Below are 57,671 nucleotides of genomic sequence, written 5' to 3'. Positions count from 1 at the left end.
CGACGCTAATTTATGGAAACGCTGCTAGACAAACGCTATCGAGTTATTCGGACTTTGGGTGGTGGTGGATTTGGTGAGACTTTCTTAGCAGAAGATACTCAAATGCCTTCCAACCGTCGTTGTGTTATTAAACAGCTAAGACCAATTCAAAACAATCCCCAGATTTACCAGTTGGTACAAGAGAGGTTTCAACGGGAAGCAGCAATTTTAGAAGATTTGGGTGGATATACTGACCAGATTCCGACGTTGTATGCTTACTTCCAGTTAAATGGGCAATTTTATTTAGTTCAAGAGTGGATTGAAGGTGACACGTTAACGGCAAAAGTCCAAAAACAGGGGTTATTTAGTGAAAGTGGTGTTCGGGAATTATTGGTGAATTTGTTACCAGTTTTAGAGTATGTCCACTCAAAGCGCATTGTCCACCGCGATATCAAACCAGACAATATCATTGTGCGCGCTCGCAATCATAAATCAGTGCTAATTGATTTTGGTGCGGTGCGGGAATCAATGGGAACGGTATTCAATTCCCAAGGCAATCCTACCAGTTCGATTGTGATTGGTACGCCTGGATATATGCCAAGTGAACAAGCAGCCGGGAGGCCAGTTTATTCTAGTGATTTATACAGTTTAGGCCTTACAGCCATTTATTTACTCACTCTTAAACAGCCGCAAGAATTAGAGTTAGACTCACGGACTGGGGAAATTATTTGGCACAGACACGCCTTGAGTGTTAGTCCGACATTAGCAGGAGTCATAGATCGAGCGATCGCCTACCATCCAAGGGAACGTTTCGTCACTGCCAGAGAAATGCTGGAAGCCTTGCAGTTTGGCTCAGTTTCTCCAACAGTGCCTTACAATCAACCGCCAGCAGTAAACAACGTACAACCTGCCCCAACGGTGTCTTACAACCAACTGCCAGTAGCAAATGTACAACCTCCCGCAACACTGCAAAACACAGTTGCTGTCAGTCCAGGGTCTGCCTCTCATCAACCTGTTAATCAAAGCAGCGGACACAGAGGAATACTTCTCGGTGCTTTAATAGCTGGTGGTTTAATTGGTGCTTCGATCATCATTGGTTTTGCCTTGAATAAAACACCTCAGCCTGTGGCAGAGTCAACGCCCTCCACTGAAGCTTCCACAACCCGCCAAGAACAGCAGGATGTTACACAATCTGTACAATCTCAAGTTCCCAGTAGTTCAGAACCATCCCCATCGATTTCTAGCAAAACTTCATTTTCTCCACTTCCTCCGACAACACAACAAGAAGTTGATAGACCTTCACCAGAAGAAGCTGTACAAAATTATTATGCAACCATTAATCAGGGTCAGTATGAAACTGCCTGGAATCAACTATCTCCCAGTCTCCGAAGTAATAAGCGTCTTCATCCCAATGGTTATCTCTCCTACATCGACTGGTGGGGGGGACAGGTTGAAAGCATAGATGTGGAAGAAGTTAATTTGGTACAAGCAAATACAGAAACAGCTACAGTTAATGCTAGGTTGCAATACTTGATGAAAACTGGTAAACAAATACCTGGTTCTGTGCGTTTCTCCCTTTTATGGGATGCCGAAAATAGCAGATGGGTTGTTAGTGATGCTAACTAGTAAAATAAGGTAAAAATAAAAAGTAAAAAGAAAGAAAACTTATATTGTAAGCTTTTTCCCTATTCATAACTGTTGTTTAAGTCCTAGGTGCGTTACGGCTTAAAAAATATCTTTTCGCTTTTGCGAATAAAACGTCATAGCCAAATAAATGACTGTATGCATACATAAAATACCCCAATTCAAACTCAAATTAGACCATGTTGCCTCATAAATAGGCGTTGGTTCAAATGGTTGGGAAAGTGTACTGCCATCAGGTAATTTAATCGGTTCGGGAACCAGTTGATTAAGATTAACTAAAGCACCGTAAGCCCCCACTGACCAACGACTCAGCATTAACCAGGAAACTTTACTAGCAATACCTTCCATTTTGAACAAAACGCCAGAAAAGATAAACTGAGGAAGTAACAACAGGGGTAAAGCACTATTTGCTTGACTAGTATTTTTGACAAATGATGAGACAAATAAGCCCAGACTAATACTAGTTAAAAGTGTCAAAAATGTAGTAATACTTAATCCCAATTGCCAAGAAATTAATTCTGGTTGTGGTGATTTAAAAAATAGGAAAATCACCGCTGTCATTAACAGAGTTTGTAATACTGCTAACACTGAAAGAATCGCAACTTTGGAACTGAGATAGGCAAATAAACCCAAATTTACCAGCCGTTCTCGGAGATAAATTGCCGATTCTTTCACAATTTCTTGTAAGGAGCTAGAAAGTCCTACCCATAAAGCAGCACAAGTAAAGACGAATAACACACGCAAAGCTAAAGGTGCAAGGGCAGGATCGGGTTGTTCTCCCAATATTAAAGGGTCTTGCTCTCGGATGGCGAATGTCATTAAACTAATACTAATAGGTGCTGTTAAAAGTGCTAGGGCGAGGTTCACGCGATCGCGCTTTTGGATCTGAAAATAGCGTTGCATCAGAATATTCAACTGTTCCCAGAAAGAAACGCCATGACTCTGATTATTGACAACATTTGACTGTGGCGATTGAGTTCCAGGATTGAGATGATTATCAATATAGCGTCGATAATCATGAGATTGACGGAATTTGTTAGCTTGGTCGATGACAGTTTCTGCTTTTTCTAGCTGATTATAAATATCAGCAAAATCTTCTCTGACACCAAAAAACTGCAAACATTGATCGGGAGGGCCAAAATAACATAGCCGTCCTCCTCGACCGAGAAAAACAACGCGATCGCATAATTTAATATTCGCCGTTGCATGAGTTACCAAAATTACCGTTCGTCCCTGATCGGCTAATTTCCGCAACAGCTGCATCATCTTTTTATCTAATCCTGGATCGAGTCCAGAAGTTGGTTCATCTAAGAAAAATAACTTCGGATCGGCGAGTAATTCCACCCCAATACTCACCCGCTTCCGCTGTCCTCCACTCAGTTCGGATACCTTAGCATCCCGCCGATGGGACATTTCCACATCTTGTAAAGTCTTTTCCACGACCTGCGCTACATCAATATCTGGTGGTAGTCGCAGCTTGGCAGCGTAGGTGAGAACTTCGGTGACGGTGAGTTCTTGGTGAATAATGTCGTCTTGAGGCACATAACCAATGTGCGTGCGATACATGTTGAAGTTGTTTCGCAAATTTTCACCATTTAAATACACTACACCTTGGGTTGTTTGCTCGACTCCTAATAGTGTTCGCATCAAAGTTGACTTACCAGCACCACTTCCCCCCACTAAAGCAACAAACTGTCCGGGTTCAATCGGTACAGAAATATCATCCAATCGCCGCTTGTCTTTATCTTGAATTACCAAATTACAAGCATCTAGGCGAATTTGATTACCCTGATCGAGTATTTGTAACTCATCGCCACGCAAAACTAGTGTAAACGGTCCAATGCGAATGATTGCTCCTGCTGACAGGAAAGCAGTGGTGTTGACTTTTTGCCCATTCACAAAGACACCATTGGTACTGTAATCTCGCAGAATATAGCGTCCTTGAGCGTCAGTATCAATTGTGGCGTGGCGACGAGAAACGGTAGGGGCTTCTAGAGGTAAAGTGGCGTTGCGATCACGACCCAGTAAAACAGACCGATTTTTTAGGGAAACCCTTGATGATTCGTGTGTATTGTTAGCTGAGGGTTGGGCTGGATTATGGTATGTCAGCACCACTTGGTTATCAGAGTTGTGACCGATGCGGATTTCTGTATCGTTTTTGAGGCTATAGCCAGATTCTGGAGTTATCCGAATGTGATTGATATAAAGCCCATTGGTACTGGGTTTATCACCATTCCCGTCATAAATGCGGTAGTCTTCGCCATCTTTGCGTAAGAGGGCTTGACATCTTCCCACAAGTTGCCAATCTTCTGGGACGACCAGATCGGCAAAAGTGCGATCGCGCCCTAATATATGTTGTTGCTCCTTCAGTTCAAAGTATATGATGCTTCCCTGATTTTCTAGTTTTAAATAAGAATTTACACTTGTAACTGTTTTGTTTGGATGCATAGAATTAGTTTGTTGCCAAATGTTTTGCTAAAGTTAATTATTTGTACAAATATATATATATTTCATCAAATCTTCAGAAATTTTCAATTCAAATTAACATCAGTATATATGGTTAAATTTTAGTATTTAATCATGCTCAATTTATGGAATTTTCCAAAATGTAAATTTATGATAACGCCGACTATATTAAACAATCGTTACCGAGTAATTAGGGTACTAGGTTCTGGTGGATTTGGAGAAACATTTTTAGCTGAAGATATGCAGATGCCGTCGGGGCGCAGATGTGTAATTAAGCAACTCAAGCCGGTGGCTAATAACCCTCAGGTTTACCAACTAGTGCAAGAACGCTTTCGGCGCGAAGCCACGATTTTAGTTAGAAGAATTGGGTGATAGTAGCAATCAAATTCCGCGACTGTATGCATACTTCGTGGACAACGATGAGTTTTTCTTGGTGCAAGAGTATATCGAGGGAGAAACTCTGGCACAAAAGTTGCAACAGCATGGACTGCTGAGTGAAAGTTCGGTGCGAGAAATCTTGATTAACATTTTGCCGACTCTCGATTACGTTCATAGCAAGCGGATTGTGCATCGAGATATCAAGCCAGCAAATATTCTCATTCGTAATTCTGATGGCAAGCCTGTCTTAATCGACTTTGGGGCAGTTAAAGAAACAATGGGAACGGTGATGACTAATTCTGGTAACTCCAGTCGGTCGATTGTGATTGGTACACCAGGATTTATGCCCAGCGAACAATCTGCTGGTCGTCCGATGTTTGCTAGCGACTTGTATAGTTTAGGGCTAACAGCGATTTATTTGTTGACAGGCAAGATTCCCCAACAACTGGAATCCGATCCTGCCACAGGTGAGATTATGTGGCGGCATTATGCTTTGAATATTAGTCCTAGTTTTGCCAGTATTTTAGATAAAGCGATCGCATCTCATGCCCGCGATCGCTACTCCAGTGCAAAAGAAATGCTACAGGTATTACAGACTGGAGGAACACCAGTTGCACCTACTATACCTACATCTAGTCCCACATTTGTTTCGGCACCGCCACCAGTTCCGAACTATGTTCAACCCCCAACAGTCGTATCAGGCGCACCAGGAGGATTTTCACCGCCGCAGCCAGTTTACTCTGTGCCATCAGCCCCAGTTAGTCATGGCATGAGTGATTGGCAAAAAGCAGTAATCATTGGTAGTGTCATTGGCGCGTGTGTCATTGGTGGTTTGTGGTTAACTAGGGGACACCAATCTACTACTACATCTACACCAGAACCAAAATCAAGTCCAACTTCGGTAGAACAACAAGTTGTGTCCACACCAACAGTTACAAAAACTGACCAACAAACAAACTCCGTAAATCCACCTCAACAGTCTTCTAATCAAGTAGATACTTCCACCTCAACTCAATTACCTCCAAGAACGTCAACTCAATTACCTTCAAGTTCATCAATTACAAGACAAGATGCTATAGCTTTGATTAATCAATGGCAAGATGCTAAAAAAGTTCTATTTGCTCCACCATACAATCGTCAAATTGGGACTGCGTTGACTACAGGTGAAGCTTATAGAAAGAACGTCGGTCCAACCAGTTCACTTCAATGGTTGGAAGATAACAATGCCTACTATCGGTATGGCGTACAGAATCTAGATTCTATTGAAAGATTCGTCGCTAGTGGCGACCAAGCAACAATTGAAGTAGTCGTAACTGAAGACCGGAAATATTACCAAAATGGCGAATTAGTCACTGGGGAGAATACGGCTTTTGATACTAGATTAGTACGCTATTCTTTACAGCAAGAAGATGGGCAATTGAAAATATATGATTACAGCACTGTCAGAGTAATTAATAGTCATTAACTACTACTTTTTAAGGTAGCTGTTGCCAAAGAATAGGCGATAATTACTGAGCAATCTAGCTAAAAATATTTGGCGATCGCTACTTGTAATTATCTGATTAATTAATCAAGAAGAGTAAAGCGTGCCTCAACAACCTCCCAGCGATCGACGCAATCAAATAATTGCCGAACTTCAATCAGATTTAGCTCATGCTCATCGGATCATTCAACAACAGCATGAACAGATAAATCAATTGAAAGAACAGTTGCAAACTAAAACTCGTCTGCAACGAGATTCGCAATTTGTGAATCAAGAGATTTCTAATTCACAACCATCATCTCATTCAGCAATACCACCAAATAAAACTCTGATTCGAGGTAGAAAAAGAGTGTTTTCTTCTAAAAAAAGCGCTAGTAAATTGACTCTGCTACAGTTTACTAGCCTAGTAGCTGTAATTGTTGCATTAATGACTGGTATTGGTTTTGCACTAATGCGACGGCAAAATTCCAGTCCATCTGAGCAAACAAAAACCCAATCTCAAGCTGTCCCAACTGTCCCAAAACCGCAAGCATCAATTTCTCCTACCACAGCACTAACTGTGCCAAGTTTGCCTCCAATTAAATCTCCGCCTCAAATTTTGCCTTCACAAATAGCCTTAGTTAACTCAGAATTAGTATACAACCCTCAAACTGCTCCGAACTTTCAAAAAAGTCCGGCTTTGCAATCTATTGTTGATGAAATAGTTAGTCTTGCTATTTCTAAAGGACTACCAAAAAAGCCATTATCAATTACATTAATTGATACTAAGAATGGTGGTACGTATGGCGCGTATCAACAAGACGCACCCAGATTTCCAGCTAGTGTAGTCAAAATGTTCTGGATGGTGTACCTGTATGCTCAAATAAAAAATCGTATTTTGAATGAAGCAGACTTTACACCACAACTAAATGAAATGATTAAAAGGTCTGATAATAATGCTGCAAGTGACATTATAGATGCAATGACTAAAACAGAGTCGGGAAAAAATCTAGACGAGAAAGATTATGAAAGTTGGCTAAAAAATCGCAAAACAATTAATGTTTTTTTCCAAAACGCTGGATATAAAAAAATAAATATAAATCAGAAAACTTACCCCATTACTGATAAAAAAATTTATGAGCCTCAAGGTTTTGATCTGAAAATGCGAGGCGACCCGAAAAATCCAATTAGAAATAAAATTACAACGCAGCAAGCAGCTAGACTGTTATACGAAATTTACGAAGGACAGGCTATCTCTTCAGATTACAGTCAAAGAATGTTTACGTGGCTTTCAATAGATTCTGCCACCAGAATTGAGAAGAGAGAACGGCAAAATCCTGATGAATTCAACCCTGTACGCGGATATTTTAGTGAGTCGTTGCCAGAAGATGTTAACTTTGGTGGTAAAGCTGGTTGGACTTCAACTTCTCGTCAAGAAGCAGCATACATACAAACCAAAGATGGTAAAGCAGCTTATATTCTCGTAGTTTTTGCTGAAGATCGCGCTTACGCCTCTGACAAAAAAATATTCCCGGAAATGTCTCGCCTTGTCTTCGAGCGCATGACCAAATAATTCGTAATTGTGGTTCCAAAATTGTCTTAATTGCAATTTTGTGCAGTTTTGCCCAATAAAATTATAGTTATGACTTTATCTTATCATCGATTAACCATTTACTATTTGAATCAAGGATGAGTATAATTCTAGATGAGTCATCTAATTGTCTACCATCTTTCAGGAAATACTTTAATTTCACATCTACAACAGCTTTGCCCTTGCTATTTTCAATTAAATTAATAGAATTAATTTTTACAGAAGCAACTTTTTCCCACCATTCCTTATAGCTTTTGTAATTATTATCTGATTTTAATCTGTGAAAATTAGAACTTAGAACAGCCCAAGAACTCTCATACTGCTGCTGATTGATAAGTTGGTAGTACTCTACAATAGCGTTATCTGGTGTATTTATATCATCCTTGGTAGCTTTATTCTCCTTTGATTCGGAAGAGGATGTATTTTGCTGCTGAGTTGTATTTTCTTTAGATGCATTAGTGATAACTGTTCTTTCAGGCTCTTGAGGAGGAAGCTCCGCAATATTTGCAACTATTTGCCGTCCTTCTTTAAGGGCTGTCTGAACCTCCTGATTCAGGATTTTATATTGTGATATCACTGAATCTATCGTTTCAATATATTTTTGTGCTTCACCAAGCCCCACATATACCTGAAAAACATTAAGTATATTGTCATATTCTTGGATTGATTTTCTAAGTTTTAATGAAAAGTTTTCAGAAATTTTTATTTTCTCTAAAAAAGTTTCTTTCTTAATGCTAATGTCATGTAATTGCTTTCCTCTCAACAAAGAATTTGAGTTTTGATTAGCTCTAGTCTCAAGTATTGAAAATAATTCTTTTGCAGCTCTATTCGTTTCATCAATTGAATTATCCAACTCTTTTTGTTTGTTTGATAATTCTAGATGTTGAGCTTCCATTTTCTGAATGGTATAGTTGGAGAACTTTTGATTAGACCTAAAATCTTCACTACGTATATTTTTTCCTATGTCTTCGTAAGAAATCTTTAATAAATTAGAACTTACGTATAATATTTTTTCTGTCACGTCAATTAATGTTGCCACTTTTCCAGCTGCATTAACTATATTTGCTAAATTAATTACCGGAGCAGCAGTGCAACTTATTATTAGAACAAATGAAAAAGATAAACAAAACAATGAAGCTATTGTTTTTTGACGTTTTGCATTTAAGTTAAACATATCTTTAACTCTTAATATTTTTATTTATAAGCAAAAAATTCTGATTGGAACTTAGGCAGAACTAAGTGACTCTGGTATTATAAATCACTATTGGCTTGTAATAGATTTGAAACCTTTGAAAACTATTCTCGACAGTTGTTTATGGCGCGTTGAAAAAAAGCTACGATTTGGCGCAGCTTTACAAACAGATGTACATTGGAAAAGGGTGAAACTTTGTAACTTTTCATGACAACGCTGCTGAACAATCGCTATCAAGTTATCCAGGTGCTCGGTGCTGGGGGGTTTGGTGAAACCTTTCTGGCAGAAGATACGCACATGCCTTCTCGTCGTCGCTGTGTAATCAAGCAACTCAAACCGATCGCCAACGACCCACAAACCTACCAAATAATTCAACAGCGGTTTGAGAGAGAAGCTGCAACTTTGGAATATCTAGGCGAAAGTAGCGACCAAATTCCTAAACTCTACGCCTATTTTTCGGAGAATGGGCAATTTTACTTGGTTCAAGAATGGATTTACGGTCAAACCCTGGCAAATATTGTCGAAACTCAAGGGTACAAGAGTGAAACTGTTGTCCGCGAAATTCTCTTGAGTCTACTTTCAGTCTTGGATTATGTTCACAGCAAAGGCATCATTCATCGGGATATCAAGCCTGATAACATCATTCTCCGCACTGTTGATAACAAGCCAGTTTTAATTGATTTCGGTGCAGTCAAGGAAACCATACGTTCAGTAGTGAGTGGCGCAGCAGTAAGTGCGCGATCGCTTGTAATTGGCACGCCTGGCTATATGCCCAGCGAACAAGCAGTAGGACGACCAGTTTACGCTACAGACATTTACAGCTTAGGTTTGACGGCAATATATCTGCTGACTGGCAAATACCCACAAGAACTACAAACTAACCAGCAAACCGGGGAAATTCTGTGGCAGAATTACGCCCCTAACGTTTCTCCCCAACTGGCGATGGTACTTAATCAAGCTGTTAAGCCCCAAGCGGGCGATCGCTACAGTACCGCTAGTAAAATGCTATATGCTTTGAAATCTGCTAGTAATATTTCCCCACAGTCTTCTCCCACAGCTAATACAGTTAGCCTGCACTCCACTACACGGCAAACCCAGGCGTTATCTTCCCCTCCAACAATTCCATCAAGCAACAGGCAAAAGTCTGCTTTGATTGTCGCTAGTTTGGTAGTGGGTGGCTTAATTGGTGGAGTAGCGATTGCCAGAATTATCGGTCAGCAACAATCTGAAGTACCAATTGCCAACGATTCCACCACTTCATCAGAATCTTTAGCAACTACTAGTTCGCCTGCTGCTTCTGAACCTTCACCAACCTCTGTTGTACCTACCTCACCACCACGGCGGCAAGTAAATTCTGCCCCTTTGGATCGCAAACCAGACCCCAGTCCTTCAGAAGCCTCCACATCACCAGACACCGAGCCTGTCACTTTAGATACTGCCACACCTCAAGTTACATCAGCACCACAACAGATACCTAGGGTTCCGACACCAGAGGCAAGTGCAACACCAGAGGAAAAGCGATCGCAGCAAAAAAAAAGCGTTGGCGAAAGCGTTCCAGCATTTCCCACGGGTACGCAAAGAAACACCGTAGAAGCGGTACTCGGAAAACCAAGTAAAGATTTAAGAGGTGTTTGGGGCAAGACTCGTGCTGTCACATATAGAATAGTACCGAACCAAATTGACCTTGGTTACTTATTTGACCGTAATTCGGGAGTACTGCGTCAAACCGAGGTAGCTTTTGCCCAATCGGTAGACCCACAACTGATGCAGTCTACCTTGAGTGGCATGTTAGCTGGACAAGCCACTGAAGAAATCCAGCAGGGACTGCAACAGATACAACAGCGTCAGTTAGATAATTTTAGTTTCACGAAAGGCTCAGTGAAGGGTCAAATTGTGCGCCAAAATTGTGATTTCATTTATATTAGTATTTGGGATGCAGACTTACATGATTTTGTGAGTCCGTCGTCAGCTAAACAGTGCAGCTAAACAATGGGAACGTAAAAAAAGGAGCTTAAGTTAGGCTCCTTGTTCAAAAATTGGTAATGGAATTTTGACTACTTAACAGTTACCTTACCGCCAGCTTCTTCGATGCGCTTCTTAGCATCTTCAGCGGCATCCTTGGGAAGACCTTCCTTAACTGGTTTGGGTGCAGCTTCCACCAAGTCTTTCGCTTCTTTCAGACCTAAACCGGTCAATTCCCGTACAATTTTCAGTACAGCAATCTTCTTATCAGCAGGGACAGATTCCAGAACCACATCAAACTCAGTTTGCTCTTCTACTGGTTCAGCAGCAGCACCACCACCAGTGGGAGCAGCTACTGCTACGCCAACGGGTGCAGCAGCACTCACGCCGAAAGCTTCTTCAATTTGCTTGACTAACTCAGCAGCTTCCAGCAAAGTCAAGCCTTTCAATTGTTCCAAAATGTTGTCGGTTGTAGCAGACATTGATATAACTCCTGTGATGTTTAATTAGTTATTTTTTGACTGTGGACTATAGACTAATGAATCCTAAAGTCTATTCGCCAGCACTTTCGGTGCTATCGCTTTTCTCTGCTTCGGCCACAGCTTGCAAGGCACGAGCCAGTGAACCAGGAACTTCGTTAATACCCACAGCAATTTTGGTAGCCAAAGCGTTGATAGCTCCAGCAATTTGACCCATGAGTTGTTCCTTAGATGGCAAGTCTCCCAAAGCTTTGACATCTGGCTCTTTGAGCAGACGACCTTCCATAACACCACCGCGAAGTTCTGTCTTCTTAGTGACTTTCTGGAAGTCTTGGTAAGCCTTAATAGCAGATGAGAAATCCTCTTTGACCAACAAAAAGGCGGAAGAACCCTTCAGCAATTCCGACAGTGGTTGCCATTTTTCCTGATCTTGTATGGCAATACCCATCAAAGTGTTCTTAGTCACCTTGCAAACAGTGCCACTCGGACGTAGCCGCCGCCTTAAATCAGTGATTTCTGAAACTGTCAGCCCCTGGTAATCAATTACCAGTGCCAGAGTTGACTTACTCAAAGTTTCTTTGAGATCGGCTACTATCTCTTTTTTATTTTCTATTGTTCTACCCATGCTCGTTTCACCTCCAAGGGCAAAATCATCGTCCCTACTTGTGTTTCATGTTCTGACCGACTCAAAACAACAAACCCCAGCTATGTTAGCCGGGGTTTAGCATTAATCTCTTCATGCGACAGTAATCACACCCTCACGAGTGGTATTCGAGCAATTAGAGTTTCGACCTAGGCAGGATATTAAGCTCTTAGCACCTGCTGTCTCCGGCTTTACTTATTAAATTTTGAGGTACTGGGGATTGGTATTGGGAAAATTCTTTCCTAGTCTCCAGTCCCTAATTTTCAGTCTTTATTACGCTGCTTCAGCCAGTTTCAAATCCCGTAGGGCGCTGATATCGACTTTAATCGCTGGCCCCATCGTGGCAGACACATATACTGTACGCCAATAACGACCTTTGGCTCCCGCAGGACGGTTACGGTCAATGGTTTCTTGTAACGCTTTCAAGTTTACCAACAAATCTTCAGGCGAGAAAGATGCCTTACCAAACATAACATGGACTATGCCAGTGCGATCGGCACGGAACTCTAATTTACCAGCTTTGAATTCTGCGATCGCACTTGCTATGTCAAAGGTGACAGTGCCACCCTTCGGTGATGGCATCAAACCACGCGGCCCCAGCAATTTACCCAGCTTCGCCACCTGTGGCATGACATCTGGTGTAGCAATTAGCTTGTCGAAGTCCATCATGCCTTTTTGAATTTGGTCAATCAGCTCTTCCGAACCAACTATATCAGCACCAGCATTGCTTGCTTCTGTTACCTTTTCACCTCTAGCAATTACTGCCACCCGAACGACTTGTCCTGTACCCTTGGGCAGTGCTACCGTTGTCCGCAACTGTTGGTCTGTATATTTCGGGTCAATTCCCAACCGGATATGCGCTTCTGCGGCTTCGGGAAATTTAGCTGTTGCCGTCTCTTTTAAGAGGGACAATGCATCTAACGGTGCATAGTCTTTGTCTTCTATTTTTGCTTGCAGCGCCTGCAAACGACGCGATATTTTTTTTCCCATTTTTCTCTCCTGGGGTAATTCCGAAGCTTTGCCTCTCCCCCGATAAATTTTATTTGTCAGTCGTCAGTTGTTTATTTGTTCTTTACGCTGAACTCATGACTAGTCTGTGACTGTTACGCCCATATTCTTGGCAGTCCCTGCCACAATATTCATTGCCGCTTCTATGTCATTGGCATTGAGGTCGGGCAATTTAGTTTGGGCTATTTCTTGCAATTGCGCTTTAGTAATCGATCCAACTTTCTTTTTGTTGGGTTCATTTGAGCCTCTTTCAATTTTCGCCGCCTTGCGAATCAATACTGATGCTGGTGGCGTTTTTAGTACAAATGTAAAACTCCGGTCTTCAAAAACCGAAATTTCCACAGGTATCACCATTCCAACTTGGTCTGCTGTTTTGGCATTGTACTCTTTGCAGAACATCATGATATTAACGCCGTGTTGACCCAATGCAGGGCCGACCGGCGGCGCTGGGTTGGCTTTCCCAGCATTCAAGGCCAGCTTAATGACCGCCACTACTTTTTTCGCCATTTGTATTTAGCTCTGTTTTTCTACCTGATTAAATTCCAATTCCACAGGTGTATCCCGTCCAAAAATCGAAAGTAAGGCTTTGAGCTTACTCCGCTCTGGACTGACTTCAATCACCTCGCCCTCAAAGTCTTTAAATGGACCAGAAAGCACGACTATCTTATCACCAGTCGCCATGTCAATTTTGACAACAGGCTCTTGTTCGGTAGTCTGTTTGAATATGCGTTCTACTTCTGAATGACTCAGAGGTACTGGTTTAACGTGACCGCGACCTTTAGCACTACCACGTTTTTGCTCTGCTCCCACAAAATTAATTACATGGGAAGTGTTTCGCACCACCTGCCAGGAATCATCATCCATCACCATCCGCACTAGCACATAGCCAGGAAAAACTTTTTCTTCTGTGTGCTGGCGACTGCCATCTTTGCGAATTTTCACTGCTGGCGTGTGTGGAATTTCCACCTGAACTATTTTGTCAGCAACATCAAATGTTTGGATGCGTTGCTCCAAATTTGTTTTGACACGTTTTTCACAGCCTGAGGCTACTTGCACTGCATACCAGCGTGCTTCTTTGTGCGCTGTTTCTGCTGCTTCCTCTGGCTGCAACGCCGAGTTAAGTGGTTCGTCTGTTGCAGAAGTCATCAAAATACCTGTTTTGCTGCCCAAGCAAACAATCCATCGACCAAGTAGATTAAAGAAGCGGAGAGTGTCACCATTAGCAACACAGCCGCTGATTCACTTACCAACTGCTTTCGACTGGGCCAAACCACCTTTTCAAGCTCTTCTCTAGTTCCCTGAAAGAAGTTGAGCAAGCTAGACCCGTTTGTGGTTTCCGGCATTTCTGCTTCATTTTTTTTGGACACAGTCGTTTCTCTCCCCGTTTCTTATATAGCTATACCCTGCTAGTTTACGTCTAGGTTTACAGCTTTAATTCCATCCTGACTTAAAAAAGTGGCATTGCTGAGTAAAAAATATTATTACCAGTCTTAGCACCCCTTTTTCACGCTTTATTGCTGTACGCAGTTTCCGATGGCTACTTTAATCTAGAAGCAAAAAAGCTGTAAATATAAAACAACTATACCCGAAATCACTAGCACTAACTGCTATGCTAGCAGATGTGCTACTGTTCCGGGCTGTGTTTTTTGCTTCCGAGCGCGCCCTGGAGGACTTGAACCCCCGACATCAGGTTTTGGAGACCTGCGTTCTACCAACTGAACTAAGAGCGCACAAGCTGGCTTGGATTCTGTTATTGCGCTTAACCTTTTTAGTTTAACGCAATCCGAACTACATTGTACCTTAATTTTGTCTATGAGACAAACTAGCGGCAAATGCCGCTTACTTAGTTGAGTCTCCCATACTTTGAACGGGGAATCACAAAGAACGGTCAAATCTTTGTTTGATTCGGGTAGCCTTACCTACGCGATCGCGCAAGTAATAAAGCTTAGCACGGCGTACTTTACCACGACGCAAAACTTTAATGCTGTCAATGCGGGGAGAATGCAAAAGAAACACCCGCTCAACGCCAACACCTTGAAACACGCGGCGGACTGTAATAGTTTCGTTGATACCGCCATTACGTTTAGCAATCACAACTCCTTCATAGGGTTGGACGCGGTATTTTTCACCTTCTTTGATTTTCACCCCGACTTTCACAGTATCACCCACGTATATTATGGGCAAATCCGATTTTAGTTGTTCCGCTTCAATGGAGCGGATGATCTCTTGAGCGCTCATAGCCTTTCTGCTTTAAAAACTCACAATCATTAATAATAAATCGAGAATCCTGTTTCAGTCTACTGATTTAGATTCAGATTATTGATAATTTTACCGATACAGCAGCTTGAGTATGGAAGTTATATTGCAGTAGGCTATGCTGCAAGGTGTGATATTTATGAAATTTAGCGTCGTCATCACGACCTATAACCGCTTAAACTTGCTGCGCCGAGCGATTGACTCTGCTCTCAACCAGACAATTCCTTGTGAGGTGGTTATTGCCGATGACTGTTCATCTAAGGAGACTGAAACATATGTCAAAAGCTTAGGTGATTCTGTTGTTTACCATCGCAACGAGATCAATAGAGGTCACGCAGCAACAGTAAATGCTGGAGTTCAAAAAGCTAAGGGCGATTGGATTAAGTTTTTAGACGACGACGACTACCTAGCTCCCAATTGTATAGAACAAATGGCAGAGGCGATCGCACTTTGTCCTGATGCTGTGATGTGTTCCTGTGTTGCTGCTCAGGTGGATGTTAATGAAGTTGAACTCAGCCGCACTCCTCAACTTGGCCCTGGTTTAGCTTTTTATATTCCCCAAGCAGACATTCATTATGGGATGCTTCTAGAGCTTGTGCCTTTTGGCACACCTGTACAAGTAGCTTGCCACCGTGAAGCTTTCTGGAAAACTGGCGGTTGGGATTCCCAACTTGATGCTAACTGCGATGACATTGATTCTTGGATTCGCATTGCTCAGTTTGGCCATGCCATTTTTATCAATCAGTGCCTCGCCTACCGTACCATTTGGCCCGGAGCTTATAATCAAAAGTTTTCTCTGTCTCGGCGGCTAGATACAAATATTTTAATGAAAGAGAAAATCTATACTTTGATTGATGGGCAACACCGCTCTCATGTCCCTGCTCTGGAGGATATTAAGAATTACTTGAAACTGCATTGGACTTTAGTAGCACTCAAGCAAAGAAACCTTCAAAACTTTGTGAAAATGTTAGATAAATCTTTATTTTCCCTTTTTGCTTGGTGGCTTTTGTTGACTGCGATCTGCTCGCGCCGCTCGCAAATCTACAATCCTCATATTCACAAATTTGTCTTGATTGAGACACAATTAGATATGGGGGCGATCGCTTCGGCAGATTTGAAAAATTGCTGACAACGTTTTATAAAAACTCTATTACCTCTTTCTTTTTTCTTTCGCATCTTTAGCATCCTTTGCGGTACCCTTCTCCTGTCGGAGACGCTGCGCCAACGGGAAGCCGCGATCGCGTCTACTTAAAAAGAATTTAGGTATTCTTACATTAAGACCCGAGTAGTAAAGCTTTTTCTTCCATACGCCTAACTTCATTAATATTGGCTTAGTCCAATTTCCGCCTAGTAAATCGTGCAGCAGAATATAAAAACAAGGGATAATAAACAGCGTCAGCATTGTCGCGATCGCCATCCCAAAGAAAACTACAATCCCCAAAGGCTGTAAAAATTCCGAACCTTCGCCAATACCTAATGCCAAGGGAAACAGTCCCAAAATGGTAGTGACTGTAGTCATCATAATTGGGCGTAAGCGTTGCGGAGCCGCTTTGACAATGGCAACTTGGCGAGTACAACCAACTTCATCCCGAATTTGGTTCGCTAGTTCTACCATCAAAATCCCTGCGTTCACCACAATTCCCACTAGCAGCACCACACCAACAATTACGGTTGCCCCAATCGCCGTTTGAGTAATGTAAAGTCCAAAAAGTCCTCCGGCTAAGGCTAGCGGCACAGTAAACATAATTACCAACGGGTCAATCAGCGAATTGTATTGCACCGCCATAACTACGAAAATCAAGAACGTCGCCAACGCCCCTAGAGTTTTTAAAGCATTCTGCAACTGTTGATTAGTTTCCTGAGCAGAACTAGGTACAATTGAAACACCATCGGGTAAGTCTACGCTCTTGAGTACCTCATTGACTTCTGCGATCGCTTCACTCAGGCTAACACCCTCATTCAGGTTTCCTGCAACAATAAAAGCTTGGCGCTGATTAATCCGCTGCACCTCACCAGGGGCTTGACCTTCTTCAATGCTGGCAACATCTGAAAGGCGGACTAGTTGATTGTTTTCTGTAAATAGCGGTAACTGCTCTAACTGGGAAGGACGCTGAATGGCTTCTTTATTTAGCTGTACTCGCACATCAACTAAACGGTTGCCCCGTTGAATTTGCGTGGGAACTGAACCTTCAATTGCTGTCTGAACGGTGGCACCAATTTGTTGAGCTGTCAGCCCTAAAGCCGAAACTCTTTCCCAGTCAGGGCGAATTTGAATTTCTGGTTGTCTGGCATCGGCATCTGGTCGGAATGTTGCTAGTGTTGCCCTTTCTTGCAATGCTTGCAGTACTTGATTTCCTGCTTGCGTTAAGCTTTGCTCATTCTCACCTTGCAGAATCACATCAATTTCTGACCCTTGCACTGGAGAATTACTCAAGATTAAACCTCGTACCTGACCGGGATTGAGGCGCAGCAGAATGCCTGCTAAGTTGAGTTTGTTAAATTCCTGAGTTACTTTTTTGACGAAGGCTTCAACATCTGTGCCTGGTTTGAGATTGATGGTGCTGCTGGCACGTAAAGGATTTTCTGTAGTATTGCTGCCAAACAAAGAACCCCCAACAGTTGTGAAAGCAGACTCGGTTTCTGGTTGTTTCAGCAAAATGTCATCAACAATTTGCATCACTTTCTCAGAAGTTGCTAAAGGTGTACCAGGAGGAAACTGCGCTCTCAAGTTGGCTTGACCAGTACTGATGCGGGGTAAAATTTCTTGGGGAATTTGACCAAACATAAAGAAACTGCCACCGCCTAAAATTATCAAAGCAGTAGTGACTACAAGAAGTCGATAGCGTAAAACCTTGCTTAAGAAGCTACTATATCCCCGCGTAGCGTCTTCAAATCGGTGATTAAACTGTTTAAGCAGCCAAAATTCGCCGATTCGACTCGACCAAGGAATTCCTAAAAGTCGAGAAGACAGCATCGGCACTACTGTAATTGCTACGACAAGGGAAGCTGCTACTGCAAAGCTAATTGTCAGAATCAGTTCATTAAATAGCAGTGCGATAAAGCCACCAATTAACAGGAATGGTACTACAGAAACTAAGTTTGCACCTGTGGCAGCAACTAAAGCAGATTCTACTTCTTGGGAAGCATTAATGGCAGTGTCAATAAAGAATTTGGAATTTCTCCTCTTCGCCTCTACCCCTCGGCCTCTCTGCCCCTCCGACTCCATCTCTTTCTGATTGGGAGTCATGCCTGTTTTTTCGGAAATGTTCTCTAAGATCACAACCGATGTATCAATTGCTTGACCTACTCCCAGTGTCAGACCTGCCAAACTAAACACATTCAAAGTCAGGCCAAAGATTTTCATCAAAGCGATCGCAGCCAGGGTACACAGCGGTATTGTCAAACTGATAATTAATGTTTGCCTGAATGACCCCAAAAATAACAATACTGCTGCTGCTGCTAAAAATGCTCCAGAAATTCCCGAAAAGATGACATCATTTAAAGAATTACGGATAAAGACAGATTCATCTGTAGTGGGACTCAAAGTCATGTCCGCTGGAATTAAACCCGATTGCCGTAATTGTTCAATTCGCCGCTTCACAGCATCTACAACTGTAATTGTGTTGGCTTCAGGCTGCTTTTGGATTGAAAATTTTACAGCCGGCTGACGGTTGAGGTAAACAAATACTCGCTGGTCTTCTGTATCGTCAATTACCTCAGCAAAGTCTCGCAAGTAGACGCGGCGGGAAAGTGCAGAAGTCGTAGTGGTAGTGGTAGCAGTGGTATTAGGGGAAGAAACTTCCAAGGAGATGTTTTCAATTTCACGGGCATCTCGGAAGCGTCCGACAGTACGGGTCAATGGCTCGGAATTTTGCCCCAGAATCCGACCACCAGAAGTATCTTGGTTGCGAGCTGTGAGTTCATCTAGTACATCATTTAATCCCACACCCAATGCTTGCAATCGATTTAAGTCAACAAGTACTCTTACTTCTTCTTCAGCACCGCCAGATACATCGACTGAAGCGACTCCTGGCACGACACTAAGTTCACGCGTCAATTCTTCATCGGCAAATACGCGTAAATCTTTACCTGACAGCGAGGCAGATGTCAGCGCCAATTCATAAATTGGCAATTGGGAGGGATCGACTTTAAATAAGCGCGGCTCCTCTATCGTATCTGGCAGTTGTCCCCGGCCTCGGTTAAAAGCAGCAGTAGCATCGTTTAGTGCTTGATCGATATCGCCCCCAGGCTGGAAGTATAAATCTAGGTTCACCTGCCCCTCACGGGTACGGGAGAAAACTTGCACTACATTCTCAGTCGCTGATAAAGCTTCTTCCAGAGGTCTGGTAATTTCATCTACCGCTACTTCCGGGGAAATACCGGGGGCTTCCAACCGAACACCAATTCGTGGATAGGTGATTGAAGGTAGGAGATCTACTTGGATAGTTGTGAGAAAAAATATCCCAACAACAATTACTGCCACGGTCAGCATAAGTGTGCCAATGTGTTGGCGGATAGCGATCGCACTGATACTAAATCCGCCATTACTGTTTGCCTGCTGCATTAGTGTCGCTATGCTCCCAATTAAAAATGCAAAACAAAAAATTATTTTTAATTTTTAATTCCCCATAGGGGCATCTGCTTTTTCCGAAAGAATCGAAAGACGTACAGCATCCCCATCTTTTAATGGCTTGCCACGACCAACAACATAGCGCTCTCCCGGTTGCAAACCAGATAAAATTTCTACTTTGCCATCAGCCCTTTTCCCTAGGGTGACAGCACGCGCACTCACTTTTGTTTTACCTTCTATGTCTGTGACTACAAATAGTGTCCCCGTTCGGTTTTCTTGCTCTTTTCCTGTTTCCTTTGCTTTTCCTGCTTCTTCCTGAATAGATCCTTGCGGTACTACAACCCGCTGTGATGTTTGGGTTGCAAAATTAACTCGCGCTAGCAATCCGCTGCCAATTTTCCCTTGATTGTTGGGAATCACTACCTCTACTGGTATCAAACGTGCTGTGGCATCGGCGGCAGGGGAAATGCGTGTCACCCTACCAATTGATGTTTGATTGGGGAAGGCATCTAAGCGAACTTGCACTGACTGTCCAACCTGAATTTGTGCCAGTTCTAATTCCGAAACTTGAACGACGACTTTGACGCGGTTAAAGTCGCCAATTTTCAAGACTTCGCCACCTGCTTGCAGAAGATTGCCAGGTTCTGTGACTTTTTCTGTGACTACACCAGTGATGGGAGATGTCAGTCGAGTGTACGATCTGCGTTCTTTGGCTTGGGCAACCACTGCTTGCTGGGCAACTACTCTGCCTTGGGCAGCGGCGACAGCTTGCTGTTCTGTACGGACTTGCTCTTGAGCTGCCCGCAATGCTTGGGCAGCTGTTTGTGCTTCAGTGCGTGCTTGTTGGGCTGTTTGTTCGGCGATCGCTCCTGATTGGAATAGTTTCTGCTGCCGTTCTGAATCTGCTTGGGCTTGAATCGCGTCTAATCGTCTTTGTTCCACTGCGGCACGGGCATTGCTTACCTGAGTTGTGGCCCGTGCTACTTCTGAATTGAGTGCTGCTAATTCTGCTTCTGCTTGCTTTAATTCTGTTAACAATATGGCATCATCTAACTGCCCAACATTTTGCCCTCGCTTAACTGTATCGCCCACATCTAGATTCAAAGCCAACAGTCTTGCTTCTACCTGCGATCGCAGTGACACTATCCGCAACGGCGTGGTTGTACCTGTGTACTCTTGTTGTTTTTCCAGCACGTCTGTTCGGGCGATCGCTACATCTACAGGCGTTGCACCGCCCCCCCGCTGCTCTTGAGGACTCTGAGATTGTGCCTCGGCTGACTCTTTGAGCAGCGATCCACAACTTGCTGTAATCAATCCGAAACCCAATAAACAAGCAATCAATAAAGTAGATCGCCATCCCCAGAAATGGAACGAATTTTCTCTATCATTGTTGTTACCTACATCATGTAACTGCGAATTAATTACCTGCTTTATATCTGGGAAATCTTGCATTTTCAACAATTTGTGCGGCTTATTTCCGTCCAAAATCATTTTTTTGCTCCTAACAGGGGGGCTTTTGGCTAAAACAGCCGTTTATTATTAAGCGTTTCTGATAGATATGACTGACAACAGGGAGAAAGAAAAGGTCAGTCGCATCTCAGAAATTCTTTATTAGTATAAAAAGTATTATTCAACTAAATGCAAACCGTAAAAACTCCCAACGCCATACTGCTTACGCAAAGACAGAGAATTTTATAGCACTCGCTCCCATTTTAAATTTAGTATACGTATTTTTAGCTTTTCTAAACTCTGCCACAAGATATAAGGCTGGCGATCGCTGAAAAATGGGCTTTTTTAACAGAAACTTGCGATTTATAAAAACCAGCAAATCAGAAGTTTAATTTTTACCGCTGTAGCCAAACTGGCAGTAATTATTCCACTCTCTAGTTTAGATTAAAAAAAGTAAATAAATTTGCTATTAGAGAGAGACATAATGTAGCTGTCTCAATACCCAACTAGCTAGCTATTGACTTTGTGTGAGGAATGCAACAGTGACATCACCGCTCAAATTTGCACAGACCACTGAAGAATCCCAAATTGCAGAATTTTTTCAGCAATCAGCAGGTAAGTGGCGATCGCAAAGGCGTTACTATACTTTGCCAGAAGGAGAAACTAAGGAACTAGTGACTATAGTCACGATTTGTTTTTTAGAATCAGGATGCGATAAATTGCAAAAGCTATCTCAGATGCACGATTTAGCCGCTTCAGTGAGTCTAACCTGTGGTGCGGAAGTGACCTGGGAAAGTTCGGACGTGCTAAAAGCAAGAAGAGAGTCGCAAGGTTCAACTTTGTTTGGCGCTTTGGAAAATACTTTGTATCGCGATCGCGGTTTTGCCACATCCAAACCAGTCACCGCTAAATATTATTTCCCCAACCCCCAAACTCTATGTTTGCGAACTGAATACAGCGGTTCAGTATTTGAGGAAGAGTTAAAATTAGTTGGGAGCAAATATCGTACCAGACAGACTATCATCTCTCGTGCTGGCGAGCAGTTAATGATAGGTCAGTATTTGGAAAAGAGAATTAACAGTTAGGATAGAGGCAAAGCCAAAGAAAAATTCCGAATAGAGTATTCGGAATTTTTCTTTGACTAAGTTTTTAATAGCTGAAAGTAAGATTTAAAGTAGCGCTCATCTTACACCAGACTAAATTGCTTAAGCACTAGTAGCATCAGATTGATTCAAGAAAGAACGCGCATTTAGCGATAGCATGACGCGGGAAATACCGGTGAACAGAACGCTAACACCTACAAGTGTGCCAAGAATCCAGGGTGCATTGAAGGGCCATTGGAACCAAATCATTGCACCCAGTACCAGAGTAATAATGCCATTAGCTAATACCCAAGTCCAGTTCTGTTGCGGACGTAACCGAAATGCCAGAATCAGCTCGAATGTACCTTCGGCGAGCAAAAAGCTACCTAATAATAGAGTTAGCGTTAGGATACCAGTTCGGGGGTAAACAAACAGCATCACACCCGTTGCAATGTAGAGTGCGCTTAATAACAGCTTCCAAATGAAGCCTCCGCGATCGCGAGTTTGAGTGGCGTAGACTAGCTTGGCAAATCCTGAAGAGATTAGAATCAAAGCAAACCAAGTCTCAGCGAAAATTGTGGAAATAGTAGGTAGAGCGATCGCTATAATTCCGAAAATAATCAATAGAACGCCAACCACTAGAGACCCATTTATATTTTTATTGATGTCATTAGATTCATTAGAAACGTTAGTTGTCATACAAATTTTTCCCTATGCTTAAGTGACTCTACAATTAGACTAGAGAATTTTTGCTAAACAAAATACGACCCTAAGATATAATATGTAACACAATAAGTTCTATTTAGTTTTTGAAGAAGATAGAAGCTAGTTATTAGCAAATACTACTGAAGATAGATAATTATCTTTCCCACAGGTGATGAAATAAAAGCTTTAATAATTAATTTATAACTGTAGCTAAAACCTGGGCAAGACTTCTTCTCCAGATAGTACTGTCGGTATCCAAACTACCTCTACAGGCTGTTTTCGTCGGTAAATCTCTACCTATCCATCTTGAGGATTAATCAGCCAGCCCAAACGTAAACCATTTTCTACATACTTTTGCATCTTAGATTGCAGAGTTTTGAGACTGTCAATTTCCGAGCGAAGTTCAATTACAAACTCAGACGTTAATGGTGGGAATTTCTTGCGTTCGTCTTGGGTAAGTGCTTCCCAACGCTCTAATTTTACCCAAGCAACATCGGGCGATCGCTTGGCTCCATTCGGTAGTCTAAATATAGTAGAAGAACTAAAAACCTTTCCTAATTTTGTTTGACGGTTCCAGATTTCTAAGTCGGTAATCAGTCCTGCTTCTTGATTTCCGCTTTCTCCTCCCACTGGTGGCACAATAATCAGTTCTCCTTGGGCATTGAGTTCTAAGTTTAAATCTTTATTCGCCATACAGAGTTGATAAAATTGCTCATCTGTCAGGTGCATAATTGGTTCCAGATTTAGCACAACTGTATTCATTGAACTACTCCTTCCTAGTTCTGATACTATTCTTGCAAACAGTGAAGCGCTTCCATAATTCATACGGCATAATACTTTTGAGCTTGGAACTGGTAACTTCAAGTTCTAAACTCGGAACTTTGAGCTTGTAACTCCAAATGTCGAGTTATGAAGTCAGAACTTCAAGCTTGGAACTGGTAACTTTAAGTTCTGAACTCGGAACTTTGAGCTTGTAACTCCAAATGTCGAGTTATGAAGTCGGAACTTCAAGCTTGTAACTCCAAATGTCGAGATGTCGAAACTTCGCTTCTAGGAACTGGGGAAGAATTTCCTAATACCCAATCCCCAGTATCCAGTCCCTAGTCCCCAATTAATAATGAGTTCCCGACTTGCGGTGATGCACAGCTGTGACTCCATCAGTATCTAGCAATTTACCATTGTCCACAGTTGCATAAACGAGCCAATGGTCGCCAGATTCCATGCGATTTTGTACGGAACATTCGAGATATGCTAAAGCATCCGTCAGTATGGGAGAACCGTTTTCGGCTTCCTGGGCAAGGACATCAGCAAATCGGTCTTGTCCTGGGCCAAACGGTTTGAGAAAGTGCTTCATCAAACCCAAGTGATTGCCTTCTTTGAGAATGTTAAGGACAAATTTATTTCCTGAGTGTGTGAGAGTTTCTACTGCGCGATCTTTAGCAACCGCGATGGTTAAACCAGGAGGGCTAAAGCTAGCCTGAGATACCCAAGAGGCTAACATCGCACTCGATCTATCATCTTGCTTGGCTGTGACAACACACAACGAACCTACAATCCGACCGACTGCTTGTTCTACACTAGTGGCGGGAAGACTTGGCGATCGCACTTTTTTCGCTTTCTTCAGCGCCTGGGCAAAGTCAGTACCAGCTTCTTCGCACAACTGCAAAGTGGCATCGTCAGGTTTGAATTTCACCCGGATAGTGTCAAAACCAAACCGATAACCAGCATCTTTGAGTTTACCTTCAATTAAATCAACCGCTTCGCCACTCCAGCCAAAGGAACCAAAGACACCAGCAAGCTGATTGCTAGTAGCGGTAGCTAGCACAATTCCCAAAGCTGTTTGTACGGGTGTGGGTGCGTGTCCGCCAAGGGTCGGAGAACCCATAACAAAGCCATCTGCTTTTTCCACAGCAGCACGAATTTCTTCTGGGTCGGTAAATTCGCAGTTAATTGATTCTACCGCTACACCAGCTTTGGTGATGCCACGAGCGATCGCTTGGGCTAAGGTTGCAGTATTTCCATACGCTGATGCATATATCAGTACCACTGTCAAGTCAGAAGATGTTTGTTGCTGACTCCATTCTCGATAAGCGTGTGTTATTTCGATTAAACCATAGCGTACCAAAGGCCCGTGTCCGGTAGCATAAACTCGCACAGGCAGATCGGCAAGTTTATCGAGCGCAGTTTCAACTTGACGGGCATGGGGAGCCATGAGGCAATCAAAATAATAGCGCCGATCTTCGTTATAGATTTCCCAGCCTTCATCAAATACTTGATCGCCACAAACATGCGCCGCAAATAATTTATCTGAATAGAGAATTTCTGTTTGTGGATCGTAGGTGCAAAGGTGATCTGCATAACGAGGGTTGGGCGTGGGAATAAATTGCAAATGATGCCCCTTGCCTAAATCTAGGGTTTCTTCTCCCCGCATAATCAAAATGGGTAGATCGGGGTTTTCTAATGCCCCTCGCAGATTTTTCGCCCCTGGATTAGAACAAACAAAGGTAATTTGAGGAGCAATTTCCAGCAATGCTTTTAAAGTTGTAGCGCGGTTGGGATTAATGTGTCCCAAAATCACATAATCCAGCTTTGTAACATCAAAACGCTGCTGTAACGCTTCTAAATAAATTTGCGTAAACGTTTCTCCAGGAGGATCGATGAGGGCAATTTTATCTCCCTCAATTAAATAGGAATTAGCAGTTGTACCCTTGGCAAGAGCGTATTCAATTTCAAATCTGAGCCTTGTCCAACTGCGCGATCGCAGTACTTTTGTATCTGTAGCAATAGGGAAAACTTGAACGTCACGTGGTTTATTTTCTGACATAATACCTTACTTTTGTTTGAAGTATTTTTTCATAAATTCATCGCTGAATCCGAACCGTTGCAATAAGCTAGGTAAGTCCATTCGTCTTACATCCATTAATGCTACTATTGCTTTAACTTGTTCTGATTTTAAAGGCTTGATTCGAGCTTCATCTATTTTTCTTAGACGGTCTTCTACCTGCTCCGGTAATAAAGATACGTCTCTTTTGAAGTAGCTTTCTAAAAAATTTAGACCATCTGTAAAGTCTGTAATTTTTTTCAATAATTCCTGTTCCACATCAACCCAAAATCCTGCTGTACGAGCAGTTTCTTGTGAAGCAATTAAATCATAGGCTAAACGAACAAGGCGAGTATAAAAAGTTTTAATATCCACCGTGAAAAAGCCTGTTTCTGTTCTGGCATTCATAATTGCGATAAATCCCAATCCAAAGCCTAATGCTCTACCAATCAGACTAAAATTTATTTCGGGTTGTAAGTAGAAGGAATCCGTCAGCCAAAAAAGTAAGCAGGGAAAAATCAATTGAACAACTGCCCAAATCCAAACACCTGGAGTTTTTTGAGGTTCAAAAAAAGGCAGAAATTTGCAATCGTCAGCTAATTGTTTAAAAGCTACTAGAAGGTTTAACAATCCTGGAATCAGGGCAACTAAAATCCAAGGTAGCCATTTTAACAATTCGCTCATTTTAATGAGTTATAGGGAAGTAGGGGGATGCAGATGATAATGACCCTTGGAAGTTAGTATAAAATAAGTCTGCGAATCAGAGATTACTGTTTTTTGTCTTTTTTCTTGTCTTCCTGCTGGAACTATTTGGTCGCCTACGGTGTTACCTAATACAGCACCAATTGCAGCACCAAATATACCAGCAGCCATAGCACCAATTACACCACCAACGATTGTACTGCCAGTAATTGCACCAATTTTTGCCCCAGAACTTACGCTAGTGGTGGTATCAATGTAACCTTCATCCCACAGTCTCATCATGACTTCCCGCGTTTCTTCTAGTGGCAAGCCTAAAGCATAAGCAAGGTTTTCAACTGTTAAGGGTCGTCGCTCCAAGGCAGTCAGTATCCGACGAATATCATCCATAGCTAGCTACTCCCCTTTCCTGACCATTATTGTAAGTTTTCTCTATGTTTTGGTGTCTTGGTGGTTAATTAAATTTATTTTTGAACCACAAAGGTGAGGGCAGTCATGTGTTGAGGCAGCGACGGGTACCTAGGGGATTTCCACGCCACTTGCTACAACGGAGGAACCTCCCTTCGGGTTCGCAGTTCCTTCAAGTCGGCGAAGCCGCCCAACGGACTGCTCACCGCAACGCAGTGGCTCCCCATGAGCAACTGCCGAAAGGGCTTATCGACTTGAACGGACTGCCTGTACCAAAACACTAAGAAAAACCTACTCTGCTTTAATAATGGTTTCCAACTTTGCGATGATGGACTGCCGTCAGTGCATCTGGATCGGAAACTCGTCCGGCGTAGACGGTGCTGTATACTGCCCAGTGGTCGCCACAGTCCATGCGACTGACGACTTCGCACTCCACATATGCCAAAGCATCTGTGAGGATGGGGGCACCATTTTCGGCTGGCTGAGTTCTCACACCTTCAAAGCGATCGGCACCAGGGGCGAACCGCTTCAAAAAGTGTTTCATGAGTTTTTGGTAATTGCCTTCTTCTAAAACGTTGAGGACAAAGCGATCGCCTACTTGCATCAGGGACTCAATTGCTCGGTCTTTCGCTACCGCAATGGAAAATCCCAACGGTTTAAAGCTGGCTTGGGCAACCCAAGAAGCTAACATCGCACTGGAGACATCGCCTTTTTTGGCAGTGATGATGTACAATCCGCCGCTGATTCTACCTAGGGCTTTGTCTAAGTCAGCACCCAAGGATTTCATGGCTTTGATACTGCGATCGCGTGTCACCCATTGCCCTAAGTCCGTACCTGCTTCTTCACAAAGTTTGTAGATATTTTCTGTAGGTGTTTGTTTAATCCGAATCGCTGGGAAAACCGTTGCTAAACCTAAATTGCGGAATTTACTCAGCAAAGGATCTATTGGTTCGTCATCTCCGCCGCCAGTTTCAAATAGACCTATGCCTTGTTTTTCTTTGGCCGAGCCTAAAATGGTGCTGAGAGCAGCTTGGGTATTATTAGTACTAGAAACTGGAGGTATACCAACGACAAGTCCAGCACAGCGGCCAACTAATTCTCGCAACTCTTGTAAATCAACCTCAGATCCCAAGTCCACTATTTCTACGGCAACACCAGTTTTACTAATACCGTTGGCAATTGCTTGGGCGAGGCGATCGCTATAGCCGTATTCTGAAACGTAAAATATTCCAATTACTGTTTCTGGCTTGGCTTGGCTTTGACTCCAAGTGCGGTAACGCTTGGTTAGTTCTTCCACATGATGGGACAGTAACGGCCCGTGACCAGTGGCAATCGTGTTAACTGTTGGCAGTTCTCCCATGCGCTTGAGGGCAGATAGCACTGAGCGCGCATTCGGCCCCATCAAGCATTCGTAGTAGTATTGAAAATCTGCTTCAATAGTTTTTAAATCTTCGTCAAAGGTACTATCGGAGCAATAGTGCATCCCGAAAGCATCGCAGGTATAGAGAATTTGGGTTTTGTGGTCGAAACTAAAGATGGTATCTGGCCAATGTAAATTTGGTGCAATCACGAATTCAAATTCGTGGCCGTTACCCAAATCTAAGCGATCGCCATTTTTCACAATCCGCCGCTTAAATGGCTGATGTACCAGATCCTCTAAAAACTGAATCGCCACTTTAGAACCAACTACAGTTATTTCGGGAGCCATTTGCAGCAAATCTTTCACTAAGCCGCTGTGGTCTGGCTCGGTGTGGCTGATAATCAAATAATCAATCTCAGACAGATTGATTAGTCCGGTGAGCGTATCAAAGTAGAGTTTACGAAACTTCTCATGGGAAGTATCCACCAAGGCAGTCTGCTCACCGCGGATAAGAAACGAGTTATAAGTTGTACCGTTTTGCAGACCAAATTCAATATCGAAGCGATCGCGATCCCAATCTAGAGAGCGAATTGCCGTTGTCTGTTCAGCAATTGCCGCAGTCTGTATGGTTAGCCGTTTTTCAATTTTTTCGGTGAGCGCTACCATAACTCCCCTCCTTGACAAATTGAGTATTTATTCCTCTTGTCTTATTGTGCCACGTGTTGAATGTTAATTTTTATTAAAAAATCTATACTTAAGTTAATTAATTAAAATCTTGACACTTACAAAGGTATGGCAAGATGGAGGGATGAGGGAGACAGAGAAAATCTGGCTAGCTTTAGAGATTGGGAATTCCCGGCTGCATTGGGCGTTGTTTAAAGGCGAAATCCTTAATTTTACTTGGGATATTGACTATTTGCCTGAGTCTGTCATATCTGAGCTAGCTCGATGTCAAACACTAGATGATTTATTATTGGCAATTTTCCCAGTTCATCAGAGAACTGAGGCACAGAAGCAACAACAGGAAATTATTGCAAAAGCATCTGTTTTATCTCCTCCTGCCATATTCCTAGCCTCCGTAGTTCCCAGCCAAACAGCATTGTGGCAAACCTACCCTAACATTCGTATTATTACCTTAGATCGAATACCGCTTATGGGTGTGTATCCCACACTAGGAATTGACCGCGCTTTAGCTTTGTGGGGTGCTGGGAAAACTTGGGGTTTTCCCATGCTGGTGATTGATGCAGGCACAGCGTTAACTTTTACAGCTGCGGATGATAATCATTGTTTGGTAGGAGGTGCAATCTTACCAGGATTAGGTTTGCAATTTGCAACTCTCGGTCAAAAAACAGGGCAATTACCATTTATAAAAACTGGAAATAGTGCGTCTTTACCTCCACGCTTTGCTCTCAATACATCAGAGGCAATTCAAAGTGGAGTAATTTACACTTTCATAGCTGGAATCAAAGATTTTATTGAGGCGTGGTGGTGTTTATTTCCTGAAGGAAAGATTGCAATTAAAGGGGGCGATCGCATCTTACTGATAAACTATCTCCAAGCTTTGTATCCAGAGATTGCAGTCCGTTTAATTGTGGAACCAAATTTAATTTTTTGGGGTATCCAAAAAATAGTTATAAGTTAACGTGATTTTAAGGCGATCGCAACGATACCAGTTAGCACAATACAAGCTTTAGTCAATCAACATCAAAAACTTCAGACTGCACTTGATATCAAGTCCGGCTAATTAGTTATAATTTCCAGATCTATGCAGAAAGTCCAAAAACACCTCCCCTCTGCGGTCTTAATGATAAGTCTTTAACCGGACACGATATGAGTCTCAAACCTCTAAATACTGAATTAGACACTCAGGGTACTGAATCGCCAGCCAACTGGTATTTAGTCATCTTCTTGGTGTCCAAATGTCCGATCCCTTCCCTCAGCGCCCGATTTCGACATCTTCAAGGATGCCGAGTGCGTCAGGAATGAGGACGGCTGCGGAGTAGTAGGCGGTAACTAGGTAGGAGATAATGGCCTTTTCGCTGATGCCCATGAAGCGGACGGACAGGCTCGGTTGGTATTCATCAGGGATACCAGTTTGATGTAAACCGATGACACCTTGGTCTTCCTCACCAGTGCGGAGTATGAGGATAGAACTAGTCTGGTTCTTGGTAATCGGGATTTTGTTACAGGGAAAAATCGGTACATTGCGCCATGTAATTATCTTACTCCCATCAATATCAATGGTTGATGGATAGATGCCTCGACGGTTGCACTCCCTACTGAAGGCAGCGATCGTGCGGGGGTGAGCCAGGAAGAACTTCGACTTCCGCCGACGGGTGACTAGTTCATCAAGGTCATCAGGAGTGGGGGGCCCACTGTGGGTGTAGATCCGCTGTTTCAAGTCAGCATTGTGCAGCAACCCGAATTCGCGGTTGTTGATCAACTCGTGTTCTTGACGTTCCCGCAATGCTTCAATCGTCAGCCGCAGTTGTTCTTGTGTCTGGTCGAACGGTTCATTGTAAAGATCCGCAACACGATTATTCACCCGCAACACAGTCTGAGCAATGCTCAATTGATATTCCCGGGGTGAGAGTTCGTAGTCAACAAATGTTCCCGGTAACGTCGTCTCTGTGCTATGACCTGTTGACAACGCGATCGCAGCTTCTCCATACTTGTTTTGTGGTTGTTCGGCGCGAGTCCGAAACTGCTCAACCTGAGCCTGTAACGCCTGCGACTGGTTGAGCAGTTCCCCAAATGCCTGTTGTGGTAGTGCCAATACCGTGCATCGGGTCACAGCTTTGACCGTGAACTTCCAACTGCTTTCTGACTCTACCAACACGCGATCGCCAAAATAATCACCGTCAGCCAGCACATCCAACAGAGGCTGCTCGTCATACTTGCCAATACCAATCTTGTTTACTTTGCCATGTGCGATTAAAAAAAGCTGATTGGCTGGCTGGCCTGACTGCACTATGATGTCACCAGGTGCGAACTCCTGTTGAACAAACCGACCCGCCAACGCAGTCAACACTTCGGTGTCGTCAAACCCTCGCAGTAATGGCAACTCACCAAGTTCCTGCGGAATTACCTGTACCTCGGCTCCGGTGTTGGAGAAACTCAACCGCCCGTCACCCACAGTATAGGTCAAGCGACGGTTCAACCGATAGGTGCCACCCTTCGTTTGCACCCACGGCAACATCTTCAACAACCAGCGCGAGGTAATTTCCTGCGTCTGCGGTGCAGATTTAGTTGTTTTAGACAAATTACGGGCAGCATCTTTACTCAAACTCAATTGAGGTTGTCTAGCCTCAACTAAGCCGTTCGATTCAATAAAATCCGTCATCACCTCATCCTCTAGTTACTAAATAAAAGTGCATGAAGAGTGCTGAGTGAGGGAGATGGGAGAATCTTTAACTCTTGTACAGACGCGTAGACGCTCGTAAGAGCGGCTTCTCGTAAGAGTATAATCGCGTCTCTACTCCTCACTCAACCAACAGTCAGCACTCCTGAAGAATATTTAGCGCCCGATTTCCACATCTTCGAGGATGCCGAGTGCGTCAGGAATGAGGACGGCTGCGGAGTAGTAGGCCGTAACGAGGTAGGAGATGATGGCCTTTTCGCTGATGCCCATGAAGCGGACAGACAGACTGGGTTGGTATTCATCGGGGATACCAGTTTGATGTAAGCCGATCACCCCTTGTTTTTCCAGACCAGTGCGGAGCAAAAGGACAGAACTAGTGCGGTTATTGGTAATAGGGATCTTGCTGCAAGGAAAGATGGGTACGCCACGCCAAGCTGTAACCTGAACGCCGTTCACATCTACACTATGTGGATAAACGCCCTGGCGGTTGGCCTCCCGACCAAAGGCAGCGATCGTCCGGGGGTGGGCCAGGAAGAATGTTGGCTCCTTCCATACCGTCGCCAACAACTCGTCGAGGTCGTCGGGTGTGGGTGCGCCAGTACGGCTATAGATGCGCTGTTTGAGGTCGGCGTTGTGCAGCAACCCGAATTCGCGGTTGTTGAGCAACTCGTGTTCTTGACATTCCCGTAATGTCTCGATAGTCAGCCGCAGTTGTTCTTCTGTCTGGTTGTATGGTTCATTGTACAGATCGGCGACACGGGTACTTATTCGCAATACCGTTTGGGCGATGCTCAACTCATATTCGCGGGGTGCAAGTTCGTAATCGGCGAAGGTTCCCAACAATGTAGCTTCTTGGGGATGATCGGTCGCCACTTCAATGGCGGCTTCACCTTCGGCATTCTGTGGTCGGCTCAGGCGGGCGCGGAACTGTTCAACATGAGCTTGCAATGCCTCTGACTGACCGATCCGCCTCTCAAACGCCTGTTGAGGGAGCGACAAAACTATGGTTCTGGTAATCGCCTTCAGGGTGTACTGCCAGGTGTCCTCAGACTGGGCTATAGTTTCATCGCCGAAATGATCGCCGTCGGCTAGCACATCTAATACGACCTGCTCGCCATACTTGCCAAGACCAATCTTGTTCACCTTGCCACGAGCAATCAGAATCACGCGATCGGCTGGCTGACCAATCTCGACAATCACGTCGTCTGGGGCGTACTCCTGCTGCTCGAACAGGTTTGCCAACGCGGTCAACACATCAACGTCCTCAAACCCTCGCAGCAAGGGCAATTCAGTAAGTTCCTGGGGAATTACCTGCACAGCTGCTCCGGTGTTGGTGAAAGTGATTCGCCCATCACCTACTGTATAACTCAACCGACGGTTGACTCGAAAGGTACCACCCTTCGTCTGCACCCACGGCAACAGCTTCAACAACCATCGGGATGTAATCTCCTGCGTCTGCGGTGCAGATTTGGCCGTTGTCGCCAAATTACGCGCCGCTGCCGTACTCAAGCTTAACTGTGGCTGCCGATCTTCAACATTCAAATTAGAATCGTTAGAATAAGTCACAACTTAATCCTCCACTTTTTAGTTACTAGAAAAAAATCAAGTCTTACCTGGCGACTGCTGACCAAGGAACCCAAAGCCGCAAAATCGATCAAAAGAGAATTCAGGAGTTACTCAGTACTCTCGATCGAGTACTGAACTTAAACCCAATGTACTGACCAAGGATCTGATATGTGCAGCAGATGTGCCCAGCCCTGTAGGACCTCTCAGCAGCCGCTTTGCTGGCGAACTATTACGCAATTCAAATTCCTTATATCGGTCTACTGCTATATGCCACTTGAGAACGCCGCACATCCACTGTTGTAATTTCTCAACGTATCCGTGCAGTTTCTTACGGGCACTTTCATCCAGATTGAAATCGTCGAAAAGAACAGGCAGTTCGGTGGCGACGATGTGTTGAAACTGTTGTGCCCGAGCAGTCATCAGATTGTTAACAATCTCAACAGCCTGCGATTTGTCGCAATTGAGGAAGTTTTGAATAACCAGCACGCCATTATTGAGTTCGCCCTCGAATTCAATTTCTTTCTGATAAGAAAAAATATCGTTAGTCAAACAGGCGAAGTCGGCAGCTGAATTATCCAACTGGCGCATCGATCGCGTGCGGTAAATTTCCTGCGGGATCTCGTCGCCTTGAGCTAGTCGAGACAGGCTCATCGTCAGATCTGAGCCAAACGTCTTACGACGCATCTCAACATAATCTATCGGGTCTGGAATCCGATTTTGGATCTGGTTGGCGAGTTCCCACAACCAGCTTTCGGTCATATCCGCGATCGCACGGCGGAACTGATGCCGCGCATTTTCAGACATAGGCCCAGCTGTGCGAGACCATATGTCAGCCAAGCCGCGTTCCACTGGGTTAGTCGGCTCCGGGGCAGGGCTGGAATCAACAGGCATGAATGCCGACAGTCGGGCGTTGAATACTTTCGCACCCGCCATGTTGCGGCTGTGTCCGTAGAGCGCCGGAAAGTAATCGTCAGCATAGGTTCCCCAAACAAGCCAGCATGCCGTTATATTTAGCTCAGAAGCAGACGCATTCGGATTGATTAGCGCACCGCATAAGGCCACGTCAGCAACATCGAACTTGTGGTCATCCCAGATGACGGCATCAGGAATACCAGGTAGTGAGTCTAGCATCCCCATCTGGCGTGCCCATTCTTTGGAATGCCGACGCGCAGTATCTAGATGGGGATTCAAACTTGTAGAAAACGGCATGTAAAACTTCGGCAGTGTCACCGGCCCCACAGCCTGGTATGGAACGTGAGTGAAGCTTTTGAACCTTCCCAAACCCAAGGTGTGATATAACGCTCCAATACGCGCCGCCGATGTGCCCAAGCCTGTGGGGCCGCCCAGAACTAGGTTGGATGTTGAAGAATTGTCCCCTCCTTTGTTCATGTAGCGGCTCGACCTCATGTGCCACTCATGACCGCCTGACTGCCAGTCCTGAAGTCCTTTGACATATAGGAGAACGTTTATACGAGCCACCGGGTCTAGTCCGTACTCCTCAAATAGAGGGGGCAACTCGGTAATGGCGGTGTTGTCGAACTGCTGGAGCCGCGAAGTCAGCAAATCATTTGTGAGGTTGGCCGCTTCCTGGGTACTCACATTCAAAAATCGCTCCAAGACCAACACGCAGTTGGCATTCTCGCCTTCATCCTCGACTTCTCTTTGGTAAGAGAACAAATCGTTGCGAAGATGCACTCCATCGGCAAATGTGTCTTTCAATACGCGCATGGGGCGAGTCGTGGCGATTTCAGCCGGAACCTCAACAAACGCGGCGTGTTCGATAAGATTAGCTGACCACGGTGCGCCACCAACCTTGCGGCGCATCTCGATGTATTCGATGGGGTTAGCGATCCGATCCTGGCTGATATTGGCGAGTTCCCACAGAGACTCTTCTAGGAGGTTCTTGGTACTCTCGAAAAACCGCAACCGCCAGTCTACAGACTTGGTAAACGCGGTGCGAGACCATAGGTCAGCCAAGCCGCGCTCCACGGGGTTGGTGGGTACTGGGGGCGTGTCGGTGGGGTGGATTGGCATGAACATCGGTAGTCTGCCGAGATACTCCTTCGCCCCTGCCATGTCTTGGGTACGCTTATAGATTTCCAGGAAGTGATCGTCGAAGAAGAACACCCAGACATACCAGTCGGTCACTAGGTCAAGCTCCGTCCCTGGCGCATCTGGATGGGTATAGGAGCAAAGCAAGGCGTAGTCATGGGCATCGAATGTCCGCTCGTCCCAGATAGCTGAGCTTTCCGCTTCTTCTTGTGAGCCAAGTATCCCCATCTGGTAGGCCCACGCTTTGGAATGTACTCGCGCCGCTTCCAAGTTTGGGTTCAGCCGTGCGGGCCAAGGCATGTAAAATTCTGGCAGTTCAAAGGGTTGCACGATCGCACCTAACCTCCTATGGGGTCTTTTTGCTGTCTTTGATTTCGTGGCTGAGCAGAGCATCGTTGCGGTTCACGAGTATCCTCACCCCGACTACGTTCCCACATCTGCTTTGCTCGTGGTGGCTCGTATCAAGGCGATAATACAAGATGCTCCTAATTCAAATAACGAGCTATGTACGTTTTATTTTAAATTCCCTATACCGAAAGATAGGGCATTTAAAGAAAGCTGTTTAAGTCATTACTTATTTCCGACGCTGCCAGATAAATTTTGAGGGATTTATCGTGTTCTCATAATTTTTCATAGTTGTAGAAAAAAAGCAATACGTAGACTAAAGCAGTTAAGCAAACAGTCAAATAATTAATTTAAAAATTAGAAGACAGTTAAGACAGTTAAGACAGTTAAGCAGATAGCTAAATCAAAAATTGAAGAATTAGAAGACAGTTAAGACAGTTAAGCAGATAGTTAAAATATTTAAGACGGTTATTAAACAATAATTACTAATTGTCAATATTTTGCAACTAATGGTGATTAACAGGGAATTTATCGTTGCGAACAAATTGTATGTTGTTCGACTGTAGGGTGGGAAAAGTATTGACGGCAAGTATTTGAGCGATTTTAAATTAGTGTAGAGGTCGAGGCGAGATAGCTATAAAAAAGTGTCACGAAGAATGCCATTAATTTAAGTCTATGGACTGTCAGTTCGCTCATTTTGAGATTATAAGAGGATACTAATGCGTTAAGGCGAAAAGAATAAAGCGATTGTACCAACCCTCAAAGAGAAATAGGGCGTTGCATAGTTGCGGGATGGTTTAGCAACTTCTAAAATTCTCCCCCTGCATCCCCTGCCTCCCCTGCCTCCCCTGCTTACCCCAATTCATCCCACTGTTATGCAACGCCAGAAATAGCACCCGTCTCAAGGTAGTCTGGAGAACATCTTCATTAAGATCGGTGCGCGGATGAACAGTTAACAGGTAAATGCTGATGTAATTCTTGCTGCTCAAGCAATCCTTTAATTGCAGAATTTTAATGAGCTTCACAGTTGTGACAACCAACTTGAAACACATATCGCGATTTGAGAGTGAGGAAATGTTGGTAGTAGATTGACAGCAAACTCTGAATAAATTAGTTTAATTGCTTAATAAAATCCTGAATATCTCCAGCCACAATTCCAGCACATGATTCTGGCAAATTATTTCCTGCATGAGGAATCATTTTAAAATCAACTTTAGGAGTCAGTTGAGTGTAAGTTTGACTTTTAACTACAGCATCAAGTAAATCTTGACCGCCTTGCAATATTAAAACTGGGACTTCCATCAAGTGCAATCGGTTTTGCAGTAATTCTGCCTCAATTTCTGGCTGCTGGCGTTGAAATAGTAGCTGACAGGCTGTAGGGTATTGCAGAAGTTCTTGGCGCATCTGCCAATCCTTTTCCACTTTTTCGTGTAAACCGAAGATTTTGGTTAAGGGACGAAGCGATCGCAATATCTGATAAAATAACGGCGAACGATTCATTAGCTGCCGCATCTTCTGCCAATACTTTTTTTGTCCTTCTACCTCTACACCCTCTGGCGCTAGCAGCATTAAACCATAAACTTGCTCTGCATACTTTAAAGCATAACTAGCAGCAATCCATCCTCCAAGGGAATGTCCTACTAAATATACCTTTTCTAACTTCAAAGCTTGTAGGAACTCAGCTATACACTCTACTTGCAAATCAATTGAGTGATGGATGTTGGGACGATCTGACTCACCAAACCCTAGTAAATCTGGTGCGAAGCAATGAAAACTCTGAGATAGTGTCTCCATCACTGATAGCCATTGACTGCTATCTTCCCAAGCACCATGCAAAAAAATCACAGGAGTACCTTCACCAGCTTCACGCCAGAATAATAGCCCTTGAGAGAGTTTCCTTCGGGAGTTACGAAATAGCGCATCCATCTTAGATTTAAGAATTAACTTTTAGCATATTAGCCAATAGTCATTAGTCAGTGGCAACTAACTATACTGACCCTACCCTGCGGGTTCTCCGTTCGCGCTAGCGTCTCCGTCGGAGAAGGAGTACGGGTGACGCTCCTTTGTCGCTAACGCTGCGCTAACGACGGAAACCCTTACGGGTGACGCTCGTTCGCTTTTAGCGTCGCCCCTTGGGAGAAGACTCGCGCTTCGCTGCGCTAACGCTCTTAGCGTCTAACAAAGTACAAATGACTAATAAAAAAATATTATTATGCGAGTGTGGTCAAGCCATTCAAGTAATCTTGTAATTGTCGAGAGTGGTCATGAGACATTTTTTCTGGAGGTAGGGAATCTGGAGGGAAAGCCTGGATTTCTATGACTTCCAAAGTATCCTGAACCGCCATTATTCCCTGCACTTGGGCTTCAACCACAACACAAATTGAATGGATTCTGGGATCGCGATCTCGTGCAGAGTAAACTCCAACTAAACGCTTAATTTCTAACAACTCTAGTCCAGTTTCCTCCATCAACTCTCGGCGAACTGTGTTAGGAATATCCTCCCCCCAATCCACCATACCTCCAGGCAACGCCCAGCAACCATCATCGCGTCGCCGGATCAGCACAATTCGACCATCAGGTAATATCGGGATAATACTAGTACCAGGAATGGGATGACGGAAGATAATACCCAGTACCGTTTGTCCAATGCGCCACAAGCTACGTGTGGACTGGACAGCCGTTGCAAAAAAAGCAATAACGTTCAATCTTAAAATGTCTGTATTGTATTATCTAATTGCCCTACCACCCAACATAGGCTTAACTACTTAATAGTTAAGATTTGTATTTTACAAATATGTTCGTGGTTTGGGATTTTATTCTAAACGATTTTTGGAAAATATATCAATTTTATGATTAGGTTAAACAAAAAATTAGTGTGATTTTGTATACACATCTTTTCCTAATATAATCAGACTTTTCAAATTAAACATACCATGAGTTTTCCTGAAAGCAGCGAGCTATATTAATTTCCAAATATAGAATATCTAAATTCGTTTATCTACCAGCCTAATAGCTTGCATTTATGTAATTACGAATATTAATTTAGAGGAATTGGACGACGATAATTGATTTTATTAAATGCGAGTTTATTGCCAAAATTAATTTATCTAAAACCTACAAGATTTATTCACAGTCAATCATACAAGGCTTCACGCCTAAAAACTGATTATTTCCTGATGGACAAGATATTTTCACAGTTAACTATGGGGATTGCTCTATCAAGGATTTTTCTGTCTTTATAGTCACTACATCAGTATACAAACACCTTGGCATTGAGGGAATAATGCTGAATTGCTATTGACATATTCAAATTGAATGCGATAGGATTGTAAGCTGTTTAAAGTATGTAGGCTGCTAAACTAGGCTAAAATTATATCAATAACATTGGTAGCTGATATTGCCTACGTGATGCCTAGTTACCTTTTTTGTTGTTTATTAATGAGGTGAACATGGCTAAGCGCCGTAACCCGAAAAAAGAAAAGGCGCTACGGAACCAGGCATATGCCAGGAAGTTTCGTAAACGGACTACGACAGGAAGAATGCAAAGAAGATTCCAACAAAGACCACCGAAGAGTGAGGAAGATGAGGGCGCAGCAGCAATTGATGCTGAATAAGTTGCCTCCCGAAATTCTTATTCTTTGAGTGTTTGAGTTTTCAGGGCGTACAGTTGTACGCCCTTACTTATTATTGGGGACTAGGTAATCAGTAATCTGAAAACTCTTTTCTAGTACCGTGTCTTCCTATCTTCCTATCCCTTTGTTCCCAATGCTAGTCTTTCTCAGCAATTTGAGCGCGAGCAGTCAGGATTGCTTTGGTCACTTGAGCAAAGCCAGTACCACCATAACTGTTACGGGCAGCTACAACTTTACGAGGGGATATCGCTTCATAAATATCTGCGGCAAATGCTGGGTGGAGTTTTTGCCACTCCTCCAATGTCAAATCTTTTAAGAGTTTGCCTGCGGCAATACTGGTTTTTACTACTTTGCCTACAAGATTATAGGCTTCTCGGAAGGGTACGCCTCGTGCTGCTAAATAATCTGCTACATCAGTAGCGTTGGAAAAATCCTGTGTCACTGCTTCTGCCAAACGCTGGGTGCGAAATTCTAACCCTTCTCGCAGCAAAATTGTCATTGCTTCCAAACAGGCTTTGACTGTGTTAACGCCATCAAATAGACCTTCTTTATCTTCTTGCAGGTCTTTGTTGTATGCCAGAGGTAGCCCTTTCATAATTACTAACATTGCCTGAAGATGACCGAATACACGCCCTGTTTTTCCCCGCACTAATTCTGGTACATCGGGATTCTTCTTTTGGGGCATAATGCTGGAACCAGTGGCACAGCTATCTTTGAGGGTAACAAAGCGAAATTCTTCAGATGACCAAAGAATAATTTCTTCTGAGAGGCGGCTGAGGTGAACCACGATCAAGCTAGCAGCACAGAGGAATTCGATCGCAAAGTCGCGATCGCTCACTCCATCCAAACTATTTGCATAAACGCTGTCAAATTTCAACAGTTGGGCTGTGTAATGGCGGTCAATAGGGAAAGTTGTTCCTGCCAAAGCACCGCACCCCAGTGGCGAGATATTTACTCGCCGATACACATCTCCCAGACGTTCCCAGTCGCGTTGTGCCATCTGAAAATATGCCAAGAGGTGATGAGCCAAACTTAGAGGTTGGGCACGTTGCAGGTGGGTATAGCCAGGAATTAGAGTTTCAACGTGCTGTTCGGCTATATCTAGTAAGACGGTTTGAAATTCCCGCAATTGGCTTTTAATTTCTTGAATTCGATCGCGCAGGTAGAGTCTGGTGTCAGTGCCAACTTGATCGTTACGCGATCGCGCCGTATGTAATTTTTTACCCACATTACCGACAATTTCCGTCAGTCGCCGTTCCACCGCAAAATGTACATCTTCGGCATCGATACCAGGATTAAAATTGCCTTGGTGGTATTCTTGGCGAATTTGTTCTAAACCCGCAATAAGTTGCTCTCCTTCTTCTGGGGAAATGATACCAGTGTGAGCCAGCATCTGAGCATGAGCTTGGGAACCGGTGAGGTCGTATTCGATTAATTCAATATCAAAACCGATACTGGCATTAAAACGAGCGATCGCCGGATGCAGCACCGATTCAAACCGCTGACTCCAAGTTTGTTCTTTGGTCATAGATACGAGGGGACTGGGGATTGGGGAGCAGGGGGGATGAAGGAGATGAGGGGGATAGGGTGATAGGGAGAAGGGGGAAAGACTTGTAATAACTTCTCCCCCTGCTCCCCTGCCTCTTGACTCCTGACTCCTGCCTGCTAACTTTTAAATCTAACCGTAGCTTGTTAGATTCCGAATGATATAACCAATAACCAAACCAATCAATAGTGCCCAGATTTGTCCTGTCTGTACAAAGTGGCTCCAAGCTTTAGAGATTTGACCTATTAGGTCTGGATCGCGAATTGCTTGAGCTAGTAGCGGCACATTAGCGGGCAAATCCCAAAGTAACTCAGACATCAAATCGGTGTAGTAGTTCATACTTGATAATTAATGAATTAGCAGTGGATTGGTTACTGGGCATTTGGTTCTGGGGATTGGGAAAAGCAAAGAACTATCCGTTTGCCCTTTAACCTTTCCCCTTCTTACCTAGTCCCTAATCCCCAATCCCCAGTCTCTTGATGTCATAACTCAAGATGCAGACGATGCCAACCGCAATTTCTCGGCTGTCCGCAAAATTTGCCCCGCCAAAACTGCTGCGCCAAAGCCATTATCAATATTGACTACACCTACTCCAGCCGCACAAGAATTGAGCATTGTCAATAGGGCTGCTAAACCGCCAAAACTTGCACCGTAACCCACACTGGTAGGAACAGCAATCACGGGACAATGTGCCAAACCCGCAACGACGCTGGGTAAAGCACCTTCCATCCCAGCTACGACAATCAACACCGATGCCGACTCAATGACATGGCGATTATTTAATAAACGGTGAATTCCAGCAACGCCGACATCCCAAAGACGCTGCACGCGAAAACCAGAAAGTTCAGCTGTGATTGCTGCTTCTTCTGCAACGGGTAAATCAGCAGTACCAGCCGAAAGAATACCGATTTCTCCCCCAAATTGTGGTTCGATGCTTGGGGGAGTAATGGCACAAATTTTCGCCAATTCGTAGTAATGTAAACCTCTAACCTTTGATTGCAGTTCCGTATAAACTGTCGGTTCAATTCGGGTTGCCATCACTACCGAGTTACGGAGACGCATCACCTCCATAATTTGAGCAATCTGTTCTGGCGTTTTACCTGGTCCCCAAATCACCTCTGGGAAACCAGTTCTCAGTTGGCGATGATGGTCAATTTTGGCAAATTCACCCACAGGTTCATAGGCTAAGTCTTTGAGTGAGTCTAACGCCACATCTAGAGTCACTTTACCATTCGCAACCGCTTCTAGGAGCGATCGCAAAGCTTTTTCATCGGTCATTGGTCATTTGTCCTTTATCATTAGTCAGTAGTTCAGTTGTTAGCCACTAATCAATAACCACTAACTAATGACTAATCTGTTATTTTGATTTCATGAATATTCCAGAATGCGCCACCCAGGGCAGAGAATTTGATGCCTTCAAAGCGATTACGGACTGCTGAGAGTGACAAAGGATTAACTAAGTAAATAAATGGTAAGTTCTCCTGAGTTATTCGCTGTGTTTCGGCATAAATTTCTTTCCGCTTGGCTTCGTCTAACTCCCTAGCTGCTTGAATGTAAAGCTTGTTAATTTCTGCTTCCCAAGGAGACACTTCCCAACCCTCAATCGGCTTTTGTCCTGCTTGAGGTTTCTGATTAAACATATGTAATCCACCTTCGGAGGCCCAGACATTAGCCCCATCATTTGGTTCTAAACCACCAGTCAGACCTAGCATAGAAGCTTCCCAATCCAAGGTGTTAGAAAGTTTGTCTGTGTAAGTATTCCATGCCAATGGAGTGAAATCAACTTGAATCCCGATTTTACTCAGGTCTTGTTTAATTTGCGATCCAATTGCTTCGCGGATTTTGTTACCAGCATTAGTCAGCAAAGTAAAACGAACGCGGTTTCCCTGAGCATCTACTAATTGGTTTTTGTCGTTATATTTGAATCCTGCTTTGAGCAGCAGTTCCTTTGATTTTTTGAGATTGTAGTTATAAGTCTTTAGTCCTTTTTGAGCTGAAAGATAATAGGGACTTTGCACTGAAATTGGTGAATCTTGAGGTTTACCTAAGCCGCGAAAAGTATTATTTATCATCGTTTGTCGGTCAATAGCATAGGCTACGGCTTGCCGAAATTCTACAGTGTTAAACCAACGCGACTTTACTGGATCTACCAGTGGTTTCCCATTCCTTTGACCTTTATTCAAATTGAATAAAATAAACGTCGTACCAGTTGCTGGTCCACCATTATAAATTTTGAAATTTCCCTGCTTTTCTTGCACCTTTAGCAAAGAAAAGTAGTCTGGTGACACTCCCACCGTATCTAAACCACCAGAACGAAATTGTAGCAACGAGGTATCTGTTGATTCTACAATTTGCCACACTACACGTTCGATATAAGGTTGGGATTCTCCTTTAGATCCTTTGCGCCAATAGTAAGGGTTACGTCGAAAAACTACACGTTGGCTAGTATCGTAACGCTCTAGTTTATAAGGACCGTTGACGATAACCCGATCGGGAGGAGTATCAACACCCCACTGTGACAGAAATATTGGTTTACCTTCTCGATCTTTGGTCTTGATAGATTTTTCTAATATATGGGCGGGTAAAATTGGCAATCCTACAGTTCCTAAAAATGGTGCAAATGGTTCTGGATTGGTAAACTCGACTCGCCGTTCATCTATTTTTCGTACCTTAGGTAATGCTCGACTCTCACCAATTCGCAAGACATCTCTAGCATCTGTGGGAATTGCTTCGTTGAGGTAAATGTCGTTGAAGGTAAATACCACATCATCGGCTGTTAGTGGTTGTCCATCAGACCATTTCAATCCTTGACGTAGGGTAAAAATAAACTGCAATTTGTTATCAGAAATTTGCCATGATTCCGCCAAGTCTGGCTCGAATTCACCAGTTATGGGGTTTTGGGTAGTTAATCCCACATAAGTAAGCCCAAAAATATTGGGAAATTCTTGACTGAGAGGGTAGTTAAAAGTTTTAGGATCGCTGAGAATGCTACTTACTAATTGAGGTACTTGAGCAGCAGAAGTTTTAAATTCAGATGGGTTACAAGCAGTAACTATAATTGCTGTTGCTAAAACCAAAATTATTGGTAACAAAAAACGTTTAATTTTGGAAAAAATGCTACTAAAATTCATAAGTTTAATACATGAATGGTGAACTCAATTCAAGGAAATATGGACTTAATTAAATTATTTAGCTGCTACTAGCAAGACAACAGCATAAGCACATATACCTTCTTCTCGTCCAACGGGGCCTAACTTTTCATTGGTAGTTGCTTTGATGCCAATTTGATTTGCTTGCAATTCTAAAACAGTCGCTAATTTATCACGCATCTTTTCAATATGCGGTTTCAACTTTGGACGTTCTGCTACTACCACCGAATCAATGTTGCCTACTTGCCAACCTTGCTCTTGAATTAGCTGATTGACTTGAGTTAGTAGTACTAAACTATCAGCCCCTGCCCATTGGGAATCGCTAGGAGGAAAATAATGCCCTATATCCCCCAAAGATAATGCCCCAAGCATGGCATCCATAATTGCATGCGTTAGCACGTCAGCATCACTATGCCCCAATAAACCAAGTTCGTGAGGAATTTGCACTCCTCCTAAAATTAAAGAGCGATCGCTCACCAATCGGTGGATATCGTAGCCATTGCCAATACGAATGTTAGTCATTTCTCCAGTTGTCAGTTGTAAAAAGTGCTGAGAAGCCAGCGCTATGCGGGGGTTCCCCCCATTGAGGCGACTGGCGTTGCTGAGTCCTGTTAGCGATAACGGGGCGTTTAGCCCGTGCTGAGTACAGACGCGATTAATCGCATTTGTACAGGAGTTAAGAGTTAGGAGTTTTATCTTTACTTTCCTCCCCTTCTCCCCTGCTCTCCCTGCTCCCCTGCCCCTCTGCTCCCCTGCCCCTCTGCTCCCCTGCTCCCCCTGTTCCCCCGCTCCCACTCCTTGAGCAAATCGGGGCGGCGATCGCTTGTTTTTTTAATTTGTTGTTCGTAACGCCATTGGGCAATTGCTGCGTGATTCCCAGAGAGCAAGACATCAGGTACTTTCCAACCCCGAAAATTGGCGGGACGAGTGTACTGGGGATAGTCCAGCAACCCCTCTTCAAAACTTTCTGCTGTCAGGGACTCTGTTTTGGCCACCGTTCCTGGTAGCAGACGCACTATACCGTTGATCAATGCCATTGCTGGAATTTCTCCACCAGTCAGAATAAAATCGCCCAAAGATACCTCACGTGTTACTAGATGCAGTACCCTCTCATCCACTCCTTCATAATGTCCGCAGATTACTACTAACTGGTCATAATTGGTTGCTAGTTCTCGCAACAGCGGTTGATTGATTGTTTGCCCCTGAGGACTCATCAACACGATTTCTCTTCGGGGTAGAGTTGGCAAGGACTCCACAGCCGTAAATATAGGTTCTGGCTTCATCAGCATCCCCACGCCACCGCCGTAGGGTTCATCATCTACCTTCCGGTGTTTATCGGTGGTGAAGTCTCGAGGATTGACCAGATTCACTTGGGCAATCTGTTTGGCTAAGGCTTTACCTAGCAGCCCAGAGCTAAGAACTGAGGTAAAACAGTCAGGAAAAAGTGTAACTATATCAAAGCGCACAGTAATTCGTATTCGAGAACACTAATCTTAAATTTGAATGTTTACTAAACGCAAGAAGCCAATCTAGGGTAAAACTACAGATAAGCTTGCTCAATAGTATCTAAAAGTACCAGAACAATATGTTTCTTCACGGGATCAAAAGTTTTTCTAATTACTTAATTTATGTTTAAATATTGTCACAACTACCATTTAAATAAATAATCTGACCAGGTTAACAACTTCCAGGATGCATCGAGCTAGCCTCAGAATCATTTGTGCAAAGACCTGTCCACCCCCGACCCCAGAGGGGATTCGTCCCCAACCTAAGAGGGGAAACAGACACTTGATTAAACAAAGGGGAAACCCCACACAAAAGTGTCCTCCCTTAGTCCCCAAGCACAATTCTGCCAGTCTGGAAAAAGTGGACAGGTGAAAAACAAGGCGCTGGCTTTTAGGAACGGCAACAGACACATGAATACTGAGGCTTCGTGTCTGTTAAACGAGAATTATGAACGCTGGCTGTCGGCAATCAAAACCTCGGTGCAGTGTCCTCCTACAAAAGCAAAGTGCGTAAATCATTAGGCTACTCAACCTTGTTAAATTCACACGCCATTCGCCACAAGCCCTTCGGGTACTCTTCGAGAACCCCTTCGGGGAACGCAGTCTCCTACGGAGGAGCCAGCGCGGTCTTGGGGGTCTCCCCCATGAGCGACTGGTGTTGGAAACCCTCCTTCAGGGCTGTCTCACTGGGGAACCCTTTCGGCATTTCCTCATGGGGGAAACCACGCCAGATGACGGCAGTTGCTACAACGGGGGGAACCCCACGCCAGTCGCTTCAACGGAGGGAACCTCCGCACAGCGCTGGCTCCGCAACGCACTGCCTCCTCCACTTGGGGAAACCCCAAGACCGCACTGGCTCCCCAAGACCGGACTGCCGACGCTCCTGCGCCGCTAACGCTGCGCTAACACCAAGGCGATGGCTCCTGAAGTTGTTGACAGGAGAAACACAATGCCGCAACTAAAAGCTAAATCGCTGGAAATGAGGACACCCCAAGCAACTAAAACCGCCGTTCTGGTGATCGGAGGCGCAGAAGATAAAGTTCATGGACGCGAAATCCTGCGAACTTTTTTTGGTCGCGCCGGTGCTAGTAAGGCCTATATTACAATTATTCCATCTGCCTCCCGCGAACCCGCTATCATCGGTGGTCGGTATATTCGCATTTTTGAAGAAATGGGTGCTGAGAAGGTTGAGATTTTAGACATCCGCGAACGGGAACAGTGTGAAATTCCACAAATCAAAGCATCTTTAGAAGCCTGTAGTGGAGTTTTTTTGACGGGAGGAGACCAATTGCGCCTCTGTGGCGTGTTGTCAGATACGCCAGCGATGGAGATCATCCGGCAGCGGGTGAGATCGGGGCAACTTACCTTAGCAGGTACCAGTGCGGGGGCGGCAGTAATGGGGCATCATATGATTGCTGGCGGTGGTAGTGGAGAGACACCAAATCGTTCCCTAGTAGATATGGCAACGGGTTTGGGATTTATCCCAGAGGTAATTGTTGACCAACACTTTCACAACCGCAATCGTATGGGACGACTAATTAGTGCGATCGCAGCTCATCCTGACCGCTTAGGTATCGGCATTGATGAAGATACTTGTGCTGTCTTTGAACGGGATGGCTGGCTGCAAGTCATGGGCAAAGGCAGTGTCACCATTGTCGATCCCACTGAACTCACCCACACCAACGAGCCGCATGTCGGCGCTAATGAACCCCTAACAGTGCATAATTTACGTCTGCACATCCTCAGCTATGGCGATCGCTTCCACCTGTACCAACGGACTGTATTGCCCGCTGTACACCGTATCTCTAGCTGACGGAATAGAGTATCTGAGGTTACACTGGCATCGATCGCTAACTTTATTTCCTGCGGTAGAAAAATTAGCACAATACCATAAAAATAGAAAAAACTGTTTGTAATGAACAGTTTAGCGGTCAATTCCAGTAAGAAACTAGAATTTTGGTTCCGAATCTCCATCTACCTATTCCCATGAGAATCCTCAAGATCCAGACCTTACGCGGCCCAAACTACTGGAGCATTCGACGCCACAAGCTGATCGTCATGCGCCTCGATTTAGAAAACCTTGCCGAGACGCCCTCGAATGAAATCCCTGGCTTTTATGAAGGATTAGTAGAGGCGTTGCCAAGTCTGGAGGGTCACTATTGTTCGCCTGGCTGTCGTGGTGGTTTTTTGATGCGAGTGCGAGAAGGTACCATGATGGGCCATGTCGTGGAACACGTAGCCCTAGAACTCCAAGAATTGGCTGGAATGCATGTCGGTTTTGGTCGCACCCGTGAAACTGCTACACCTGGAATTTTCCAGGTAATAATTGAGTACCTAAATGAGGAAGCAGGACGCTACGCTGGACGAGCAGCTGTGCGCCTGTGCCAAAGTATCGTCGATCGCGGTCGTTATCCCAAGGCAGAACTAGAGCAAGACATCCAAGACCTGAAAGACTTCTGGCGCGATTCTTCTCTAGGCCCTTCAACAGAAGCGATCGTCAAAGAAGCCGAAAAAAGAGGCATTCCCTGGATGCAACTGAGCGCCCGCTTTTTGATTCAGCTGGGCTATGGCGTTAATCAGAAGCGGATGCAGGCCACAATGACTGATAACACCAGCATTCTGGGGGTAGAACTAGCTTGCGATAAAGAAGCCACCAAACGCATCTTAGCTGCGACTGGAGTGCCTGTACCCAGAGGTACAGTCATCAACTTCTTGGATGATTTAGAAGAAGCCATTGAATACGTAGGCGGTTATCCCATCGTCATCAAACCGCTGGATGGCAATCACGGACGCGGGATCACTATCGATATCAGAACTTGGGATGAAGCAGAGGCAGCTTACGAGGCAGCCAGACAAGTTTCTCGGTCAATCATTGTCGAACGGTATTACATCGGACGCGACCACAGAGTACTGGTTGTCGATGGCAAAGTCGTGGCAGTCGCTGAACGCGTACCAGCTCATGTAGTTGGCAATGGCAGATCTACCATCGCCGAACTAATTGAGGAAACAAACCTCGATCCGAATCGTGGAGAAGGACATGATAACGTCCTCACCAAAATTGAACTAGACCGCACCAGCTACCAACTGCTAGAAAGGCAAGGCTACACTCTCAACAGCGTCCTCCCAAAAAGCACAATTTGTTACCTGCGGGCAACGGCAAATTTGAGTACAGGTGGTATTGCCGTAGACCGTACCGACGAGATCCACCCAGAAAACATTTGGTTAGCTCAAAGGGTAGTGAAAATTATCGGTTTGGATATCGCCGGACTGGATATCGTCACTTCAGATATTAGCCGTCCCCTACGGGAAGTGGATGGTGTGATTGTGGAAGTTAATGCTGCACCTGGCTTTCGGATGCACGTCGCCCCCAGCATTGGCATCCCTCGCAACGTCGCTGGCGCAGTTATGGATATGCTGTTCCCTAACGAACAATCTAGCCGCATTCCCATCTTGAGTGTGACGGGCACTAATGGGAAAACCACAACTACGCGATTGCTAGCACATATTTATAAACAAACAGGAAAAGTAGTAGGCTATACAACTACAGATGGGACTTATATCGGTGAATACTTAGTAGAAGCTGGAGATAACACAGGCCCCCAAAGTGCCCACCTGATCTTGCAAGATCCAACTGTAGAAGTAGCCGTACTCGAAACAGCTCGTGGTGGTATTCTTCGCTCTGGACTCGGTTTTGAAACTGCTAATGTCGGTGTGGTATTAAACGTCGCTGCCGATCATCTAGGAATAGGCGATATCGATACCATCGATCAATTGGCTAACCTCAAAAGTGTAGTTGCAGAAGCTGTATTCCCTGATGGCTATGCCGTACTCAACGCCGACGATCGCCGCGTTGCTGCCATGGCCGAAAAAACAAAAGCTAATATTGCTTACTTTACAATGAATCCCGATTCGGAATTAGTGCGGAAGCACATCCAAAAGGGAGGAGTAGCAGCAGTGTATGAAAATGGCTATCTGTCAATTGTGAAAGGCGATTGGACGCACAGAATCGAAAGAGCAGAAAATATACCTTTGACAATGGGTGGACGTGCGCCGTTCATGATTGCCAACGCTTTAGCAGCGAGTTTGGCAGCTTTCGTGCAAAACGTCACAATCGAGCAGATTCGCGCTGGCCTAAAGACATTCCGTGCTTCTGTGAGTCAAACACCGGGCCGGATGAATTTATTTAATTTAGGCAACTTCCACGCCTTAGTAGACTATGCCCACAACCCAGCAAGTTACGAAGCTGTGGGTGCTTTTGTCCGCAACTGGAATACAGGAGAGAAGATTGGCGTAGTTGGCGGACCAGGCGATCGCCGCGACGAAGACTTCGTTACTTTGGGTAAACTAGCAGCAGATATTTTTGACTACATCATTGTCAAAGAAGATGATGACACGCGAGGACGACCAAGGGGTTCGGCATCTGATTTAATTACTAAAGGCATCACCCAAGTCAAACCTGATTGCCGCTTCGAGTCAATTCTGGACGAAACTCAAGCGATTAATAAAGCTTTGGATATGGCTCCTGATAACGGTCTGGTGGTGATTTTACCAGAAAGTGTCAGTCGGGCTATCAAGTTAATTAAGCTGCGCGGCTTAGTCAAAGAGGAAATACAACAAAATCCCTCCACGACTGTTGTAGATATTCAAAATGGGGTGACATCTTCCGTTATTAATACTTTGCTTTAGTTGATAGTCAAGAGTCCATAGTCCACAGCTTAAACTTTGTTGACTGTTGACTGTTGACTATTGTTGTTCTTCTTCTGGACTGTTGTCATCATTAGAATTTTTCAGTCCCTCTTTAAAATCTCGTAGAGTTTTGCCCAGTGCGTTTCCCAGTTCAGGGATTTTTTTGGGACCAAAAATTAAAATAGCGACTACGGCAATTACACCTACTTCCGGCCATCCTAGTCCAAACATATAAGTTTCCTCTACAGTATCTCTAATTAACTATAAACATTCATAGGACGGAGGAACGACTTCAAATACCTCCCCATGCTTTTTACCCATTGCCTCTTATCCCCAGAAGGCATCCCGAGTTCCCCACTCCCTATTCTCTAGTAATTGGTATACCTAACCAATCGCTTAATTCATGAGCTAGCCATTCAAGTTCTGCTTCAGATTTGATAGTGCCACCGTTACCACCAATCTGATATTTTCGTACTCCCGCCCAAATATCCAATTGCGGCGCTACTACTGAGCGGCTTCCCTCAGAGTCTTTAGTAAAGTGTTGAGGAATGTAAACCAGTTTGGTGATACTTTGTCTTGACGATGGACGAGGACGATAGAATTTCAAAGCAAACAACTCCCAAATTAAAGTGATTTGCTCCTGATTCAAGCTTAAGTGGATGCGTGCAAACCAAGGGAAGATAATTCCAGTTAGCATGAAAAAGCCAGCACCCCAAAAGGGAAGTGAGAACAAAGCAAAGGGGATATTGATGGGAAAAGGGGCACTGAGAGCGCCAATTGTCCAAAACAAGATAAATGAATTCCAGGCGATCGCAAACAAACCTGTAAAAATCATTGCAGGATGAAAGCCAACTGGGGGAATGATAATTTCGAGAGAATCAGCATTTTTATTTAGTTGAATTTTGCTACCAGCAGGTTTGTCCACAGCTAAAGCACTGGAATTTGGAAGTTGGAAATTATCCAAAGCTTTCAGTGCTTCACTTGCAGAACTTAAGCGCTTTTCTAAACTGGGTTCAGTCATTGCCCTCAACCAGCGAGTCAAACCTGGACTCAGATGCGCCGTTTGCTCAAATTGAATGCGAAAATCCTTTTGGGGTAAATCGGCTGGATGAGTACCCGTCAGCAAGTAAATTAACGTTGTGCCTAAGCTATAAAGGTCAGATGCTGCAACAGTACGTCCGCCAAATTGCTCCTGTGGCATATAGCCATAAGTTCCTACCACAGTTCTAGTGCCACCTTCTGTAGCTAAGACAGTTTGCACTGAACCAAAATCTACCAAGTAAACTTGACCGATATTATTGCCAGAGCGATGCCTGCGGCAAGCCGCGCTTGGCGCGTCTACGCCTAATAAAATATTGCTAGGCTTAAGATCGCGGTGGATGACAGGCGGATGCAATCCATGTAGGTAAATCAAAATCTCTAAAACTGCTTTAGCTAACTGTTTGACTTCGACTTCTGTAAAAGTCCGCCCAGTTTGTAAGTATTGCTCTAAAGTTTGAGCTGGGATATAACTCTGTACTAAGGCAAATCCTTTAATGGTGGGTAAACTTACTTCAAAATAGTCCAAATAGCGTGGAATAGAGGGATGTGATAAAGATTTTAAGGTTTCAGCTTCCCGCTCAAACAACTTGAGATCGTCCCATTCAAAGTCACTACCAAAAGAGAGTAACTTGACAACTACTAATTCATCAGTGACTCGATCCCGTGCTAACAGTGTCCGCCGCCCTGCTTTTTTTCCCAATAGCTGCTTGACTTCGTAGCCCAGACGTGAAGCGTCTTGTCCACGGACATCGCCTAGTATTTCCCCAATCATTATGATTGCTTATAACGTTAGTCTAAAAGGTTTTATAGCTTGTCAAATTGGGCAAGCTGATATTTCTTAGTATAGTTGTGTATTTCTATGCCCTCCCAACTTTGGCCTTACATTACCCCTGGTATTCCCGATGAATTGTTCGAGCATTTGCCAGGTATTCCTTTTAGTCAGCGAGAAGTGCGGCTGCTGTTGATTTCTCAATTGCGGCTAAAACCTGATTCGGTGTTGTGGGACATTGGTGCAGGGACGGGTACAATTCCCGTAGAAGTGGGATTGCTGTGTCCCAGCGCTCAGATTATTGCTGTAGAACGGGATGAAGAAGTAGCCAACCTGATCAAGCGTAACTGCGATCGCTTTGAGGTGAATAATGTTGAAGTCATTGAAGGGAATGCGCCAGAGTGTTTGCATGACCTAAAAGTTTCCCCTCACCGTGTTTGTATTGAGGGAGGAAGACCCATCCAAGATATTTTGCAAGCAGTGTGGCATTATTTACCATCCTCAGGAAGAGTTGTGGCGACAGCTGCTAATCTAGAAGGTCTGTATGCTATTTCTCAAAGCTTTTCGCAGTTGCGAGCGGTTAATATCGAAGTTGTCCAATCTGCGGTCAATCGCTTAGAAACGCGCGGCTTTTCTCAAACTTTTGCCGCCGTCGATCCCATTTTTATCCTTAGTGGTGAGAAACTAGACTAAATGGGGACTGGGGACTAGCGTTTGGGGACTGGGGAACTCGGGGCCCCCTCTGGGGATTAGGGGCAATGGGGACTGTGGACTAGGGACTAGGAAGGAATTTAGTTCATCACATTACTTTTTCTTGTTAATAGCCAATACCCAATACCCAATGCCCAATCCCCGATCCCCAATCCCCAATACCCAAATCCAAAATACTTCTATGCCTTGGTCTCGGATTATTAGTGGAATTGTTGCGATCGCCCTTGCTTTGATTGCCGTCCTTTTAGGAGGTTGGTATTTTACGATTGCGATCGCGGTTATTGTCTTCTTAGGTCATCAGGAATATTTTAATTTGGTGCGAGCCAGAGGTATAGTTCCCGCTGCTAAAACCACCATATTTGTCAGCCAAGTTTTACTGGTTATTAGTACAGTTGATAGCAGTTTAGCTGATGCTGTCATGCCTATAGCTGGTACATTTATTTGTTTTTACTTGCTGTTCCAGCCCAAAATGGCAACAATCGCGGATATTTCCGCTTCCATTATGGGGCTATTTTATGTGGGTTACTTGGCGAGTTATTGGGTACGGTTACGCGCCCTCGGTAGTGCAGCTATCAGCAATCTTCCTTTGGGTGGTTACTGGCCCCCAAGTTGGGCAGATATTCTCCAGCAAAAAAATTTCGCGGCTTTACCTCAAGGATTGACAGTGACGATGCTGACTTTCCTATGCATTTGGGCAGCTGACATTGGCGCTTACTTTATTGGTAAATTCTTTGGCAAAACCCAATTATCGAACATTAGTCCGAAAAAAACTGTTGAAGGGGCAGTTTTCGGCATCGCTGGTAGCGTTGCTGTAGCCTTAGCGGGGGCTTATTATCTTCACTTTCCCAGATTTATTATCACTGGTGTCGCCTTGGGTTTACTGATTGGTATTGCTAGTCTTTTAGGCGACCTCACCGAATCTATGCTTAAGCGCGATGCTGGCGTTAAGGATTCAGGACAGTTGATCCCCGGTCATGGTGGCATCTTAGACCGTACTGATAGTTATATCTTCACAGCTCCTTTGGTTTACTATTTTGTGACACTTTTATTGCCGCTGTTATAGTAATACTATTTCCCAAAAATAATGATACAGATCCAAACCCAGAAACCTAGACTAAATGGGACTTTCTTAATTACGAATTACGAATTACGAATTACGAATTGGTATAAGCCATGACTGAAAATTAGCTGTATCTCTTGTTGAGTGAGAACTTTAGCTCGACCGTGCCGATTGACTTTCATTGTCCCAACTGTAGACCCTGTATCAGGGCGTACACCTAATCTAAGCCCCAGTCATACCCGTTTCTACCTCTAAGGATATAACTTTGTTTAATTTTGAGATATTAATGAGATATTAAATTGAAAAATTAATTCAGATAGAAACTTATGGCAACCGAGCAAGAGCTTCAATCTCTTTTTAATACCTTAGATCGCGATCAAGACGGCAAAGTCTCCATTAATGAGCTTTTTTTAAGTCCTGGCTTAAGTGCAGTCATCTCATCAGAAACAAATACCAGTAGCCCACAGGAGTTACTAGTACAGTATGATTCAGACGAAGACGGTAGTATTACTTTTGAAGAGTTAAAGCAAGCAGTTGAGAAAGCAAGTAATTTAACCTAGCAGTCAAAAAACCCAATACCAAATACCCAATACCCAATACCCAAAATCCCTCTCTAGCCCACGCTTTGAGGGATTTGCAATTTCTAGGTCATTGGCATTTGCTGTTGCTAGCCTGTTCTGGCTAGCGTACCAGTTCACACAAGGATTGCCCACTACCCTACTGGTTCCCGAACACTTCCCCAAAGTGCTGATGGTTGGAATTATCGGAAATCTGCTGCCCTATCTACTGCTTTTGTGGAGCATTCAACGAGTTCATGTTGAATGGGCGGCGATCGTGGCTACTTTAGAACCCTTTGTCGCTGCAATCTTGGCATGGCTATGGTTTGGACAAACCTTGACGCTGCTGCAAATTTTGGGTGGTGTTCTCATCATTGCTGCTGTCACTGCAATGCAATTACGGCAATCTTCCTAGTAACAATCAATTCGGTGTACTCACTATGTCACTTCTGTACATACAGTTTATTCAACACCAAAGAACTAGAGGCTCATCCTCACACAACTCCCAGTTAGAGCTATACCTGAGAGCGATTTTCGACTTCATTGGCATTATAGACATTCAATTTGTCAATGTGAATGGATTGAACACTGTACTGAGCGAACAATCGCTAGCACAAGCCCAAGAAACACTCCATCAACTGGCAATCAATTGGTAAATCATTTTACAAATGCATTCCTATTCGTTACCGGAGAGTTCGATGAAAGTATTAATGAACGGTATCTGGCATTCTGGTTTTCAACCACTTGAAGGAGAAAGAATTCCAGCAGGTTCGTTTCGAGATTTTATTTCTGCCGATGGATCTTCTGGCTTTAAGGCTGAACGCGATCGCTATCATTTATATGTGTCCTATGCCTGTCCCTTTGCCCATCGCACAATTTTGGCTTGTAAGTTAAAAGGATTGGAAAACGTAATTTCCATGTCAGTTCTCAGCCCAGATTGGGGCAGCTCAAACGGATGGGTGTTTGGTAATTGGAAGGACACGACACCGGATATCATTAATGGGTTTGATTATCTTCATCAGGTGTACACTCAGGCAAAGCCAAACTTCACGGGTAGAGTTACGGTTCCAGTACTATGGGATCAGAAAACAGCAACCATCGTCAACAATGAGTCTGCGGATATTCTGCGAATGTTGGTGACTGAATTTGATGCATTTAATGACGCAAGTCTTGATCTCTATCCCCAAGAACTGAGAGCGGAGATTGAGCAAATCAATGCCTTTGTATCCGAGCGCATCAATATTAGCGTTTACAAAGTTGGTTTTGCCAGTTCTCAAGCAGATTATGATGGGGCAATTGACCTACTATTTGATGCACTAGATACCCTGGAAGCTCAATTATCTGACAAGCAGTATCTCGTGGGAGATCGCTTCACTCAAGCGGATATTCGTCTGTTTGTCACGCTAGTTCGATTTGATGTCGCTTACTACGGAGCTTTGAATTGTAATCTCCGTCATCTCACGGATTATCCAAATCTGTGGAACTATACATACCGCATTTACTACCTTCCAGAAGTGGCTGAAACCGTCAAGTTTGACCATATTAAGCGCCATTACTTCGATACCTATGAGGGTGTAATCAATCGCCGCATTATTCCCAAAGGACCAATTACAGCAGATTGCAGGTACATAGAGTACACTAAATGCTAGTGCATCAATTAGTACCATGAAAGCTTACTCCATCGACTTTCGAGAAAAAATAATTAAGGCTTACTCTCAAGGCGATACATCAATTAGAAAAATAGCTTCTAGGTTTGATGTCAGTAAGGCTTTTGTACAAAGGCTGCTTTTCCTTAAAAGAACTCAAGGTCATGTACAGCCACAAAAACAAGGTGGAGGTATGAAGAGTGATTTGGATAAGCATAAAATTGAGCTAGCTCAAATGGTAGAAAAATATCCAGATGCAACTTTATCGGAATATTGTGAATATTGGGGACAAACTTACGATAAATGGGTAAGCACGAGTGCTATGTGTCGGGCATTGCAAAGACAAAATCTGACACAAAAAAAAAGACATTACGTAGTAGTCAATGTGCCACCGAAAGAGTCCAAAAGTTAAGGTGTGAATTTTGGGAAAAAGTTAAAACTATAGATCCAGAAAACTTAGTTTTCATTGATGAAATGGGTGTTTTACTTGGTTTGACCCGAACTCATGCCAGAAGCGGTCGCGGCAGCAGAGTGTATGATTTTAAACCATATTATCGATAGCGCAGCGTTAGCGAGTCTTCGAGCGTCGGTGCAAAAGTTACTGTAATCGGAGGAATTAGTTTAAAGAAAGTTTTAGCTGTCATGACTTTAAACGGCTCGATGGATGGAGATGCATATAAAGTCTTTACCCTTACATTTTTTGTTACCACAATTATGGGCTGGTGCAGTCGTTGTAATGGATAATCTTCCCGCACATCAAGTCGTAGAAATTAAACCGTTAATTGAATCTGTTGGTGCAAGTGCTCTATACATGTCTCCCTATTCCCCTGAATTTAATCCCATCGAGCATTGGTGGTCACAATTAAAAGCATTCTTGAAACAATTTTCTCCTTTGAATGCATCTGGAGTTGATGTTTTAATTAAAATAGCTCTTGAATTAATTAATCCTGAACATCTCACAAATTGGTTTACAAATTGCTGCTACTGTACCTCATAAACTCCGAATATGCTGTAGCTCATTCATATATATTTTATAGAAAATACTATTTTAATAATAACTTAACTAAGTTATAACTAATATTAAAATACTTGTATTAATTAAATATTGATTGCTGTAATTATTTTTATAGTTCTATCGTTGATTATATTTATTGCTTTATACAATAGCTTGATTTATAAAAGGAATCAAGTTGATAATGCATTTTCTAGTGTTGATGTAATTCTGCAAAAAAGAAGCGATTTGATCCCTAGACTTGTTACTTTAGCTCAAATATATATGCAATTTGAGCAAAAAACATTGATAGAAATTAGCAGACTCAGAAGTACTATCACTTCAAAAAATTTAAGTAATAATAGCCGAGTTGCTGTAGAAGACCAAATTTCGAGAATGTTAAACAAAATTATCGTAGCAGTAGAAGCATATCCCGAATTAAAAGCAAACGACCATTTTATCCAACTACAATATTCGTTGAGTGAAGTAGAAGAACAACTTTCCGCCGCTAGAAGATTTTATAACTCTGCCGTAACTGAATACAATAATGCTGTAGAAATGTTTCCGACAAACATTATAGCTTCAGGGATGAAATATCAATTAAAATTGCAGTTTAAAGCTAATCTACAAGCTAGAGAAAATGTAAATATTCAAATAAATTCTAAATAAATTTAAACTTTAAAAAATATGTCCAAACTTAATTCTGCACAAAATCAGGAATTATTAAACGCAATAGTGAAATTGTTAGAACATAAAAACTACGAGCTGATTCGTAAAGAAAATCTTAAGGATACTCAAATCATTGCGAGGTCTGAGTTTCAGCGAATAAGTGCATTATTGGCTCAAATTCCTGAAAAGTATACAAGACAAGGACTTTACTTGAGTTTACAAATTAGCTCT

At 43.7% G+C, this 57,671-nt stretch carries 52 protein-coding genes, 1 tRNA gene, 2 pseudogenes and 1 other annotated feature; of the genes and pseudogenes, 22 read left to right on the top strand and 33 right to left on the bottom strand.

The genetic code is table 11. The features are described from left to right. Positions 1 to 12: 12 nt before the first annotated feature. Complete coding sequence (locus RMY31_RS12730; RefSeq protein ID WP_322659455.1) at positions 13 to 1,605, top strand: serine/threonine-protein kinase; 1,593 nt, start codon at positions 13 to 15, stop codon at positions 1,603 to 1,605. 99 nt (positions 1,606 to 1,704) lie between these two features. Here RMY31_RS12730 and RMY31_RS12725 read toward each other — a convergent pair whose 3' ends face one another. Beyond that, positions 1,705 to 4,071 carry an ATP-binding cassette domain-containing protein gene (locus tag RMY31_RS12725; protein ID WP_322659453.1) on the bottom strand — a complete coding sequence of 789 codons (2,367 nt, stop codon included), beginning with the start codon at positions 4,069 to 4,071 and terminating at the stop codon, positions 1,705 to 1,707. A 168-nt stretch (positions 4,072 to 4,239) separates the two neighbouring features. Between RMY31_RS12725 and RMY31_RS12720 the strand changes: the two are divergent. Together RMY31_RS12720 and RMY31_RS12715 are read left to right on the top strand one after the other, a co-directional pair. Next, positions 4,240 to 5,932: pseudogene (locus RMY31_RS12720) on the top strand (protein kinase domain-containing protein). Positions 5,933 to 6,053: 121 nt separating this feature from the next. Continuing rightward, positions 6,054 to 7,502, top strand: a complete 1,449-nt coding sequence (locus RMY31_RS12715) for a serine hydrolase (protein ID WP_322659451.1) — start codon at positions 6,054 to 6,056, stop codon at positions 7,500 to 7,502. Positions 7,503 to 7,569: 67 nt separating this feature from the next. On the opposite strand, the gene RMY31_RS12710 is transcribed toward RMY31_RS12715, so the two are convergent. After that, positions 7,570 to 8,694: a hypothetical protein gene (locus RMY31_RS12710; protein ID WP_322659448.1), complete on the bottom strand. Its 1,125-nt coding sequence runs from the start codon at positions 8,692 to 8,694 to the stop codon at positions 7,570 to 7,572. Positions 8,695 to 8,919: 225 nt separating this feature from the next. Here RMY31_RS12710 and RMY31_RS12705 point away from each other — a divergent pair, with 225 nt between their 5' ends. Beyond that, entirely contained in the window at positions 8,920 to 10,698 is a 1,779-nt protein-coding gene (locus RMY31_RS12705) for a protein kinase domain-containing protein (protein ID WP_322659446.1), read from the top strand. A gap of 68 nt (positions 10,699 to 10,766) precedes the next feature. On the opposite strand, the gene rplL is transcribed toward RMY31_RS12705, so the two are convergent. The 8 genes from rplL to rplS form a co-directional block, all read right to left on the bottom strand. Next, positions 10,767 to 11,156, bottom strand: a complete 390-nt coding sequence (rplL, locus tag RMY31_RS12700; protein ID WP_322659444.1) for a 50S ribosomal protein L7/L12 — start codon at positions 11,154 to 11,156, stop codon at positions 10,767 to 10,769. Between the two features lie 70 nt (positions 11,157 to 11,226). Further along, a complete protein-coding gene (gene rplJ / locus RMY31_RS12695) occupies positions 11,227 to 11,778 on the bottom strand; it encodes a 50S ribosomal protein L10 (protein ID WP_322659442.1) in 552 nt (183 codons plus the stop codon). Between the two features lie 59 nt (positions 11,779 to 11,837). After that, positions 11,838 to 12,003: a sequence feature (ribosomal protein L10 leader region), on the bottom strand. Between the two features lie 66 nt (positions 12,004 to 12,069). Beyond that, entirely contained in the window at positions 12,070 to 12,786 is a 717-nt protein-coding gene (gene rplA / locus RMY31_RS12690; protein ID WP_322659439.1) for a 50S ribosomal protein L1, read from the bottom strand. Between the two features lie 99 nt (positions 12,787 to 12,885). Next, on the bottom strand, positions 12,886 to 13,311 hold the full coding sequence (rplK, locus tag RMY31_RS12685) for a 50S ribosomal protein L11 (protein ID WP_322659437.1): 426 nt from the start codon (positions 13,309 to 13,311) through the stop codon (positions 12,886 to 12,888). Between the two features lie 6 nt (positions 13,312 to 13,317). Beyond that, the gene (gene nusG / locus RMY31_RS12680) at positions 13,318 to 13,950 is read right to left on the bottom strand and encodes a transcription termination/antitermination protein NusG (RefSeq protein WP_322659435.1); all 633 of its coding nucleotides are present in this window, start codon (positions 13,948 to 13,950) and stop codon (positions 13,318 to 13,320) included. Continuing rightward, positions 13,950 to 14,171, bottom strand: coding sequence for a preprotein translocase subunit SecE (secE, locus tag RMY31_RS12675; RefSeq protein WP_322659433.1), 222 nt, complete (start codon positions 14,169 to 14,171; stop codon positions 13,950 to 13,952). Before secE ends, nusG begins: the two co-directional genes overlap by 1 nt. A gap of 290 nt (positions 14,172 to 14,461) precedes the next feature. Next, a tRNA-Trp gene (locus tag RMY31_RS12670) sits at positions 14,462 to 14,534 on the bottom strand. A 145-nt stretch (positions 14,535 to 14,679) separates the two neighbouring features. Continuing rightward, positions 14,680 to 15,042, bottom strand: a complete 363-nt coding sequence (gene rplS / locus RMY31_RS12665; RefSeq protein ID WP_322659431.1) for a 50S ribosomal protein L19 — start codon at positions 15,040 to 15,042, stop codon at positions 14,680 to 14,682. Between the two features lie 157 nt (positions 15,043 to 15,199). Here rplS and RMY31_RS12660 point away from each other — a divergent pair, with 157 nt between their 5' ends. Beyond that, a complete protein-coding gene (locus tag RMY31_RS12660) occupies positions 15,200 to 16,189 on the top strand; it encodes a glycosyltransferase family 2 protein (RefSeq protein ID WP_322659429.1) in 990 nt (329 codons plus the stop codon). Positions 16,190 to 16,210: 21 nt separating this feature from the next. Here RMY31_RS12660 and RMY31_RS12655 read toward each other — a convergent pair whose 3' ends face one another. Together RMY31_RS12655 and RMY31_RS12650 are read right to left on the bottom strand one after the other, a co-directional pair. Beyond that, on the bottom strand, positions 16,211 to 19,624 hold the full coding sequence (locus RMY31_RS12655; RefSeq protein WP_322659427.1) for an efflux RND transporter permease subunit: 3,414 nt from the start codon (positions 19,622 to 19,624) through the stop codon (positions 16,211 to 16,213). Positions 19,625 to 19,678: 54 nt separating this feature from the next. Then, the gene (locus RMY31_RS12650) at positions 19,679 to 21,121 is read right to left on the bottom strand and encodes an efflux RND transporter periplasmic adaptor subunit (protein ID WP_322659425.1); all 1,443 of its coding nucleotides are present in this window, start codon (positions 21,119 to 21,121) and stop codon (positions 19,679 to 19,681) included. Positions 21,122 to 21,621: 500 nt separating this feature from the next. Between RMY31_RS12650 and RMY31_RS12645 the strand changes: the two genes are divergently transcribed. Continuing rightward, entirely contained in the window at positions 21,622 to 22,164 is a 543-nt protein-coding gene (locus RMY31_RS12645; RefSeq protein WP_322659424.1) for a phycobiliprotein lyase, read from the top strand. Positions 22,165 to 22,284: 120 nt separating this feature from the next. Here the strand turns inward: RMY31_RS12645 and RMY31_RS12640 are convergent, their stop codons facing one another. The 5 genes and pseudogenes from RMY31_RS12640 to RMY31_RS12620 all read right to left on the bottom strand — a co-directional run bounded on the left by RMY31_RS12640 (position 22,285) and on the right by RMY31_RS12620 (position 26,776). Next, entirely contained in the window at positions 22,285 to 22,860 is a 576-nt protein-coding gene (locus RMY31_RS12640) for an HdeD family acid-resistance protein (protein ID WP_322659422.1), read from the bottom strand. A gap of 216 nt (positions 22,861 to 23,076) precedes the next feature. Then, a pseudogene (locus RMY31_RS12635) lies at positions 23,077 to 23,628 on the bottom strand (Uma2 family endonuclease). Positions 23,629 to 23,977: 349 nt separating this feature from the next. Further along, positions 23,978 to 25,690 carry a diflavin flavoprotein gene (locus tag RMY31_RS12630; RefSeq protein WP_322659420.1) on the bottom strand — a complete coding sequence of 571 codons (1,713 nt, stop codon included), beginning with the start codon at positions 25,688 to 25,690 and terminating at the stop codon, positions 23,978 to 23,980. 6 nt (positions 25,691 to 25,696) lie between these two features. Further along, positions 25,697 to 26,371: a hypothetical protein gene (locus RMY31_RS12625; RefSeq protein ID WP_322659418.1), complete on the bottom strand. Its 675-nt coding sequence runs from the start codon at positions 26,369 to 26,371 to the stop codon at positions 25,697 to 25,699. Between the two features lie 9 nt (positions 26,372 to 26,380). After that, complete coding sequence (locus RMY31_RS12620; RefSeq protein ID WP_322659416.1) at positions 26,381 to 26,776, bottom strand: hypothetical protein; 396 nt, start codon at positions 26,774 to 26,776, stop codon at positions 26,381 to 26,383. Between the two features lie 80 nt (positions 26,777 to 26,856). Here RMY31_RS12620 and RMY31_RS12615 point away from each other — a divergent pair, with 80 nt between their 5' ends. Beyond that, the gene (locus tag RMY31_RS12615) at positions 26,857 to 27,078 is read left to right on the top strand and encodes a hypothetical protein (RefSeq protein ID WP_322659414.1); all 222 of its coding nucleotides are present in this window, start codon (positions 26,857 to 26,859) and stop codon (positions 27,076 to 27,078) included. A gap of 17 nt (positions 27,079 to 27,095) precedes the next feature. Here the strand turns inward: RMY31_RS12615 and RMY31_RS12610 are convergent, their stop codons facing one another. After that, positions 27,096 to 28,820 carry a diflavin flavoprotein gene (locus RMY31_RS12610; protein ID WP_322659412.1) on the bottom strand — a complete coding sequence of 575 codons (1,725 nt, stop codon included), beginning with the start codon at positions 28,818 to 28,820 and terminating at the stop codon, positions 27,096 to 27,098. 142 nt (positions 28,821 to 28,962) lie between these two features. Here RMY31_RS12610 and RMY31_RS12605 point away from each other — a divergent pair, with 142 nt between their 5' ends. Further along, positions 28,963 to 29,796, top strand: a complete 834-nt coding sequence (locus RMY31_RS12605; RefSeq protein WP_322659485.1) for a pantothenate kinase — start codon at positions 28,963 to 28,965, stop codon at positions 29,794 to 29,796. Between the two features lie 294 nt (positions 29,797 to 30,090). Here RMY31_RS12605 and RMY31_RS12600 read toward each other — a convergent pair whose 3' ends face one another. From RMY31_RS12600 to RMY31_RS12575, 6 genes are all read right to left on the bottom strand, one after another. After that, positions 30,091 to 31,497, bottom strand: coding sequence for a family 2B encapsulin nanocompartment shell protein (locus RMY31_RS12600; protein ID WP_322659410.1), 1,407 nt, complete (start codon positions 31,495 to 31,497; stop codon positions 30,091 to 30,093). A 174-nt stretch (positions 31,498 to 31,671) separates the two neighbouring features. Next, positions 31,672 to 33,081, bottom strand: coding sequence for a family 2B encapsulin nanocompartment shell protein (locus RMY31_RS12595; RefSeq protein ID WP_322659408.1), 1,410 nt, complete (start codon positions 33,079 to 33,081; stop codon positions 31,672 to 31,674). A 111-nt stretch (positions 33,082 to 33,192) separates the two neighbouring features. Further along, positions 33,193 to 35,463, bottom strand: coding sequence for a family 2 encapsulin nanocompartment cargo protein terpene cyclase (locus RMY31_RS12590; protein WP_322659406.1), 2,271 nt, complete (start codon positions 35,461 to 35,463; stop codon positions 33,193 to 33,195). An 812-nt stretch (positions 35,464 to 36,275) separates the two neighbouring features. After that, positions 36,276 to 36,503 (bottom strand): hypothetical protein, encoded by a 228-nt coding sequence (locus RMY31_RS12585; protein WP_409877899.1) that lies wholly within the window; start codon positions 36,501 to 36,503, stop codon positions 36,276 to 36,278. An 85-nt stretch (positions 36,504 to 36,588) separates the two neighbouring features. Further along, positions 36,589 to 37,404 carry an alpha/beta hydrolase gene (locus tag RMY31_RS12580; RefSeq protein WP_322659404.1) on the bottom strand — a complete coding sequence of 272 codons (816 nt, stop codon included), beginning with the start codon at positions 37,402 to 37,404 and terminating at the stop codon, positions 36,589 to 36,591. A gap of 284 nt (positions 37,405 to 37,688) precedes the next feature. Beyond that, positions 37,689 to 38,183 carry an NUDIX hydrolase gene (locus RMY31_RS12575; RefSeq protein WP_322659402.1) on the bottom strand — a complete coding sequence of 165 codons (495 nt, stop codon included), beginning with the start codon at positions 38,181 to 38,183 and terminating at the stop codon, positions 37,689 to 37,691. A 744-nt stretch (positions 38,184 to 38,927) separates the two neighbouring features. On the opposite strand from RMY31_RS12575, the gene RMY31_RS12570 reads away from it, so the two are divergent. Beyond that, positions 38,928 to 39,092 (top strand): hypothetical protein, encoded by a 165-nt coding sequence (locus tag RMY31_RS12570; protein WP_009457656.1) that lies wholly within the window; start codon positions 38,928 to 38,930, stop codon positions 39,090 to 39,092. Between the two features lie 154 nt (positions 39,093 to 39,246). On the opposite strand, the gene argH is transcribed toward RMY31_RS12570, so the two are convergent. The 6 genes from argH to trmD all read right to left on the bottom strand — a co-directional run bounded on the left by argH (position 39,247) and on the right by trmD (position 45,271). Continuing rightward, a complete protein-coding gene (gene argH, locus RMY31_RS12565) occupies positions 39,247 to 40,638 on the bottom strand; it encodes an argininosuccinate lyase (RefSeq protein ID WP_322659394.1) in 1,392 nt (463 codons plus the stop codon). Positions 40,639 to 40,788: 150 nt separating this feature from the next. Then, a complete protein-coding gene (locus tag RMY31_RS12560) occupies positions 40,789 to 40,995 on the bottom strand; it encodes a hypothetical protein (protein ID WP_322659392.1) in 207 nt (68 codons plus the stop codon). A gap of 150 nt (positions 40,996 to 41,145) precedes the next feature. After that, positions 41,146 to 41,934, bottom strand: coding sequence for a nickel pincer cofactor biosynthesis protein LarB (gene larB / locus RMY31_RS12555; protein ID WP_322659390.1), 789 nt, complete (start codon positions 41,932 to 41,934; stop codon positions 41,146 to 41,148). Between the two features lie 71 nt (positions 41,935 to 42,005). Next, on the bottom strand, positions 42,006 to 43,787 hold the full coding sequence (locus RMY31_RS12550) for an ABC transporter substrate-binding protein (protein WP_322659388.1): 1,782 nt from the start codon (positions 43,785 to 43,787) through the stop codon (positions 42,006 to 42,008). Positions 43,788 to 43,841: 54 nt separating this feature from the next. After that, on the bottom strand, positions 43,842 to 44,327 hold the full coding sequence (gene ispF / locus RMY31_RS12545; protein WP_322659386.1) for a 2-C-methyl-D-erythritol 2,4-cyclodiphosphate synthase: 486 nt from the start codon (positions 44,325 to 44,327) through the stop codon (positions 43,842 to 43,844). Between the two features lie 176 nt (positions 44,328 to 44,503). Beyond that, positions 44,504 to 45,271, bottom strand: coding sequence for a tRNA (guanosine(37)-N1)-methyltransferase TrmD (gene trmD / locus RMY31_RS12540; protein ID WP_322659384.1), 768 nt, complete (start codon positions 45,269 to 45,271; stop codon positions 44,504 to 44,506). A 780-nt stretch (positions 45,272 to 46,051) separates the two neighbouring features. Between trmD and RMY31_RS12535 the strand changes: the two genes are divergently transcribed. From RMY31_RS12535 to cphA, 3 genes are all read left to right on the top strand, one after another. Beyond that, a complete protein-coding gene (locus tag RMY31_RS12535; RefSeq protein WP_322659382.1) occupies positions 46,052 to 46,216 on the top strand; it encodes a hypothetical protein in 165 nt (54 codons plus the stop codon). 43 nt (positions 46,217 to 46,259) lie between these two features. Next, on the top strand, positions 46,260 to 47,123 hold the full coding sequence (locus RMY31_RS12530) for a cyanophycinase (RefSeq protein WP_322659380.1): 864 nt from the start codon (positions 46,260 to 46,262) through the stop codon (positions 47,121 to 47,123). Positions 47,124 to 47,296: 173 nt separating this feature from the next. Beyond that, the gene (cphA, locus tag RMY31_RS12525) at positions 47,297 to 49,996 is read left to right on the top strand and encodes a cyanophycin synthetase (protein ID WP_322659483.1); all 2,700 of its coding nucleotides are present in this window, start codon (positions 47,297 to 47,299) and stop codon (positions 49,994 to 49,996) included. Between the two features lie 57 nt (positions 49,997 to 50,053). On the opposite strand, the gene tatA is transcribed toward cphA, so the two are convergent. Both tatA and RMY31_RS12515 read right to left on the bottom strand, forming a co-directional pair. Next, the gene (gene tatA / locus RMY31_RS12520) at positions 50,054 to 50,227 is read right to left on the bottom strand and encodes a twin-arginine translocase TatA/TatE family subunit (RefSeq protein WP_322659378.1); all 174 of its coding nucleotides are present in this window, start codon (positions 50,225 to 50,227) and stop codon (positions 50,054 to 50,056) included. Positions 50,228 to 50,357: 130 nt separating this feature from the next. Continuing rightward, positions 50,358 to 51,809: a serine/threonine-protein kinase gene (locus RMY31_RS12515; protein WP_322659376.1), complete on the bottom strand. Its 1,452-nt coding sequence runs from the start codon at positions 51,807 to 51,809 to the stop codon at positions 50,358 to 50,360. An 87-nt stretch (positions 51,810 to 51,896) separates the two neighbouring features. Here RMY31_RS12515 and cbiT point away from each other — a divergent pair, with 87 nt between their 5' ends. The 7 genes from cbiT (at position 51,897) to RMY31_RS12480 (ending at position 56,192) form a co-directional block, all read left to right on the top strand. Continuing rightward, entirely contained in the window at positions 51,897 to 52,499 is a 603-nt protein-coding gene (gene cbiT, locus RMY31_RS12510) for a precorrin-6Y C5,15-methyltransferase subunit CbiT (RefSeq protein ID WP_322659374.1), read from the top strand. A 199-nt stretch (positions 52,500 to 52,698) separates the two neighbouring features. Further along, positions 52,699 to 53,580, top strand: coding sequence for a phosphatidate cytidylyltransferase (locus RMY31_RS12505; protein ID WP_322659481.1), 882 nt, complete (start codon positions 52,699 to 52,701; stop codon positions 53,578 to 53,580). Between the two features lie 323 nt (positions 53,581 to 53,903). Next, complete coding sequence (locus RMY31_RS12500) at positions 53,904 to 54,137, top strand: EF-hand domain-containing protein (RefSeq protein WP_322665656.1); 234 nt, start codon at positions 53,904 to 53,906, stop codon at positions 54,135 to 54,137. A gap of 91 nt (positions 54,138 to 54,228) precedes the next feature. Next, positions 54,229 to 54,549 carry an EamA family transporter gene (locus tag RMY31_RS12495; protein ID WP_322665654.1) on the top strand — a complete coding sequence of 107 codons (321 nt, stop codon included), beginning with the start codon at positions 54,229 to 54,231 and terminating at the stop codon, positions 54,547 to 54,549. Positions 54,550 to 54,574: 25 nt separating this feature from the next. Continuing rightward, positions 54,575 to 54,790, top strand: coding sequence for a hypothetical protein (locus tag RMY31_RS12490; protein WP_322665652.1), 216 nt, complete (start codon positions 54,575 to 54,577; stop codon positions 54,788 to 54,790). A 42-nt stretch (positions 54,791 to 54,832) separates the two neighbouring features. Further along, a complete protein-coding gene (locus RMY31_RS12485) occupies positions 54,833 to 55,783 on the top strand; it encodes a glutathione S-transferase family protein (RefSeq protein WP_322665650.1) in 951 nt (316 codons plus the stop codon). Positions 55,784 to 55,799: 16 nt separating this feature from the next. Continuing rightward, complete coding sequence (locus RMY31_RS12480; RefSeq protein ID WP_322665648.1) at positions 55,800 to 56,192, top strand: transposase; 393 nt, start codon at positions 55,800 to 55,802, stop codon at positions 56,190 to 56,192. Between the two features lie 139 nt (positions 56,193 to 56,331). On the opposite strand, the gene RMY31_RS12475 is transcribed toward RMY31_RS12480, so the two are convergent. Further along, positions 56,332 to 56,490 (bottom strand): hypothetical protein, encoded by a 159-nt coding sequence (locus RMY31_RS12475; protein ID WP_409877901.1) that lies wholly within the window; start codon positions 56,488 to 56,490, stop codon positions 56,332 to 56,334. Here RMY31_RS12475 and RMY31_RS12470 point away from each other — a divergent pair. The 3 genes from RMY31_RS12470 to RMY31_RS12460 all read left to right on the top strand — a co-directional run. Then, a complete protein-coding gene (locus RMY31_RS12470) occupies positions 56,445 to 56,777 on the top strand; it encodes a transposase (RefSeq protein ID WP_409877898.1) in 333 nt (110 codons plus the stop codon). The genes RMY31_RS12475 and RMY31_RS12470 overlap by 46 nt on opposite strands. Before the next feature lie 108 nt (positions 56,778 to 56,885). Further along, positions 56,886 to 57,440: a LemA family protein gene (locus RMY31_RS12465; protein ID WP_409877897.1), complete on the top strand. Its 555-nt coding sequence runs from the start codon at positions 56,886 to 56,888 to the stop codon at positions 57,438 to 57,440. A gap of 18 nt (positions 57,441 to 57,458) precedes the next feature. Further along, positions 57,459 to 57,671 (top strand): hypothetical protein (locus tag RMY31_RS12460; protein ID WP_409877896.1); only part of this gene is annotated, 213 nt, incomplete at its 3' end.

It is taken from the genome of Dendronalium sp. ChiSLP03b, from assembly GCF_034531165.2.
Classification (GTDB): domain Bacteria; phylum Cyanobacteriota; class Cyanobacteriia; order Cyanobacteriales; family Nostocaceae; genus Dendronalium; species Dendronalium minutum.
This window is presented reverse-complemented; position numbering and strand designations above follow the sequence as displayed.

What these genes read in the sequence shown, in the direction of transcription:
- RMY31_RS12650 (WP_322659425.1), bottom strand. Translation starts at nt 21,121, where the DNA reads ATGATTTTGGACGGAAATAAGCCGCACAAATTGTTGAAAATGCAAGAT.
- RMY31_RS12610 (WP_322659412.1), bottom strand. Translation starts at nt 28,820, where the DNA reads ATGGTAGCGCTCACCGAAAAAATTGAAAAACGGCTAACCATACAGACT.
- RMY31_RS12480 (WP_322665648.1), top strand. Translation starts at nt 55,800, where the DNA reads ATGAAAGCTTACTCCATCGACTTTCGAGAAAAAATAATTAAGGCTTAC.
- RMY31_RS12550 (WP_322659388.1), bottom strand. Translation starts at nt 43,787, where the DNA reads ATGAATTTTAGTAGCATTTTTTCCAAAATTAAACGTTTTTTGTTACCA.
- nusG (WP_322659435.1), bottom strand. Translation starts at nt 13,950, where the DNA reads ATGACTTCTGCAACAGACGAACCACTTAACTCGGCGTTGCAGCCAGAG.
- rplS (WP_322659431.1), bottom strand. Translation starts at nt 15,042, where the DNA reads ATGAGCGCTCAAGAGATCATCCGCTCCATTGAAGCGGAACAACTAAAA.
- RMY31_RS12530 (WP_322659380.1), top strand. Translation starts at nt 46,260, where the DNA reads ATGCCGCAACTAAAAGCTAAATCGCTGGAAATGAGGACACCCCAAGCA.
- RMY31_RS12570 (WP_009457656.1), top strand. Translation starts at nt 38,928, where the DNA reads ATGGCTAAGCGCCGTAACCCGAAAAAAGAAAAGGCGCTACGGAACCAG.
- cbiT (WP_322659374.1), top strand. Translation starts at nt 51,897, where the DNA reads ATGCCCTCCCAACTTTGGCCTTACATTACCCCTGGTATTCCCGATGAA.
- RMY31_RS12560 (WP_322659392.1), bottom strand. Translation starts at nt 40,995, where the DNA reads ATGAACTACTACACCGATTTGATGTCTGAGTTACTTTGGGATTTGCCC.
- argH (WP_322659394.1), bottom strand. Translation starts at nt 40,638, where the DNA reads ATGACCAAAGAACAAACTTGGAGTCAGCGGTTTGAATCGGTGCTGCAT.
- RMY31_RS12660 (WP_322659429.1), top strand. Translation starts at nt 15,200, where the DNA reads ATGAAATTTAGCGTCGTCATCACGACCTATAACCGCTTAAACTTGCTG.
- RMY31_RS12515 (WP_322659376.1), bottom strand. Translation starts at nt 51,809, where the DNA reads ATGATTGGGGAAATACTAGGCGATGTCCGTGGACAAGACGCTTCACGT.
- RMY31_RS12655 (WP_322659427.1), bottom strand. Translation starts at nt 19,624, where the DNA reads ATGCAGCAGGCAAACAGTAATGGCGGATTTAGTATCAGTGCGATCGCT.
- RMY31_RS12640 (WP_322659422.1), bottom strand. Translation starts at nt 22,860, where the DNA reads ATGACAACTAACGTTTCTAATGAATCTAATGACATCAATAAAAATATA.
- RMY31_RS12600 (WP_322659410.1), bottom strand. Translation starts at nt 31,497, where the DNA reads ATGACGGATTTTATTGAATCGAACGGCTTAGTTGAGGCTAGACAACCT.
- RMY31_RS12505 (WP_322659481.1), top strand. Translation starts at nt 52,699, where the DNA reads ATGCCTTGGTCTCGGATTATTAGTGGAATTGTTGCGATCGCCCTTGCT.
- rplL (WP_322659444.1), bottom strand. Translation starts at nt 11,156, where the DNA reads ATGTCTGCTACAACCGACAACATTTTGGAACAATTGAAAGGCTTGACT.
- RMY31_RS12485 (WP_322665650.1), top strand. Translation starts at nt 54,833, where the DNA reads ATGAAAGTATTAATGAACGGTATCTGGCATTCTGGTTTTCAACCACTT.
- tatA (WP_322659378.1), bottom strand. Translation starts at nt 50,227, where the DNA reads ATGTTTGGACTAGGATGGCCGGAAGTAGGTGTAATTGCCGTAGTCGCT.
- RMY31_RS12710 (WP_322659448.1), bottom strand. Translation starts at nt 8,694, where the DNA reads ATGTTTAACTTAAATGCAAAACGTCAAAAAACAATAGCTTCATTGTTT.
- RMY31_RS12620 (WP_322659416.1), bottom strand. Translation starts at nt 26,776, where the DNA reads ATGGATGATATTCGTCGGATACTGACTGCCTTGGAGCGACGACCCTTA.
- RMY31_RS12625 (WP_322659418.1), bottom strand. Translation starts at nt 26,371, where the DNA reads ATGAGCGAATTGTTAAAATGGCTACCTTGGATTTTAGTTGCCCTGATT.
- RMY31_RS12725 (WP_322659453.1), bottom strand. Translation starts at nt 4,071, where the DNA reads ATGCATCCAAACAAAACAGTTACAAGTGTAAATTCTTATTTAAAACTA.
- rplK (WP_322659437.1), bottom strand. Translation starts at nt 13,311, where the DNA reads ATGGCGAAAAAAGTAGTGGCGGTCATTAAGCTGGCCTTGAATGCTGGG.
- larB (WP_322659390.1), bottom strand. Translation starts at nt 41,934, where the DNA reads ATGACCGATGAAAAAGCTTTGCGATCGCTCCTAGAAGCGGTTGCGAAT.
- cphA (WP_322659483.1), top strand. Translation starts at nt 47,297, where the DNA reads ATGAGAATCCTCAAGATCCAGACCTTACGCGGCCCAAACTACTGGAGC.
- rplJ (WP_322659442.1), bottom strand. Translation starts at nt 11,778, where the DNA reads ATGGGTAGAACAATAGAAAATAAAAAAGAGATAGTAGCCGATCTCAAA.
- RMY31_RS12605 (WP_322659485.1), top strand. Translation starts at nt 28,963, where the DNA reads ATGAGGGAGACAGAGAAAATCTGGCTAGCTTTAGAGATTGGGAATTCC.
- RMY31_RS12705 (WP_322659446.1), top strand. Translation starts at nt 8,920, where the DNA reads ATGACAACGCTGCTGAACAATCGCTATCAAGTTATCCAGGTGCTCGGT.
- RMY31_RS12500 (WP_322665656.1), top strand. Translation starts at nt 53,904, where the DNA reads ATGGCAACCGAGCAAGAGCTTCAATCTCTTTTTAATACCTTAGATCGC.
- RMY31_RS12630 (WP_322659420.1), bottom strand. Translation starts at nt 25,690, where the DNA reads ATGTCAGAAAATAAACCACGTGACGTTCAAGTTTTCCCTATTGCTACA.
- rplA (WP_322659439.1), bottom strand. Translation starts at nt 12,786, where the DNA reads ATGGGAAAAAAAATATCGCGTCGTTTGCAGGCGCTGCAAGCAAAAATA.
- RMY31_RS12580 (WP_322659404.1), bottom strand. Translation starts at nt 37,404, where the DNA reads ATGGATGCGCTATTTCGTAACTCCCGAAGGAAACTCTCTCAAGGGCTA.
- ispF (WP_322659386.1), bottom strand. Translation starts at nt 44,327, where the DNA reads ATGACTAACATTCGTATTGGCAATGGCTACGATATCCACCGATTGGTG.
- RMY31_RS12490 (WP_322665652.1), top strand. Translation starts at nt 54,575, where the DNA reads ATGTCACTTCTGTACATACAGTTTATTCAACACCAAAGAACTAGAGGC.
- RMY31_RS12470 (WP_409877898.1), top strand. Translation starts at nt 56,445, where the DNA reads ATGGAGATGCATATAAAGTCTTTACCCTTACATTTTTTGTTACCACAA.
- RMY31_RS12730 (WP_322659455.1), top strand. Translation starts at nt 13, where the DNA reads ATGGAAACGCTGCTAGACAAACGCTATCGAGTTATTCGGACTTTGGGT.